This is a genomic window from Francisella philomiragia (assembly GCF_018135955.1).
Taxonomy (GTDB): Bacteria; Pseudomonadota; Gammaproteobacteria; order Francisellales; family Francisellaceae; genus Francisella; species Francisella philomiragia.
Genome location: NZ_CP063138.1, coordinates 450,172 through 507,842 on the forward strand (window position 1 = coordinate 450,172; position 57,671 = coordinate 507,842).

Below are 57,671 nucleotides of genomic sequence, written 5' to 3' on the forward strand. Positions count from 1 at the left end.
TTTAATACACCTACACAACAAGCTTTAGCTAGTCTGATAGATATTGCTGGAGATTTAACCAATATCAAATCTCTGACAGGAATGACTGAACCAACTGTAGTAACTTAATTTAAAAATGCATTAACACTAAGGAGTTAATTATCATGGATAATCATAATTCATCATCACATCAATTATATAAAAAAGCGATGGCACTTGTATTAGCTGGTGGGCGTGGCTCTCGTTTATATAATCTAACAGATACTAGAGCTAAGCCAGCTGTTTATTTTGGTGGTAAGTTTAGAATTGTAGACTTTGCTCTATCCAACTGCTTAAACTCTGGTATTAGAAGAATTGGTGTGGTTACACAGTACAAATCGCACTCGTTACTTCGTCATATCCAACGTGGTTGGGGCTTCTTACGCGGTGAGTTAAATGAGTTTATAGACTTATTACCAGCTCAGCAAAGGGTTGATGAAGAGCATTGGTATCGTGGTACTGCCGATGCGGTATATCAAAATATTGATATTTTACGCTCTTATGGTCCTGAGTATGTCATAGTTCTAGCTGGTGATCATATATACAAAATGGACTACTCAGTTATGCTAAGGGATCATGCTCAAAGTGGTTATAAGTGTACTGTAGGATGTGTTGAGATTGCTGAAGAAGAAGCGTATGCATTTGGTATTATGGGTATTGATGAAGATCGTAAAATTACTAGTTTCATCGAAAAGCCTAAGAAAAATGCACCAACAATTCCTGGTACTACTGATAGATGTTATGCAAGTATGGGTATATATATATTCAATTCTGACTATTTGTATGATTTACTTGAAGAAGATATTGCAAACAAAGAGTCAAGCCATGACTTTGGTAAAGATATAATTCCAAGAGTTGTTAGTGAAAATCAAGCTTTAGCACATCCATTTAGTATGTCATGTGTACCTAGAGGTGAGGGTGTTGAACCATATTGGAGAGATGTCGGTACTATAGATGCATTCTGGGAAGCTAACCTTGATCTAGCAGCTAATATGCCTGAGTTGAATATCTATGATAAAGATTGGCCTGTGTGGACAGCTCAAGAGCAGCTTCCACCGGCTAAGTTTGTGCCAGATAGAAAGGGTAATCATGGTGTGATTACAAATACTTTGACATCTGGAGGATGTATAGTATTAGGGTCACAGATTTCTAAATCTCTGATGTTCTCAAAAGTTATAGTTTCAGCAGGTTGTGAGATTGATCAGTGCGTGATAATGCCTGAGGTGGTAGTAGGTGAAAATTGCCGTCTGAAAAAAGTTGTGATTGATAAAGGTTGTGATATTCCAGCTGGTATGGTTATTGGTGAAGATCCTATAGAAGATGCTAAGAATTTCTACAGAACTGATAAGGGTGTTGTACTAGTAACTAAAAAAATGATAGATGAACTAAAAGAAAAATAAGAGAAGCTTATGCGCGTTTTACATGTATGTAGTGAATTATATCCAATTCTAAAAACAGGAGGTCTTGCAGATGTTACAGCTGCTTTGCCTCCTGCATTAGCTAGTTTTGGAGTTGATAGTAGGGTTTTGGTTCCAGGATTTCCGGCATTTATGAATGCTATTAAGGATAAGCAGCTTTTGATTAATATCCCTTCTCGTTTTGGTGCAGAAGAGATAAACATATTTTTAGCTAAGATTCCTAATACTAAAATCGACATATATGTAATAGATGCTCCTAGTTTATTTGCTCGTCCAGGTAATCCGTATGCAGATAGTAGTAATCAAGCTTATGCAGATAATTATCTCAGATTTGCTTTATTGGGTTGGGTAGCGGCAAGAATTTCTGAAGGCTTGGATGCTAAGTGGAAGCCAGAAGTTGTTCATAGTCATGACTGGCATGCTGGATTAGTACCTGCTTATATTAAAGCAAGTGAGCTGGCATCTGGCAAAAAAGCTGTAAAAACAGTGTTCACTGTGCATAACCTTGCTTATCAAGGTCTTTTCCCAATGAGTGTTTTTGCGGAGTTAGATTTACCAGGTATATTCTTGAGTATGAATGGTTTAGAGTTTTACGGTCAAGTATCTTTTATGAAGGCGGGTCTATATTTTGCTGATAAGATCACCACAGTAAGTCCTACATATGCTAAAGAGATTCAGTCTTATGAGCAGGGATGTGGATTAGAAGGACTACTTGCAGATCGTCATAATGATCTATATGGAGTACTTAATGGTGTAGATCCTCAAGTATGGAATCCTAAAAAAGATACTCTTATAGAAGCTAACTATTCAGTTACTACAGCGAATGTTGGTAAAGCAAAATGTAAAACAGCTCTACAAGCAATGACTGGACTTGCGAAAAAAGAGGATGCAGTGGTTTTTGGAATTGTAACACGCTTAACTGAGCAAAAAGGCCTAAACCTTTTAATTGAAGCAATAGGTGAAATCACTAGTAGAGGCGGTCAAATTGTTTTGTTAGGAAGTGGTGATAAAGCTTTGGAAGAAGCGTTTTTAGCTGCTGCTAAGAAATCTCCTAAATCAATCGCTGTACAAATCGGCTATGATGAAAACCAAGCACATCGTATAATTGCTGGTTCTGATGTGATATTGGTACCATCACGTTTCGAGCCTTGTGGATTGACACAATTATATGGTTTGACTTATGGAACTTTACCTCTAGTACACAAAGTTGGTGGCCTAGCAGATACTGTTACAGATTCTTCATTAGAGAATTTAGCTGATGGTACGGCTACAGGGTTTGTTTTTGATGAGTTTAGTGTGGAATCTCTCACTTTGGCAATACGCCGAGCATTCGCATTATATAATCGTAAAGCAGACTGGAAGAGGGTTAGAAAAACTGCAATGCAGCAAAAAGTAGATTGGAATGCAGCTGCTGATAAAATACATCAAATTTATTCTCAACTGGTTTGATAGGCTTTCAAAAAAGTTCAAAAAATCAATATTTTTTTACCAAAAAAAATACTTAAATGATATTATAATTTTTAATGTAATTATTTTTTATCAATAAATTATTATCAAAGGTTTCTAAAAAAATGGATAACAAAAATCAAATCAAGCTTTTTTTACAAGATGCTTTAGGATGTGATATAGCTAAAGCAAGTGATCAAGATCTATATTATGCACTATTATCTTATGTTAAAGAGCAAACAGAAAAACTACCAACGCCTGATTTTAAAAAGAAAATATATTATATATCTAGTGAATTTTTGATTGGTAGAATGCTAGCAAATAATCTTATAAATTTTGGAATTTATAATGATGTTAAAGAGCTATTTGAGGCTAATGGTAAGGATATAGCTTTGATCGAAGAGTGTGAGCCAGAACCATCTCTAGGTAATGGTGGTTTAGGTAGATTAGCAGCGTGCTTTTTAGATTCAATAGCATCATTAGCTATTCCTGCAACGGGTGTTAGTTTGAACTATCATTATGGTTTGTTTAAGCAAAAATTCAAAAAGAATCTACAAAAAGAAACACCTAATCCTTGGATAGAGGATAAAGGCTGGCTTAATAAGAGAAAGGCTGCTTATAAGATTGATTTTAATGGTTTTAGTATACAATCTCAGATGTATGATATTGAGATGGTTGGTTATCAAAATAACTTTGTTAATAAGTTATGCTTATTTGATGCTGAGAGCGTTGACTCTAGTATCGTTAAAAAAGGTATATCTTTTGATAAAACAGCTATCGAAAAGAACGTTACGCTTTTCTTATATCCAGATGATAGCGATGAAGCAGGACATTTATTAAGAATTTTCCAACAGTATTTCATGGTAAGTAATGCTGTGCATCTTGTATTTGCTGATATGGATGACAAAGGCTACTCAATTGACAAGCTTCATGAACATGCAACTATCCAAATTAATGATACACATCCAACTTTAGTGATTCCTGAGCTTGTACGTCAGCTTATGACTAGAGGACTATCTATAGATGCAGCTATCGAAATAGTTAAGAAAACAGTAGCGTATACTAATCATACTATCTTGGCTGAAGCGCTAGAAAAATGGCCTCTAAGATATCTTAAAAAAGTACTAACTCAAGAATTAATCGATATTATTAGATATTTAGATGCTAAAGTTAAGCTAGAGCATATCGATGAGAAATTATCTATCATAGATGATCAAAGTATTGTACATATGGCTCATATGAGTATTCATTATAGCTTTAGTGTGAATGGTGTGGCAGCTCTTCATACAGAGATTCTTAAAAATGATGAATTGAAGCACTTTAACGATATTTATCCGAAGAAATTTAATAATAAAACTAATGGTATAACATTCAGAAGATGGTTATTACAATCTAACCCTGAGTTAACAAAATACTTAGAAAGTGTTATCGGTGATAGTTTTAAAACTAAAGCTACTGATTTAGAAAAACTTCTAAAATTTGATAATGATGATACTTTAAAAGCTCTTGAAGATATCAAAAAGGTTAAAAAAGCACAATTTATTAAATTTGCTAAAGAGCATTATGGTGTGGAGCTTATCAAAGATGGAATATTTGATGTACAAATCAAGCGTATCCATGAATATAAGCGTCAGCAAATGAATGCTTTGTATATAATCCATAGATATTTGCAGATCAAATCAGGTAAGCTTAAGCCTGCAAGAGCTGTTAACTTTATATTTGGCGGTAAGGCAGCTCCAGCTTATATTATAGCTAAGGATATTATTCATCTAATACTATGCTTACAAGAGCTTATCAATAATGATTCTGATGTGAATAAGTACATGAGAGTATTGTTTGTTGAGAACTATAATGTAAGTGTTGCTGAGAAGTTAATCCCAGCTGCTGATATCTCTGAGCAAATATCTCTAGCATCAAAAGAGGCTAGTGGTACAGGTAACATGAAGTTTATGCTAAATGGTGCTATCACATTAGGAACAATGGATGGAGCTAACGTTGAGATTGCCGAGCTAGTTGGACAGGATAATATCTACACTTTTGGTAAGGATAGTGACACTATTATCAATTTATACAAGACTAGTGGTTATATTTCTAAAGATTATTACAAGCAGCCTGCGATCAAGCCGATTGTAGATTTTATAGTCTCTAAAAAACTTGTTAAGCTTGGTAAGAAATCTAACTTAAAAGAGTTGTATAACGAGTTACTTAATAAGGACTGGTTTATGACTTTGATAGATCTTGTAGAGTATGCAAAAGTTAAAGATCAAATGATCAAAGATTATGAAAACCGTAAAGAATGGATGTCTATGGCTTTAGTAAATATTGCAAAAGCTGGGTTCTTCAGTTCAGATAGAACTATTGCTGACTATAACAGAGATATCTGGAAGATTTAGACTTGTATTACACTTGTGATATAAGGATGATTAGTGTTATAAATATATGTCATTCTACGACTTGATCGTAGAATCCAATAACTTACTTAGCTTATACCCAATGGATCCTATGGTGAAGTCATAGGATGACTGCGGTTGAGATTGTCACTCTTAGAATATTTTAGTACTATTTGGTTACCGCAATGTGCATTTTTTTATGATGTAGAGAGAGTATATGAAAAAATCTGGATTATTATTAGCTATCTCAAGTTTACCAAGTCAGTATGGTATTGGTGATTTGGGTAAAAGTGCTTATGAATTTGTTGATATTATAAAACAAGCAAATACTAAGATTTGGCAGGTGTTACCACTTACGCCACTAGGCTTTGGCAACTCTCCATATCAGTCAAGCTCTTCTTTTGCAGGTGATGAAATCTATATTAGCTTAGAAAAACTAGCAGATTATGGTTTGCTTGAAGAATCATCTCTTAAAAGTCTAAATGTAAACTCTGATAAAGTTGAATATGAACTTGTTCGTAATTTCAAAGATAAGTATCTCGAAGAAGCATTTAGCAATTTTCAAAGTTCAAAAGATAAGTTTGAACAAGAATATAATAATTTTATAGCTCAAAACTCATGGGTTAGAAATTATGCTATTTTTAAAGCTTTTAGAAAGGCTAATAATTACCAAGCCTGGAATTTTTGGTCGCAAGAATATAAAAACTGGATCAAAGATAAAGCTATAGAACTTAATCAATTTCAAAACGAGATAGATTATCAAATATTTTTGCAGTTTATCTTTTATAAGCAGTGGTTTGAGCTAAGGGAATACGCTAATCAAAATAATATTGAAATAATGGGTGATTTACCTATCTATCTTGGTTTTGACTCTGCCGATGTTTGGGAGCATCAAGATATATTTCTATTAGACGAGAATCTAAATCCTAGTTTTGTTGCAGGTGTTCCACCTGACTTTTTCTCAGAAACTGGTCAGCTATGGGGTAATCCTCTATATGATTGGGAAAAGCTCAAAGAAACAAATTTTGATTTTTGGATAGATCGATTAAATGGTAACTTCAAGCTATTTGATATTGTTAGGATTGATCATTTTAGAGCTTTTGATACATATTGGAAGATACCAGCAGGTGAAAAGACTGCTATAAATGGTGAGTGGATCGAGGCTCCTGGTTATGATTTCTTTGATACAGTTTATAAGCGTATTCCAGATGCTAATATTATTGCAGAAGATTTAGGTGATTTACGCCCTGAAGTACTTGAGTTGCGTGATCACTACAAGCTAAAAGGCATGAAAGTATTTCCTTTTCATTTTGATTTTAAAACAGCTAAGTTTGTTGAAGATAGTAATATCATTGCATACTCAGGAACTCATGATAACAATACTCTCAAAGGATGGTATTTTGATGAGCTAAATAGATATCAAAGAAAGTTGTTAAAGAAATATTTTAAAGCTAATAATAGAAATATTTTTAGAAAGATTATTAAGTATTTACTAAATTGTGATGCTGAATATGTAATCCTGCCAGTACAAGATATTTTAGAATTTGGTCGTGAAGCTAGACTAAATACTCCGGGGACAGTTGGTTCACCAAATTGGCAATGGAAATTGGTTGATTTTGATGGATTGGCTCAGAAAATGACTATAATTACGAACTATAAAGTTATTGATAATGCTATGTAAGTGTTTTGGATTACATATAGCTAATAGTATGCTCGTTATACCTAATTTATATAAGGAATTTTATGAGTAGTGATAAAATCAAAGAAGTTAGAGAGTTTATTAAGAAAGAAGCTAAAAAATTTGGCGCAAAAGTGGATAATGAATTTAATAAGTCATTTATTGAACGAAACAATACTGGACCAGAAGCATTAAAAGACAATGGTGCTTATTTTGGTTTTATTCATCCTGAAGAAGAAACCTCTGGACCGTTTCATGACTTTTCATTAACAATATTTCCCAATAATCAGGATAAACCTTGGCTAGTGTGTCTTGGAATTGGTTCAAGTGGATTTAAAAATGACTATGAACTAGCAACCTATCCAGGACTAAGAAGACTTTTTTCTAAGCTCGTGAACGATAGAGGCTTTTGCAAATCAGATTTCTCAGATATAGAAACAAATTTACCTAAGACAATTACGGGTGGCGAAGACCTGCAACACATAAAAAAGACCATTAAAATTTATACAAAGGTCTTACCAGTTTGTCAAATCGTTGATGATCCCGAAAGTGAAGAAGGGAAGCAGATTATTTCTGCTTTCGTCGCTAGTTATGCAAAGTTAAGAGATTGGCCATCTAATAAAGACCATAGAAAAGCAATTGATGATGCTTTGGCACCTTTTGTTAAAAAGGAAACCATTGATGGAACTAAAGAAATTGAAAACCTTTTAAGTGAGAGAAAATATTTGGTCCTTCAAGGCCCTCCAGGAACTGGCAAAACTAGAACTGCAAAGGAGGTTGCTAAAGAAATAAAGGCAAAAACATTTTTTACACAGTTCCATGCAGAAACTAGTTTTTCAGATTTTATTTATGGAATACGTCCAAACTTAAAAAGTGAAACACTTAGCTATAAAGAAAGCTTGGGAAGTTTCACAGAGGCATTGAAATATGCTAATGACAAAAGTGATGAAAAAGTGGTTTTAATCATTGACGAAATAAATCGAGCAAACCTTTCAAATGTTTTAGGTCCTATATTTTACTTATTTGAACATAAGATGGATGAATCAGAGATTGAAATTGAGATTTCTCCGGAATTTAAAATCAACAAACTTCCAGATAACTTTTTTGTGATTGCAACAATGAATACTGCAGACAGAAGTTTAGCAGTGGTAGATTTTGCACTTAGAAGGAGATTTGCTTGGTATTCAATGAAACCAAAATCTATTAATTTAGGGTCTAGATAACTTTAGCTTGTCAAAAATCATTGATGGAGCTATATTTTATCTATGTTTGGAAGGTATAAAAAACGTTCGCATATTTCAGATGCTAAAATTAGAGAGATTTTGAAGTGTTTCTGCTTGGATTTAACAGCGACAAATACGAGTAAAATAACTAATGTTAGCAGAGTAACAATTAACCGCTATTTTGATAGATTTCGTAAAATAATTCTATTATCTGATGAAAAATTCTTAGCATCTACTGGAGAGTTTGAACTAGATGAGTCTTATTTTGGAGCTAAACGAGTACGAGGTAAACGTGGTCGTGGTGCAGTTGGTAAAACACCAGTATTCGGTGTTTTAAAACGCGATGAACATAATAAAGTCTACGTTTCTATTGTACCAAACTGCTCTAAAGAGTCCTTAATGCCTATAATACAAGGCAAAATACTCGAAAGCAGCACAATCTATACTGATGGATGGAAAGCATATGATGGGCTTATTCTAAACGGTTATGATCACTATCGTATTTATCACTCTCACAATGAGTTTGCTCGTGGTAAAAACCATGTTAATGGTATAGAGTCATTTTGGTCTTTCTCTAAAAGAAGACTTGCAAAATTTAACGGATTAAGTGATGATAAGTTTGTTTTACATTTAAAAGAGTGTGAATTTAGGTGGAATAACAAAGATAATGATTTATATAAAATCATGTGTACTTTAGTAAGAAAATTTAGTGCTAAAGTTATCTAGACCCTAATTTAAAGCAATTTTATAAAGATGACTTTGTAAAAATCGAAAATATCTTTGAATGGTATGCTTCAAGTAATGAGTTATCTCTTCAACCTGGACAGGGTTATTTTATAGCAGATTCTGACGAAGAAATGGAAAATAGAATTAGATATGAAATATTTCCACTCATAAAAGAATATCTACAAGAAGGTCTATTGAGAAGTGCTAAAGAGGAGTTTAATAATTATTTTGATAATCGAATCAAACAGTCTCTTTTTGAGTAATTAATATTATGGATGTTTTTTGCGAAATACCCTGTTTAACAGAACGCTCCAATCAGTTAAATGGAATTGTTTTACAGAAAAAATGGTTTAAATCAGCAGACAAAAGAATTATTGGTCAATACCTCCAAAAATTTATTCAATATAATTCTGATCAATTTGAGTTTCTTGGGGTTCAACCAGTCATCAATGGGTCAGATCAAAATACATCATTATATTTTAGAACATCTAGCTATATTGGCTCTATTCCTCTAAGAGCATCTGATACCGGTAAGCAAATAGGTGATTTTGTAGTAATGCCTAGATTTGTCGGGAAAGATAGATTTGAAGACTACATTGAAATCATAGAATTGCTTGGTACGGAGATAAGTCCTGAGGTTGCCGACAGTTTGCCTTTGGTATCTGGCAGAAACTTTCGACCTCCACTATATTTGGAAGCTATCAAATTTATTAAAACACTTGAACAACTAGTTATGAAGCAGTGGAGAAAATTTGATAATGATGAACGAATATCTAATCAACCTACTGGTCAAATAAATTGGAACAAATACGTCCATAATGAATACAAGGTTGAAAATAAAATCAAGTTTCCTGTGAGAAAAAATATACTAAGTGAATTGCATCCTGAGTATTCTGAAATAAGATATGTATTTGACTTATGTAAACTCGAACTTCTTTCTCCAAAGACGCCTCAAAGAATAAAAAATACAGTGAGGCCGAAACTAGAGTTCATTGAGAACAAACTTTATTTACATAACCCCAAATCAACAAATCAAGTAGTAATTAAAGCTTCTGATAATCCAATAGTAAAAACTTGTAAAGAAAGTGCAAATAAAATATTGAACTATAAACTACTTGATAGCACAGCTTGGAGAGTTGATTTCGCAGAGGTATTTGAAAAGCTAGTCCAATACATTTTCAAAGAGACAGCAAAAGAAACAGGCGGAAGACTATTTTCAAACTACAAATTTCATTCGGGATCATCAATGCACTATAGCTGGGAATTGAAACATATTGAGCCTGACGCAATATATCAAAAAGATTCATTATTGATATTTATTGACGCCAAATACAAATCAAATTTATATAACAAGTTTGATTTGAGTAATACATTGAAGGAGGAGCATAGACACGACCTTCATCAAATTATGGCCTATTCATCTTTTAGTAAGACAATAAACAAATATGGGTTTTTATGTTATCCATCTAACAAAGTAGAAATAAAGTCAATTAACTATATCAACAGAATTAACGATTCAAAAAATACAATAATAGTTTTAGGAATTCCTCTAAGAAAAGATAGTATTAATGCTGTAAAATGTAATTTAGTGGATGAACTTAACAACATCGAAAAAAATGTTCATCTTATATAAGCAAGCTTTTTCAGTTAGTAATAAAGTCTGTTGACTAATTTGATATTAAGCTAGTTAGATATATTTTAATCATCTACTACATTATATTTTTTATAGATAGAGAAATACTTATATCTTACAAGCATTTTTCGCAACTTCAACTTTAAATATGTTAAAATCTATCTCAATTAATTAGGTTAAAAAATATTCAAAATGCTTACATTTCAAGAAATTATTTTAAAACTACATCATTATTGGGCATCTAAAGGTTGTGCTATTATTCAGCCACTAGATATGGAAGTCGGTGCTGGTACATTTCATCCTGCTACAACTCTAAGAGCGATAGGTCCAGAGCCATGGACAGCTGCGTATGTTCAGCCATCAAGAAGACCTACAGATGGTCGCTATGGTGAAAACCCTAACCGTACGCAACATTACTACCAATACCAAGTTGTGATGAAGCCATCGCCTGATGATATTCAAGAATTATATCTTGGTTCACTTAGAGAGCTAGGTATTGATCCATTAGAGAATGATATTCGCTTCGTTGAAGATAACTGGGAGTCGCCAACACTTGGCGCTTGGGGTCTTGGTTGGGAAGTATGGTCAAATGGTATGGAGATTACACAGTTTACATATTTTCAACAAGTAGGTGGACTTGAGTGTAAGCCTGTTATGGGCGAGATTACTTATGGTCTTGAGCGACTAGCTATGTACATTCAAAATGTTGATAGCATGTATGATATATTATGGGCTAATACGCAAAATGGTCCTTTATATTATCGGGATGTATTCTTACAAAATGAAATTGAGATGTCGACTTATAACTTTGAAGAAGCTAATGTTGAAGAGCTTTTCAAACAGTTTGATTTATTAGAGAAAGAAGGTTATAGACTAGTAGGAAAAAATCTACCAATACCAGCTTATGAGTTTGTATTGAAAGCTTCACATACTTTTAACTTATTAGATGCGCGTCATGCAATATCTGTTACAGAAAGACAAGGCTATATTCTAAGAGTTAGAAAATTAGCTCTAGAAGTAGCTAAAGAATATTATAGCGCTAGAGAAAAATTGGGTTTTCCAGCTTTTAAAAAAGATAATTGATTAAATGCTTTCGCTAACTTACGATGTAAGTTTTAGCGACATACTTTTTGCAATAGCAGAAAAAGTATGCAAAACTGCTTAGCACATGTTCGCGCTTTAATGTAAGTCATTGGCGCCTACAAAACTCGCAAGCTCAGACAGTTGTAGTCACTGGATCAATGACTTTGACATAAGCTTGCCACAAAGTGCTTTAATGTGGTGAAAATTAAAATGAAAAGTATAAATCAAATATTAAAATTTCTAGATATTCAAACCTTATCTCAAAATAATTTTGAAATTGAATCGCTATCTTTAGATAGTCGTAAATGTGATGCAAAATCAGCATTTATAGCTCTCAAGGGTTCAACAACAGACGGTAATAAATATATTGATAATGTTTTAGCTAAGGGTACAAAACTTATTTTGAGTGATAAACTACCCCGTCAATCTTCGATTGCCACCCCTTCAGTAGCTGAAGGGGAATTACCTAATATTTTTTATGTTGAAAATTTAAAAGAGAAGCTATCGAATCTTGCTAAATGGTTTTATGATTATAAAAAACCTCAAAATATAGTTGGCATAACAGGTACAAATGGCAAAACATCGATTTCTAGTTATATTGCCCAGTTGCAAAAGTTACTAGACCAAAAGTCACTATTGCTTGGTACAAATGGTAATGGTATCTATCCAGATTTAAAAGAAAGTACACATACAACGCTAGATATACTATCTCTATATCAAACTATTTCAGATTATGAAAACTATCAAAATTTAGTGATGGAAGTATCATCTCATTCATTGGATCAAAAGCGTACCGAAGGTTTAGATTTTGATATTGCAGTATTTAGTAATCTTAGTCATGATCATCTTGATTATCATAAGACTATGGATAATTATTTTGAAGCTAAAGCAAAATTGTTTCAGTTTAAAAGCCTTAAAAAAGCTGTAATAAATATAGATGATGAATATGGTCTGAAATTGTGTAAAGTTTCTAACTGTGAAATAGTAACAGTCAGCCTAAAGTCAAGAAGAGCAGATATTTATATAGAGTCTAAGAGTATAGAGAATATGCAAACAAGCTTTGATTTATATATTTCTCAAAAGTATATGGGTACTTATCAAACATCTTTAGTTGGCGAATTTAATCTAATGAATTTAGGTTTGAGCTTAGCAGCATTAGATGCTGACTCTACTAGAGAACAACTTCTAGAAAATATTTCTAAATTAAAACCTGTAAAAGGACGTATGGAAGTAATCGCATTAGCAAATGATGCTAAAATCATAATTGATTATGCGCATACTCCAGATGCTTTGGAAAAAGCTCTACAAACTCTAGCAAACTATCATCTAAATAATCTATGGTGTATTTTTGGTTGTGGTGGCAATAGAGATACTACCAAAAGACCTATCATGGCTCAAATAGCAGAGGAATATGCTAATAAAGTAGTTGTTACAGAAGATAATAATCGTTTTGAAAATATTGAAAGTATTTTTGATGATATCAAAAAAGGTTTTAGGCATCCTGAAAGGCATACTTTTATTCATAGTAGAGAAAAAGCTATCAAATATACTATTGAAAACTCGAAAGCTAACGATGTTATTCTATTAGCTGGCAAAGGACATGAGTGCTATCTTGATAAAAATGGTATTAAAGAGTATTTTGATGAGCGCGAGGTTATTGCTAAGTATAAAAACACTACTCCGTCAACCTAAAGGTTGCCACCCCTTCAATATTTTGAAGGGGAATTTATGATATATGTGGAGCAAAATGACAAATTTAGAAAAGAAAATAAGTTTTATCCAAGAGATAGACAAACTAAAAGGCGTATATCGTAGAGCATTGATAAAATGTGATAATAATCGTAGAGAGAATACAGCAGAACATAGTTGGCACGTAACTCTTATGGGCGTTATATTAGAAGAATATGCAATTGAAGAGCTTGATATGCTAAAAGTGCTTAAGATGCTGTTGATTCATGATATTGTTGAGATATATGCAGGTGATACTTATGCTTTTGATAATCATGCAGTACTTGAGGAACAGAACACCAAAGAACTAGAAGCTTTAGAGAAAATATTTTCATTGTTACCAGAAGATGAGGCTAATGAGTATAAAGCTTTATGGCTTGAGTTTGAAGATAATCAAACAGCAGAAGCAAAATATTCAAAAGCTATCGAGCGAGCAGTCCCAGTTTTGCAAAATATGCAAAATAATGGTGGTAGTTGGGTAGCTTATGGCAAAGTACCTAAAGAAAAAGTTATCAGTAGAAACTTAGGATTAAAAGACATTGCTCCGGAGTTATGGCAATATGTAAAAGGACAGATTGATTTAGCTGTAGAGAAAGGGTGGCTTGTTTAAGCAAATATTTGTAGTGACAGATCAATGATCTATCACTATGATAGTTTATTTAAAGCTATTTCCCCTTCACACTTCGACTTCGCTCAGTGACCGGAAGAGGAATTTGATATGAGTCTTATGGAGAAAAAATGATCAAATCACTAAAACAATTAGCAACACAGGCTGGCTTAGAATATATCGGCGAAGATGTATCAATTCAAACAGTTAGCATTAATTCTAATGAGGTAAATCAAGATGCTTTATTTGTCGCGATTGTAGCTAATCGTGATGGCCATGAATTTATCCCGAGTGCCATTGCTAATGGAGCAAAAGCTTTACTAGTATCAAAAAAACAAGATACAGATGTTCCACAAATAGTTTGTAACAATACTATCAAAGGATTACGAGCTTTAGCAAAAGAGTATCGTAAGTCTATAAAAATGCCAATTATTTCCTTAACTGGTAGTTGTGGTAAAACAACTGTTAAAGAGATGATAGTAACTCTACTTGGTGATAAAAAAGTTCATTTTACACAAGGTAATTTCAACAACTATCTTGGTGTGCCTATGACAGTTTTAGAAACTCCACAAGATGTTGATTTTGCTGTGATTGAAACTGGTACAAGTGTTGCAGGTGAGATAAAAGCCGCTGCTGAAATTATTCAGCCTAATGTTGCGATGATTACAAATGTTGGCGCTAGTCATTTAGAGAATCTTAAAACACTAGATGGTGTGATGATTGAAAAAGGTGAGCTTCTCAAAGCTTTGCCAAAAGATGGTTTTTGCATTGTAAATCTTGATGATGAAAGAATACCAGCTTATGCAGATAAATTAGACTGTAACAAAATTACTTGCTCAATGAGTAATCAAGATGCAGATATCATCATCTTAGATTATCAGGTTACGCCAGAGTTATACGATGTTAAGATTAGAATTTTTAACAAAGAATATAGCTATCAGTTACCCAACATAGGTAAACATAATTTGTCTAATAGCATGCTTGCGATAGCAAGTGTGGTTGCTGCAGGACTAGAACCTAATGATTTCTTACAAAATACGCAAAATATCAAAAACTATAAAGGCAGATTCTCAACCGAAAAACTAAATGATAAGTTAACTCTTGTAGACGATACATATAATGCTAGTGCTGGTGCTGTCCAAGCTGCTATAGCAGATTTAGCTGAATTTGATGGTAAAAAAGTTATAGCAATTACTTCAATGAGAGAATTGGGTGATGAGGGCGAGAATTATCATCGTAAAATGGGGCAATGGCTCAATAAGGCTGGCTTGGATAATATATTTTTATTTGGCGAAAAAAATTTAATAAAGTTTGCTTTAGAAGAGTATGAAGGTTCAAATGTTAAATATTATGATGATAAACAACAGTTAAATAATGATCTATTAAAAGTACTTGATGGGTATAAATCTCAAAATACTAAACTTACTGTCAAAGGAGCTAGAAGCTTTAAGATGGAAGAAGTTGTCAAATTTGTTAAGGAAAACTTATAAGGGACATTATGAAAAGACTTTTTGCCATATTAGTTTTTGTATTACTTGTAAGCGTATCTTTTGGTAAAGATATCATAAAGTATCCACTAATGGAGTCAAATGTACTTTGTGATTCTGTAAGACCATTTTGTGGAGATAACTGTAGTAATATGCCTTTTTATCCGACCTTATGTAAGCCTACTGAATATGGCTCAGCTTGGTCTGGTGGTGGAGCAACTAGTGCAACTAAACAACTGTATTGTGCAAAAGCTACTTATGCAAACTGTCATTATTCAGGTTCTCCAAAAGCAACAGGTATAAATTCAAACAATCAAGCTATGCCATGTAAAGTAAGCGAAGATGGAAAAACAGCTAATTGTAGATGTAAAGTTTTCACAGGTCCTAACTATGTCAATATTGATGGAATTATGAACTTAGGTGTTTATTATAAGACAGTAGCAGTTTGTGGTAAAGATGGTTCAAAATGTAAAAATCTTTCTACTTGTCTACCGGATGGTAGAGGTGATTGTAAAGGAGTAGAAGCTCCAGTGTGTAAATATATAGCCGATCAAAATACTCTAGATGATAATGTCTCTTTTATCCCAGGTGCTGATTTAATTTCAACTTATGGTTTTGATATGAATAAGGATTATGATATCGCAAAACCAGGTGAAGGGGTTAAATGTCAAAATATTGATGTAGCAGGTTGTATGACTCAACCATGTAAATATGAAAAAGGTTCAAAAGAGTATGCGACTTGTAGTTGTCCTATTACAAATATGAAAACCATGATGCTAAGTCAAAAAGGTGTATCTTGTGATTTGCCAAAAGGTTATGCTTGGGAATAGCCTAAAAGGATCGATAATTATCTTCTAAACTTTCTAATATTTTATCTTAGATTTTATTTTTAATAATATTTAAAACTCTTCTTAGTGGTTCTGCAGCTCCCCATAGTAGCTGATCTCCTACTGTGAAACAATGAAATACATCATCAGCTAATAGAGATGACTTGATACGACCTATAGCAATATCAAGAGTTCCTGAAGTTGCTTGAGGTGTTAGATGCTTGAGAGTATCTTCTTTGTTATTATCTACAACTTTAACCCACTCATTACCTTGAGATATTTTCTGCTTAATTTCTTCAATTGTTAATTTCTGTCTTAGTTTGACTGTCAAAGCTTGTGAGTGTGATCTTAGGCTAGGAACTCTAACACATACGCCATCAACAGGAATTGTTTTCTTAGTATCTAGAATCTTGTTTAGTTCTGTAGCTGCTTTGTACTCTTCTTTTGTTTGTCCACTTGGCATGCCAACATCTATCCAAGGCAATAGATTATAAGCCAAAGTTTGTACAGTTTTTTGTTGAGGAATTTTTGAAGAGTCTTTAGATAGTTCTCTTAGAGTTTTTTCTCTTGTTAGGATATCTGCATTTATATCATCAGCTTTACTCAAAAGGTCAGCTTGTTGGAGAAGTTCTTGCATTGCTGCAGCACCAGAGCCTGATATTGCTTGGTAAGTACTAGAGTTAACCCACTCGACAAGATCTTCTTTGAGTAGTCCAGCAATTGCTAGAGACATTAAACTAACAGTACAATTACTACCAATAAAGTCTTTTTTACCACTATCAATAGCGTTGATTATTTGCCCATGATTTAACGGATCTAGTACTAGAATACTGTCATTCTCTAGACGTAGTGTAGATGCAGCATCTATCCAAAAACCCTGCCAACCAGATGATCTTAACTTAGAGTGAATTTCTTTGGTATATTCACCACCTTGACAGCTTAGAAGTATATCCATTTTAGCTAATTCTTTGATACTGTATGCATCTTGTAATACGCCATATTTTTGCATAAATCCTGAAGGTTGTTGTCCCGCTTGAGATGTTGAAAAAAATGTTGGCATGATATCATCAAAATCATTCGATTCAACCATGCGAGACATCAAAACTGAGCCAACCATTCCACGCCAACCAATAAAACCAACTTTAAGCATAAAACCCTCATAATTATTAGTGATAAAATTTATGGCTCAAGTATAATACAAAAGTAATCAATTTGATATTTGTTAAGAGTAAGAGTGTAAAATATGATAGTACATAAATTTGGTGGTAGTAGTTTAGCATCAGCTGAGAAAATAAAAAATGTTTCGAATATAATTAGTTGTGTCGATGAAGCTGTAGTAGTTTCTGCGTCAGCAAAAACTACTAGTAATTTACAAAAAGCTATAGATCAAGCGATTGAATCTCAAGATTATAGCGAAACACTTAATTTTATTTTTGAGCATCATAGTTCGATACTTGAGGAATTAGTTCCTTCAGATGATTTATTGCAACAGTCAATCTTAGAAGATTTAAAAAACATCAAACATATTTTAAGTACTATTGCTATTACAGGGTTTTGCGCAGATAGCTTAAGATTTTTCATACTAGGGTTTGGAGAAATCTGGTCAGCTAAAATTCTTACACTATATTTGCAATCAAAAGGTAAGAAATCTTACTTCATAGACGCATCACTATGTTTGATTGTAAATGATCGTAGCTATCCTGTTACAGTTGACTGGCAAAAAAGTTTGGAGCTACTTGAGTCTATCAAAAATGATAATCCAGCAGATGTATACATCATAACTGGCTTTATTGCTCAAAATAGGCTAGGCAAAAGAACTATATTAGGTTTGAATTGTAGTGATTACTCAGCAGCTATTTTTGCCAAGTTATTACAAGCAGATAAATTATATATTTGGACAGATGTGGCTGGTGTATATAGTGCTAATCCACAAGTAGTTCCAGAAGCAAAACCTCTAACTCAATTAACATATAAAGAAGCTCTTGAGCTTGCATATTTTGGTGCATCTGTAGTACATCCTTTAACTATCGCTCCTATGGCTCTAGAAAGAACACCAATCTATATTAAGAGTAGTTATTTCCCAAATGAGGTTGGTACTAAAATTAGTGCAGATAAAGATGAAAACCAAGGAATTATCAAAGGTCTAACAAGCGTTTCAGATGTTGCGATAGTGCGAGTGCAAGGTGCTGGTATGATTGGTGTGTCAGGAATATCATTTAAAGTATTCGGAGCGTTAGAGAAGGCAGAAGTGTCGGTAATGATGATATCTCAGGCTAGTTCGGAGTACTCGATCTGTTTTGCTATAGATAGTGTCAACGCTGATAAAGCAACTGAAGCTCTTAGACAAGAGTTTGCAAATGAGATAAAGAGTAATCTTATCGAAGAAATAGTTGTTCATAAACATCATGCTTTGATTACAGCTGTTGGTGAGGGTATGAAGTCTAAGACTGGCTCGCTAGCAAAATTAGTAAATTCACTTAAATTAGCAAATATCAATATACATGCTATTGCTCAAGGATCATCAGAAAGAAGTGTTACATTTGCCGTAAAAGCGGAAGATGAGATACGTGGTGTACAAGCTATGCATCGTCACTATAATTCTGAGAGTGATGATATCGCAATTGCTGTTATTGGAGCTGGAAATATTGGTAAGGCATTTATTAAACAAGTCAAAAAAACTTATGAAAAATGGTATGCAAAAGGTATTAATTTAGTATTAGTCGGAGCTACTAATTCAAAGCAAATGCGTGTTTCTTATGAGAATTTATTATTTGAAAATATAGATAATCTACTTAATGAGAATACAGAGCAAGTTAATCTAGAGAGGTTGGCTGAATTTATGTCACATGCTTCGGCTACCAAAAAAATTGTGATTGATGCTACAGCAAGTGAAAATGTTTCGAAAAATTATAGTAATTTCTTAAAGAATGGAATAAGCGTAATTACTCCTAATAAATATGCAAATTCAGGAAATTATGAATTCTATCAAGAGCTTAGAAAAGTCGCTAAGCAAAATGGCACTAGTTTTCTATATGAAACAAACGTTTGTGCTGGTCTTCCTCTTATAGTTACATTACAAAACATGGTTCAAAGCGGTGATCATGTTAGCACTATAAAAGGAATTTTCTCAGGAACTTTAAGCTATTTGTTCACTCAGTTAAATAATGGTGTGATTTTCTCAGATGCAGTTAAAATGGCTTATGATGCTGGGTATACAGAGCCAGATCCAAGACAAGATTTATCAGGTATGGATGTGGCGAGAAAGACGGTGATCTTAGCTAGAGAGATAGGTCTAAATATAGGCTTGAATGACTTGGTTATCGAAAATTTAGTACCCGAAGAGTTGCGTGAATGTAGTGTAGAAGAGTTTTTTGCAAAACTTCCAGTATTCAATGAGCAAATAATGCAACAGATTGCAGACAAAAAGAAAGATCTTGCAGGGGTACATTATGTTGGATCTATCGTTAATGGTGTTGCAAATGTAGGTATCCAAGCTTATGATGAATCTAGTCCTTTTGCAAATGTGAAAGGTACTGATAATATCGTGATGATAAATACAGATAGATATACTCAACCTATGGTTATCCAAGGTGCTGGTGCTGGTGTTGAGGTAACAGCAGCGGGTGTATATGCTGATGTTATAACTGTGATAAGAGAAAAGTAGTCATGAAATTAGCTAATATTAAATCAGCTAAAGCATTTGCTCCAGCAACTAGTGCAAATTTTGCAGTTGGTTATGATTTGCTAGGTTTTGCTATCGATGGGGTAGGAGATACTGTAGAACTTATCAAAAGAGATGATGCCGAGCTGGTTATCAAGCAAATTAGTGGAGCTACCGGCGCAGATAAACTACCTTTTGACAGTGATAAGAATGTTGCCACAGCGGTAATTAAAAAGTTTTTGACAGATAAAAATATCAGGATAGGTTTTGATGTTTATATACAAAAAGGTATAACACTAGGCTCTGGTATGGGTGGTTCAGCAGCTTCTTCTGTTGCTGCTCTAGTCGCGATGAATGCTTTTTTTGAAACACCGTATAGCTATGATGATTTGATTGACTATGCTATCTATGGTGAGAGTTTGATATCCGGATCATTTCACGGCGATAATGCAGTTCCGTGTATGTTTGGTGGACTGGTATTATTACAAAGTTCAAAACCATGTAAAAAAATAGATTTACCAATAGTTGATTGTAATGTAGTTATAGTTTGTCCAGATCTTTCAATCGAGACAAAAAAAGCACGTGAGCTTCTTAAAGAGCCTTATGATTTATCTACAATAGTAGAACATAGTGCATGCTTAGCAGCTACAATAAGTGCTTTATACACACAAGATATTGGATTGTTGAGTGAAAGTCTAAAAGATATATTGATTGAACCAAGAAGATCTAAATTAATCACAGGATTTTATGATGTACAGAAAGCTGCTTATGATGCAGGTGCGATAGCTTGTGGTATATCAGGATCAGGACCAACAATGTTTGCGCTTGTAAAAAAACAAGATGATGCGAATGTTGTTGCTAAAGCAATGCAGGATAAATTTAAAGAATTTGACCTAAAGTCGGATAGCTGGATAAGTGCTATGAGTGGCAAAGGTGCATATATATTAGAGAAAAAATAATAAAGGTAAGACATGAATTTTATTAGTACAAGAGATAAAAATATCAAAGTTTCATTAAGCGAGGCAATGCAGTCTGGGTTAGCTCCTGATGGAGGACTATTTGTGCCTGAGAGATTTCCAACGGTTGATTGGCAGAGTTTTGCCAAAGATATCAGCTATGCTGAATTTGCTGCAAATACTTTGAGAGAGTTCTTTAAAGGAGATCAGCTTGAAGCTTCTTTAGACAAGATTTGTAATAATGCTTTTACATTTGATGTGCCAGTTAAGCGCTTGGATAAAACAACATCTGTTTTAGAGCTTTTTCATGGACCAACTTTATCTTTTAAGGATTTTGGTGCGAGATTTTTAGCAAATTGTCTAAGCTCTATTGATAGTGAGAAGCCATTTACAATTTTAGTAGCAACTTCTGGCGATACAGGTTCTGCAGTAGCGGCAGCTTTTCATGGTAAAGGTAATATTCGTGTTATAGTAATGTTTCCTAAGGGTAAGATCTCTAAAAGACAAGAAAAACAAATAACTTGCTGGGGCGATAATATCCAAGCTGTTGAAGTTGAAGGAGTTTTTGATGATTGTCAAAGTTTAGTTAAAGAAGCTTTTAAGACACCTTGGTGGATAGAGAGAACCAAACTAAATACATCTAATAGTATTAATATTGGTAGATTACTACCACAATCTACTTACTATGCTTATACATCATGGCAGCATTATTTACAGACTGGAGAGAAAGCAAACTACATAGTTCCATCTGGTAATATTGGTAATATCACAGCAGCATTTTGGGCTAAACAAATGGGCTTCCCAATAGATGAGATATCTATGAGTCTAAATGCAAATGATACAGTGATAGATTATTTAAATACTGGAGAATTTAACCCAAGAGCAAGTGTTGAGACATTGGCAAATGCAATGGATGTGGGTAACCCTAGTAATTTTGAAAGATTATTATACTTGCTAGGGAATTATGAAAATTTCAAAGCTAATGTTAAAGCTGTATGTGTTTCTGATTTTGAAATCATAGAAGAAATTAAGCAAGTTTATCGTCAGTATAATGAAGTTGTTTGCCCACACACTGCAACAGGCTTTGTAGCAAAAAATCAACTAGATGCAGATAAAGATTATATAATTGTATCGACTGCTCATCCTGCTAAGTTTGAAAGTGTAATTGAGCCAATATTAGATATACAGGTTCCAGCTACGCCAGCGTTACAGAAGCTACTAGATAAAGAACAACATAAGGTAGCGATAAATAAGTCTATGGATGAGCTTTGTGAAGTCTATACAAGAGCTTTTGAAAGAGAATAATTTTCTTAATTCAGCTCTGAAGTTAAATTAGTATCCGTTTAATGTCGTAACTTGAATAATCTCACCATTTTTTGAGATTTTTATATAATTACCATCTTTGAACCAGTCACCAAGTACATATCTAGTATAATTATCAGTTAGGTGTATAGCCATTTTGTGCGTATGGCCATGAATTACAATATTACAGTTATTACGATATTTTTCAATACCTCTGGTTGTTACATCAACATTTGGATTTTTACGGTTTTTTACATAGCTTGCTTTGCGCACATTTCTTGCAGTATATTCTCTTATGAATAAAGGTAATCTTCTAAAAATAAATCTCAGAATAGGGTTGTATGCTATCCATTTTCTATAAGTTTGGTAACTCTTATCATCTGTACAAAATAGATCTCCATGCGAGAAGAGTATTTTTTGATTAGATATATCGATATAATACGGATCTTTAATAAGAGTCACGCCACTTTGTTTAGCAAATTTTCTACCAATCAAAAAATCACGATTTCCATACATGAAAAATATTTCTAAACCTTTATCTGAAGCTCCTTTTAGCCAATTTGTGATTTTATGATAAAAGTTGTCTCTGTGGTTATCACCAATCCAATAATCAAAAAAGTCACCAAGAATAAAAAGCTGGTTTTGCGTAGATGTAATACTATCTAAAAACTTTTTAAAAAGATCAGCCATCTCAGCATGGTTAGCATTTAGATGAAGATCTGAAATTAGATAAATATCTTTGTTATGAGCCATATTTTTGACGGTACTGTTTAAATTTGTTGATCATTGTTTCATCAAGGTTCTCTTTGACGTACTCAAAAATACTTTCAAAGTTTGTCACCGCTAGAACTGGGATGTTGAAATCTTGAGATATTTTCTTAGTTGCTGAAATATGGCTATCTTTAGCTTTTTCTTGTCGATCTATAGATAGTACAACACCAGCTATTTCAGCATTAATAGTTTTTAGCTTGTTGTATGATTCATAAAACGCTGTACCTGCAGTCATCACATCATCTATGAGTAATACTTTTTTATTAGTCATATCGGCACCAACAAATACACCACCTTCGCCATGATCTTTCGCTTCTTTACGGTCAAAAGCGTAAGGCATATCTATATTGTACTTCAGCGCTAGTACAGTAGAAATAGCGGCAACTAGAGGAATCCCTTTATATGCTGGACCAAAAAGGATATCGTACTTGACATCGCTTTTGATAATCAATTGAGCGTAATAATCGGCAAGTGTGGCAAGTTGATCACCTGTATTAAATAACCCTGCATTAAAGAAATATGGACTAATACGTCCTGATTTAAGCGTAAATTCGCCAAATTTAAGTACCTGATTCTTAAGGGCAAACTCTATAAACATATATTATTCCTAATATATCCAAACTTGCTATAAATTATAGATAATAACTTTAGTAATACCAAGTAAATATAGTTTAAGATAGAAAAGATCTATTAATATATTTAAATTCAATAAACTGATATAATTTAACTACTTTATTAATTAGTTTCAAAAAAATTTTAATGTCAAAACATATTCATATTTTAGGTATCTGTGGCACTTTTATGGGCTCTTTAGCGGTATTAGCTAAACAAAAGGGATATAAAGTAACAGGTTCGGATCTTAATGTCTATCCACCAATGAGTACTTATCTTGAGTCTCAAGGCATAGAGATTTTACAAGGATTTGATTGTGATCAACTGGATACAAATCCTGATGAAATTATTATTGGTAATATCATGAAAAGAGGTATGCCAATAGTAGAAAAAATTCTCGCAGAAAAGCTAAATTATTTCTCAGGACCACAATGGTTATATCAGAATATTCTTAAGTACAAAAAAGTAATTGCAATAGCTGGTACACATGGTAAAACTACAACCACAACAATGACTATAAAAATACTTGAGCAGGCTGGCTTAAATCCTAGCTTTTTGGTTGGTGGGGTTAGCAGTGATTTTGGTGTTTCATCACGTTACACAGATTCAGAGTATTTTGTCATTGAAGCTGATGAATATGATACGGCTTTTTTTGATAAGCGTTCAAAATTGATACATTATGATCCAAGTATTTTTGTGATTAATAATATTGAGTTTGATCATGCTGATATTTTCAAAGATATTGACGCAATATTTTGGCAATTCCATCAGTTACTTAGAAAAATGCCATCAACAGCGAAGATTATTTATAATGACAAAGATGAGAATGTTCAAAAAATAATATCAATGGGATGCTGGTCAGAGCTAGTCAGAGTGAATTCTAGTAATGGTATCAGTATAACCAAGCATACAGCAGATTATTCAAAGTTTGAATTATGTGATATTAGTGGAAATAATATTGAAATATCATGGAGCTTAATAGGTGAGCATAATGCGCTTAACGCAATGAGTGCCTATGCGGTAGCAAAACAACTAAATATATCTGATGAAGTGATAAATGCTGCTTTAGAAAGCTTTAAAGGAGTTAAAAGACGTTTGGAAGTATTATCTCATCAGGATAATGTTACTTTGTATGATGATTTTGCTCATCATCCAACTTCTATTAAGTTAACTTTAGAAGCTGTGCGTAACAAAGCTAAAGATGCTTATGTAATAGCTCTTATAGATCCACGTTCAAATACGATGCGTCAAGGCGATAATAAAGATAATTTGCCGATGTCAATTATCGAAGCTGATAGAGTATTGTTGTATAATCATAGTTTACTAAAATGGGATGCTAAAGAAGTTCTCAAAAATAGTAATAATGTTGATTTTATAGTTAGTGTTGATGATTTTGTTGATTGTGTAGATGAGTTATTAACTAAGTACCGAGATAGGAATATCCAGCTTGTGATGATGAGTAATGGCTCATTTGATGGGTTAAGAGAAAAGCTAGTTAAGCTTTTGGAGACTAAATGAGTAGTTTAATATATGGTATTCATGCTATTGATAGTTTGGTAGAAGCTAATCAAGCAAAAGAAATATTGGTATTTAAGAAGTCAAATGCTAATCATAAGATTGAAAGTATTATCGCTAAAGCTGAGTCAAAAGGATTAAAAATTACTTTTATTGATAGTTTTAAGCAACTTCCAGGACGAGTCAGAAAAGATGCAAATCATCAAAATATCTTTGCCATAGAGATAAATGATTTTAAAACATACTCCGAGAATGATATTGAAAATTTAATTCCTCAGGATAAAAATGCTTTTATTTTGATATTAGATAATGTCCAAGATCCTCATAATTTTGGTGCGTGTATACGTAGTGCACATTCGGCAGGTATTGATTTTATAATTATCCCTAAAGATAATAGCGCACCAGTCAATGCAACGGTTAAAAAAGTTGCTTGTGGTGCTGCAGAGCATACAAAGATTGTAGTTGTTACTAACCTTGCTAGAGCAATCGAAAAACTCAAACAATTAGGAGTATGGGTTATTGGTTTAGCAGGTGAGGCGAATGACAGCTTATATTCGATGAATTTGGCAGATTCTGTAGCAATAGTTGCTGGTGCAGAAGGTAGTGGTATGCGTCAGCGCACAAAAGCTAGTTGTGATTTTCTTGCTAAATTACCAATGTTAGGTGAGGTTTCTAGCTTAAATGTTTCTGTTGCTACAGGCATAGCATTGTATGAAACAGTAAGACAAAGGACTCAACAGTAATAGTAAGAAGCATCTATCTTAGGTAGATTTGGTATATTTTAGAGCTAGTGCTGAGTAGTTAATTTATAAATTAAAGGTATATTTGTAATGCAATTTGCTTTTTTGAATAGTAATAAGTATGCAGCGATAAACGCTCTTAAAGCTACAATAGCCGTTGCGACTGCTTATACACTAGGTCTTCTGTTAGGAAATTTTTTTAACATAGAGCAAATGTATCTTTGGATGACAATTACAGTAGTTGTTGTAATGTCTACTCAGCCTAACTTAGGAGGGGCTCTAGATAAGGCACTAATGAGGTTTTTGGGGACGGTCACTGGAGCCTTAGTGGCTTTAGTTATTATAGCTTCAGTCCAAAATCATATTTTACAAGTAGTGTTAATTCTACCATTTATTTTTTTAGCTGTTTATTTTGCAGGAGCTTCTAAATATAGTTATGCTGGTACTTTGGCTGGAATAACTATCATAATTATTATTCTAAATAAACAGCCGGGTGTGCAGGTCGCTATTTATAGAGCTATTGAAATATCTCTAGGTATAGCAATCTCATTATTTGTAAATAGATTTATATTTCCGATTAGAGCAGAAACACGGCTTAAAGAAAGTTATGTTAAAACGATTTCAGAGATTCATGATTTTTTTGATATTCTGTTTATTGAGCGTAATCATTCACATAAAAAACTTAGAACTAGTATATTTCATGAGTTTGCAAAACACCTTACTCTTATTAAAGAATTGAAATATGAAAAGTCTGCAAAAAAAGTGCAAGAGTTTGAGAAAATGAGCTTATATATTCGTAGACTGTATAGATATATGATTGTAATGTATGAGTATATAGAATTTTCTTTTGACCCTCAAACGATAGCGGATCTTGATAAAGAACCTGCTTTTATAGAGTTTAAGAAATATATCATGAAATCGCTAACAAATGTTTCAGACGATATCAAAAAACGCAAACGTATAAGTTATAAAGAATTGTTACGTTTTGAAAGACATATTTTACCTTTATTAAAAGATGTTAGAGTTTTGAATGATAAAGATGAGAGTTTCATTTTTTATATAAAGATGTTTCTTAATGCATTAAAAAGACTTTCGTTAGAGCATAACTATATTTTGCAGATTTCCAAACATTGATAAATTAAGCCTGTTACGGTAGTATATACGCTTGAATTTTCTTATTAAAAAGCTTTTATTTTCATTTGTTACGAGGTTATATAAGTTATGAACTTGCACTCTAAAAATATTTTGATTCCAATACTTATTACAACGATTATTATAGATATTATGGGGGCAGGGCTTGTTTTTCCAATAATGCCGTCATTATTCTTTGGTCAATCTTGTGTTACTTTTGGTGATCCTGGCGGTAATTTTCAAAATTGGTATTATTCCATAGCTTTGGCTTGTTGGCCATTAGGGTTATTGATAGGCTGTCCAATAATAGGGGAGTTATCTGATAAGTATGGGCGTAAAATAATATTGATTGTAGCTTTATCAACTACTTGTGTTGCTTATCTTTTATCAGCATATGCAATATATTCTCATGATTATTTATTATTTGTAGCAAGCAGGTTTATTTGCGGTTTAGCTGGTGGAGCTTTTGAGATTGCTCAAGCTGCTGTTATTGATATATCTACAGAAGAAGATAAGTCACGAAATTTAGGTTACATAACTATGGCCGCATCTTTAGGTTTTGTAGTAGGACCAATAGTCACTAGTTTTGTATCTGTAATGGAAGTAAGCCATACCATACCATTTGTATTTGCAGCTATTTTAGCATTAGTAAATATTGCATTTATAGTTATCATTATGAAGAGAGATTTACCAAAAAATCCAGGTTTAGTTATCCAATTAGGTACGATTTATAGGACTATATCTTTTTTATTGTCAGATAAACGTGTTAGGTTAATCGGTGTAGTTTATCTTCTTGTACAGTGCGCATGGGGGTTTTATGCTCAAGGGGTGGCGTTGTTTTTAAATTTAACATATAGTTATAACATATCTATGACAGGTGCTTTTTATGCTGTTATGGGCTTAGCCACAGCATTAGCAAGCATTTTTATACAACCAAAGATTTTTGCAAAAGTATCAAATCAAGTAGCTTTTGTGAGAGCTGCTGTTATTTGTGGTGTTGGATTTATTTTAGTATCAATTATATTTAATGAAGCGACACAGTGGGTTTTAACAATAGTTTTATCGGCATCTCAGCTTATATGCTATACAGCGCTTCTTTCAATGATCTCAGCAGCTGTGTCTGACAAAGAGCAAGGTAAAGCAATGGGAGCAGCTGGTGCTGGTTTTGGTTTGGCATGGTTTTTAAATGATATTATGATGGGACACTTATCCTCAATATCGCCAAGTTCACCTATTACATTTGCTGGCTTTATGTATTTTATTGCTGCTATTATCTTTGTCTTTTCTATCAAAATCTTGCGTGAAAGGGTACAATAATCAGCATTAATTAAATTTGATTATTTTTCTTAAATGCAGCTAATCTCTCTTAAAAATGTAAGTTTAAACTTCGGTACTCAAATAGTTCTTGATAAGGTTAATTTAGAAGTTACAAAAGGACAAAGAATTTGTCTAATTGGACGTAATGGTACGGGTAAATCATCATTATTGAAAATTATTGAAGGTAATGTTATTCCAGATGGCGGTGAGGTAATAGTACATAATAATGCTATTGTCGCTAGTATGATCCAAGAAGTTCCTAGTGATATCAAAGGAAGTATCGCAGAAGTTATATTACAAGGTTTAGGGGAACTTGGTGAGCATCTGATAGCATATCAGCAGACTTTAATGTCAGATCCCGAATCTAATGAGCTTGAAAAATTACATAGCTACATTGATGAAAATCATGGTTGGTCATATTTAAACGATGTTGAAGTTTTGGCTTCTAAACTTAATCTGGACTCTCAAGCTTCTTTTAAAGATCTATCTGGAGGGATGAAAAGAAGAGTTATTCTAGCAAGAGCTTTAATAAAAAAACCTGATTTACTTCTTTTAGATGAACCAACAAACCATTTGGATATTGACTCTATTAGTTGGCTTGAAGAATTTTTGTCGGGCTTTGCTGGAGCGATACTTTTTATCACTCATGATAGAAAGTTTCTAAACAATGTTGCTAAAAGTATTATAGAACTTGATAGGGGACATTTATATTCATTTGATGGTAACTATACAAAGTTTCTTGAAAAGAAAGAGCAAATCCTAGATGCTCAAGACAAAGCAAATAGTGAGTTTGATAAAAAGTTAGCTCAAGAAGAAGCTTGGATTCGTCAAGGTATCAAAGCTAGACGCACTAGAAATGAAGGGCGTGTTAGAGCACTAGAGCAAATGCGTCGTGACAGACAGCAACGTAGAGAAAATGTTGGCAAAGCTGATATCAAGGTTGCTGAAGCAGGTAAATCATCTAGAAAAGTTATTCAAGCTAATAATATTGGCTTTGAGTATGATGGTAAATTTCTATTTAAAGATTTCTCTACTGAAATTCAAAAGGGTGATAAGATTGCAATTATTGGTCAAAATGGGTGTGGTAAAACAACGCTACTAAACTCACTACTTGGGTTGGATAAACCTACACAAGGTAATGTAACGTTAGCAGATAATATTAAAATCGCTTATTTTGATCAGTTAAGAGATCAATTAGATGAGTCACTTAGCATTATAGATAATGTCAAAGAGGGTTCAGATTTTATCAATATAGACGGTAAGGAAACCCACGTAATTACCTATTTACAAAAATTTTTGTTTACTCCAGAGAGGTTGCATTCTCCTATTACTCATTTGTCTGGGGGAGAAAAAAATAGATTATTGTTAGCCAAAATTTTATCTAAACCAAGTAATGTGATTATACTTGATGAACCAACTAATGATTTAGATATCGAAACTCTAGAAATTCTTGAAGAAATGCTGATAAATTATCAAGGTACTGTAATTATTGTCAGTCATGATAGAGAGTTTATAAATAATATTGCGACAAGTACTATAGTTTTTGAGAATGGCAACTTACAAGAGTATATTGGTGGCTATGATAGTTGGATAGCACAACGAAAACAGCTGGTGCAACCAGCCAAAGAAACAAATAAAGCTCCACAGACAAAAAACAAATTAACTTATGAGCAGAAAAAACAGCTACGTAATTTACCAAGTCAAATAGAAAAACTAGAAGCAAATATTACTTTGATTCAACAGCAAATGGGCGAATTGGATTTTTACCAAAAATCACAATCACAGCAAAATGAAATTCAACAAAAACTCAACTCTTTAAATGAAGATCTCGAGAAAAAATATGTATTTTGGGAAGAGCTTTTAGAATTAGAATAATCAAAATTTAATTATATATTTATGTTATTATAACGGCTATGTAAGTTTAAAGATTATTTATATTATTAAATATGAGTAGCCAAGATATCAACTCTAGAGATCTCAGAGAAGAAAAAAAAGTTTTAGCAATTACATCATTAGCAGAGTTTGCTGAGCGTTATGGATATTATATAATCCAATCACTATTAATATTTTATCTGATAGATAAATTTCAAATTTCACAAGACTTATCAGCATCTTTGGTTGGTACAACTCTTTCGATGGTATATATTTCAGCTATTTTAGGAGGCTTTATTGCTGAGAGATATTTGGGATATTACCGAGCTGGTCTGCTAGGTTCACTTTTCATGCTTAGCGGCTTCTTTATATTGGCATATTCAACTAGTCAAAGCATGTTATATTTGGGTTTGAGTTTTATTTCTGTAAGTACAGGTCTCATAAAGTCAAATATGTCTGCCTTTATTGGGAGATTTTATGACAAGTCTAGTTTGAATGATTCAAAAAGAGATTTTGGCTTTAATATTTTCTATATGGGTATTAATTTGGGAAGCTTCGGAGCACTATTCATAGCTAGTTGGCTAAAAGATAATTATGGCTATGGAGCACCATTTTATAGTAGTATGGCAGTTAGTGCATTCATGCTTTGTCTTTTATTAGTAGGCTTTAAGTTTTTAAATAAACATATTATAGAGTTTAAACTTACTTTATCAGTAACTCTGAAAGTAACTTTATTATTAATAGTATATATAATAGTTTTATTTTATATCTTTGAACAACCAATAATTGCTAATTTATCTATATTTGTTGCTGTGATAGCATCTAAAGTGATACTTGGTATATCAATGAAGAAATCTAGTTTCAAAAAAGTGTTTGTTGCAGGAATATTTTTCTTGTTGTCTATAATATATTGGGGTCTGTACTTCCAAATATTTATAAGCGTATTGCTGTTTACTCAGTATTCAGTGGATAATTCACTATTAAATCCGAGTCAGTTTTTAAGTGTAGAATCATTAAGTGTATTATTTTTTGCAGGAATTCTAGGCAAATTTTGGATTTATTTAGATAAGAAGCGAATGAAAGTGGAAGATATTGATAAATTTAATATTGCTTTTGTTTTATTAACGATCACATTTTTAGTAATACTAGTTTCAATACTTATATCTCCTGAGCATACTAAAGTCTCAGCATATGGTATCATTTTTGCTTATATAATATTGGGTGTTTCTGAGCTATCTTTATCGGCTATTGGCTTATCAATGATTACAAAAATAGCGCCTAAAGGTTTTGTTGCTTTGTATATGGGTATATGGTTGCTTACATTGGGTGTAGGAGGTAAATTAGGAGGTTTTCTTGCTAGTTTCTTCTATATTTCAGATAGTGATTTAGGTTTATCTAAAGCTAATATGAGCGATGGTTTAGATACATTTATTGTTATAGCGATATTAACAAGTATAATAATTTTACTGCTGAGAAGGTTTGTGAATAAAAATGTATAGAATATACAAAGAATACCAGCTATTTAGCTTCCCAAGTATTTCTAAGAGTGACAGTTCTGTTAAATACTAAATTTTCATTAGTGCAGTCTTTTAAATCAGATATAAAGTAACCAATTCTATTAAATTGAAAGTGTTGTTCAGGGGTTATATTTTCTAGAGATTTCTCTACTTTAGCATTTTTAATAATCTGTAAAGAGTCTGGGTTTAGTACATCTTCAACATCATCAAAGCTTGCAGGGTTCTCGTGATTAAATAGCCTGTCATATACTCTTACTTCAGCGTCAATACAGTTATTAGCATCAACCCAGTGTATGATACCATTAGGTTTTATACCATCATTAGGTTTCTTACCGCCTAATGTTTCAGGTAAATAAGAACATATTAGTTCTATAATTTCACCATCATTATTAGTAATAACTTCTTTACACTCAATTACATAAGCATTTAAAAGCCTTACTCTCCCACTAGGACTGAGTTTTTTCATATCTTTTTCTAAGTCAAAGACGAAGTCATCTCTTTCAATGTAAATATCAGAAGATATTGTTATATCTCGGCGACCAAACTCAGAGTCTTGGGGATGGTTTGGTACATTTAATTCATGTACGGGCATATTATCTATAGTAACTTTGATAGGATCTAAAACAGCATTTTTTCTTAGGGCATTTTTGTTTAGATCATTTCTAATAGTCTCTTCTAAAACAGAGATATCAATGATTGAATCTTGTTTGGATATTCCTATCATGTCACAGAAGTTGCGAATAGACTCAGGAGTGTAGCCTCTACGTCTGAAACCTTTGATTGTTGGCATACGTGGATCATCCCAGCCACTTACGAGGTTATTATCGACTAGGTATTTCAATTTCCTCTTACTAGTTATAGTGTAATTCAAATTTAGCCTTGAAAATTCAATTTGTTGAGGCTTTTGTTGAAATTCAGTTTCTTCGATAACCCAGTCATAGAAAGGTCTTTGATCTTGAAACTCTAATGTACATAGTGAGTGAGTAATAGTTTCTATAGCATCCTCTAATGGATGTGCAAATGCATACATTGGATATATGCACCATTTATTTCCAGTTTTTGGATGGTGTGAAAACTTTATTCTATATAAAGCCGGATCTCTGAGGTTAATATTGCCAGAAGCCATATCTATCTTAGCACGTAATGTTTTACTTCCTTCAGCAAACTCACCATTTTTCATTGCTTCAAAAAGCTTAAGATTTTCGTCTACACTACGTTCTCTATATGGACTATCTTTACCGGGTTCTTTTAGTGTGCCGCGATATCCACGTACTTCTTCTGCTGATAAATCACAAACATATGCCTTACCTTTTTTTATGAGCAGTATTGCTAATTCATACATCTTATCAAAGTATTCTGAAGCAAAGTGAGGCTCATTTTCCCATCTAAAACCCAACCATTCGACATCTTCTCTTATTGCATTGATGTATTCGATATCTTCCTTGTCAGGGTTTGTATCATCAAAACGTAAGTTGCATTTACCACCAAACTCTTCAGCTATACCAAAATTTAGACATATTGATTTAGCATGTCCAATATGTAGATAACCATTTGGTTCTGGAGGGAAACGTGTTAGAACACTAGAAACTTTTTTTGTTCCAATATCTTTTTTGATTATATTTTTAATAAAATTAGTTTTATTTGCTTTAGTTTCACTACTCATTTTGTTGAAGAAATCATTTACTTAATATATTTAGATAATAGTTTACTTTATTACAAAAACAATAACATATTTTTTTGAAAAAAAAGTATATACTGGATATAATTTGCAGTTAAAATCTAAATGCTTCGCAACATAGGAACTTTCATTATGGATCCTTCAACCATAGACGATAACAAATATTTATATACAATCAAAGAAGTGCATCGAAATTTATCTCTAGAAGAGCTGGCTCAACATGCCAAGAGCAATACTGGTTTTGTTGGTTGCGAAGGAAAAACCTTAGTTGTTGATAGTGGTGATATCAAAGGAAGACTTCCTGATGATAAATATATCGTCGAGACTAAATATGCTAAGAAAAATATTTGGTGGCATGAAGATGGGTCAGATAATAAAAGATTAAAAAGAAAGCATTGGAAAGTAATTAAGCAAAAATTTCATCAGGATGCATCAACGAAAGATATTTTCGTAATCGATGGTTTTTATAATCATGATGAAAAGAATTCAATTGCAGTTCGCTTGATAACAACCCAGGCATCGGCAGCATATTTTTTTAAGTTGATATCAATTGCGCCTAATCAAAAACAGTCAGAAGAGTTTGAACCGCAGTGGGTGATTATGCACTCTCCAGAAACTGAGATTGATGACTATGTTGAAATAGGTCTAAACTCATCAAAAATAATAGCTACAAATCTAAAACAGCGTGAAAGCCTATTAGTAGGGACATTATATTTGGCTGAGATTAATAAAGTATTGTTATCTGTTATGAGTTATTACCTATCATTGAATAACATAGGTGTTTTTTATTGTGCTGTTAGTGTTGATGATGAAGCTAATAGTTCTATGTTTTTTGGATTATCAGGCAGTGGTAAAACGACTTTGGCATTAGACAATAACAAAAGCCTGGTTGCTAATGAAGCTGTGGCCTGGACAGAGACACGAGGTGTGTATAGCTTAGAGTCGGGCTTAACTATCAAATCAGCAAGTTTTAAGAAAAATGATAGACGTATAAAAAAAGCGCTTCAAGGCAATCTGTTAATTGAGAATCCTAACTTTGATGAAAATAAAAATATTATTTTTGGAGAAAAATCAAAATCACAAAGTAATACATATGTAACCTTCCCAAGAGAAAATTTTGATAATATTGTAAATACAAATGATCCAAGTAAAATAATCTTTCTTGTAAAAGATGCTAAAGGAGTTTTACCTCGAGTAGCTAAACTGAGTAAAGGTCAAGCAATTTATTATTTCTTATCAGGTTATACATGTACATCCACAGGAATTGAAGCAGGGGTTACTGAGCCTAAACCAGAGTTTTCATGCTGTTATGCTCAACCATTTTTATTACTTAAACCAACTCGTTATGCTAGTATTCTGCGTCAACGTTTGAAGCATAGTGATGCTAAAATATATATGGTTAATGTTGGCTGGATTGATGGTGACTATAAAACTGGTAGACGGGTGCCTGTTGAAGAAACAAAGATGATTGTTAACTACTTGTTGACAGAGCCAGAAAATGTCAATTTCAAATTTGAACGTCAAAAATATTTTAACTTTAAAGCTTTGACTTCTATTTATGATAATGATGAGGTTATACATCTGAAAAATTTATGGGAAGATGAATCTGCATACAAAAAACAGTATAAGTCTTTAATTAAAAGTTTTATTAAAAATTACGAACAGTTTGAAGAAGATGATTTCGCTGTTAAATATAAGAAATTTGAACCAAGTATATAGATACTAATTTTCTCTCTATAAAAAATATAATATATCCATTATAATAGCGCCAATACACTGAAATTTTTTATTATATGTTAATTTATCTTTTTAATTGGTTAAGTCATTACTATAAAGGTCTAGAGGTTTTTAGTAGTTATGTATCTGTAAGAATTATAATGATTTCTATAACTTCATTATTGATAACTCTTTTTCTTGGTAGACCAATGATTAGATGGTTGCAGAAAATGCAGATTGGTCAAGTTGTAAGAGATGATGGACCACAAAGCCATTTTTCTAAGAGAAATACTCCAACTATGGGAGGGGTATTGATCCTTTCTTCAGTTATTATTTCTGCTTTGCTTTGGGGAAATTTATCTAGTATATATCTATGGATTTTAATTTTGGTAGTTATCTTCTTTGGAGCAATTGGCTTTTTTGATGACTATTTGAAGCTAGTTCTTAAGCATCCTAAGGGTTTAAGAGCTAAGCACAAATTTGCTTTACAGTCTATTTTTTCAATTATATTAGCTATAGTTCTGTTCTACCTTTTGTCTAAAAATGGTCAGATGAACCTTTCGATACCATTTACTAAAAATTTACATATTCCTATGGGAATTTTCCTGTTTGTAGTTTTGACATTTTTCATTATTAATGGAAGTAGTAATGCTGTTAATTTAACTGATGGGTTGGATGGTTTGGCTATAGTTCCTGTTGTCCTTGTTGCTGCGGGATTAGGTATTTATGCTTATATTGAAACAAATAGTATGTTAGCTAATTATCTATTATTTCCATATATAAATAATCAAGGTCTTGCTGAGGTGGCAGTTTTTTGTGCAGCTTTATGTGGATCAGGTTTGGCATTTTTATGGTTTAACTCTCATCCTGCAGAAGTTTTCATGGGAGATGTAGGCTCATTGACGTTAGGTGCTGTGCTAGGTGTGATTGCAGTAATGATCCGCCAAGAGCTAATCTTTTTTATTATGGGTTTATTATTTGTTGTAGAAGCTTTATCTGTGATGCTACAAGTAGGATCATACAAGCTTAGAAATGGCAAGAGAATTTTTAAAATGGCTCCTATTCACCATCATTTTGAATTAATGGGGTGGCCTGAGACAAAAGTTGTGATACGTTTTTGGATAGTCTCTTTAATACTTTTCTTAATCGGTTTAGTAGCTATTAAGGTTAGATAATGTTTAGTTTTTATTTTGATAATAAAAAAATTTCTAAGCTACTTATGGTTGGTTATGGCTCTACAGGCAAGTCTGTTTGTGATTTTTTAGCTAATTTTATTGATCTTTCAGTAGATATTTCGCAGAGTGATGATGATTTTATAAATTGTGATTTAGAGCAATATGATCTAATAACTGTAAGCCCAGGCATTCCTCTTAATAAGTCGCCGTATCGAGTTTTATCTAAATTTAAACAAAAAATAGTTAGTGATATTGATTTGTTTTATCAATCAATTAGAAACACTAAGGCAAAAATGATAGCCGTTACAGGATCAAATGGAAAAAGTACTATAGTAACGATGCTTGATTTTGTTTTAAGAGATCTGGGTTATAAGAGTATTCTTGTAGGTAATATTGGTACACCACCGTTAAATAAAATTGGCGAGAAATTTGATTATTGTGTTGTTGAAGTATCAAGCTTTCAAATAGATTTATTTAACAGTGTTGAGTTTGATTTAGGATGTGTAGTTAATGTATCTCCTGATCATTTAGATAGATATAAAAATTATGAAGAATATAAGCAGTCGAAGCTAAATTTAGCAAAATTTAGTAAAGATTTTTTCGTTTATGATGTACATAATACAGGCATTAAATATGCTGGGGAATATCAGATAGTAAGAGGTTCAATCTATAAAGATACAACTAAATTATTAGATATTACTGAAACAAATCTTTTTGGCGAACACAATCTGGAAAACATTATTGTTGTTTTGAATATCTTTGATAGATTCGGTATTGATATTTCTAAAGCTGTAGCTGCAATTAAAAAATTTAAAGGCTTGAAGCATCGTTGTGAAATTGTAAAAAACATAGCTGGTGTTACTTATATCAATGACTCAAAAGGTACGAATGTTGGGGCTACTATAGCTGCACTAAATAGTATAACTAGTTCAAAGAATATTATATTATTACTCGGTGGAGTTGCTAAAGGTGGTGATTTTAGTTTAATGAGTAAATCATTGGCTAAGTATGTTAAGTACGTTTATTTATATGGTCAAGATAAAGAATATATAGAGAATTACATCAAAGATCTGTGCCAGTATCAGATTTGTAATGATATGAAAGACGCATTTAGATTAGCTAGTCAAAAGGCTCAAGATAGTGAGATTGTATTATTATCACCAGCATGTGCAAGCTTTGATGAGTTCAGTGGTTATGCTGAGCGAGGTGAGGTATTTGAGAAACTTGTTGCTGAGTTAAAATAAAAATTGGGAAAGTAGAGTGCTATATAGATTAAAGCTTTTATTAAGTGGTCAAAATACAAAAAAAGAACGTGTAAGAGCGAAGTTGGAAATAGATATCTCTATAGTTTTTGTAATGCTAGGGCTACTTACTTTTGGCTGGGTTATGGTTACATCTGCGTCGATGATTGTTGCATTAGATGATTATAATAACCCATATTTTTATTCTATTAGACAGGGTTTTTTTGCAGTTATTGCAGTGTTCCTTTTTTTATTGGCGTTGTTAGTACCGACTAAAAATTATGAGAAAAATTATAATGTTTTTTTCTTTGTAATGCTTATAGTGCTTGTGGCAGTATTAGTTCCAGGTGTTGGAAAAAGCGTAAATGGAGCTAGACGTTGGATACCTTTAATTATTATCAATATTCAAGTTGCAGAGTTAGCTAAACTTTTAGCAATTATCTTTTTTTCTGGATATATTGCTGAAAATCTACCCAAAATGGCTAATTTTAAAGAGGGTATTCTTACGCCTATTACACTATTAGGTTGTGTTGCAGTTTTATTGCTTATGCAACCTGATTTTGGTTCAACAGTTGTTATCTCAATATGTGTAATGGGGATGTTATTTGTATCTGGTAATAAGGTGCGTTGGTACGGTCTACTTATTGGTGCTATGCTCATTATGGCGACTATGCTTGTGATTATTTCACCATATCGTATGCACAGAATTACGGGATTCCTTCATCCATGGGAAAATGCTAATGGTTCTGGCTATCAGCTTGTTCAGGCTCTTATAGGTTTTGGTCGAGGAGGTTGGTTTGGTGATGGTTTAGGCAATGGAGTTCAGAAACAGTTCTTTTTGCCTGAGGCTCATACTGATTTTATCACTTCTGTAATTGCCGAAGAGATAGGTGTTGTTGGTCTGATGGTATTACTGGTTGTATATTTGTTTATAGTATTTAGAGCTATGAATATTGCAAAAGCAGCTTTTGAACTAAAAAGATATTATCAAGCATTTCTATCTTATGGGATAAGTTTTTGGATTGGCTTTCAGGTTTTTGTTAATATTGGCGTTAATACTGGTTTGTTGCCAACAAAGGGTCTTACTTTACCACTTATAAGCTATGGTGGTAGTAGTTTGCTTATTATGTGTTTTACTCTTGGTATTCTAGTGAGGATTGACTTTGAAAATAAGCTTTTAGCAGATACCATTAATCCTAAATATATCTATAAAAAAGTAAAAAAATAGCTCTAACTATAAGACAATATTGTTATTTTTTTGATCATCGAGTGCTTGGTCGGATTTGAAGTATTCATATTCTCTGAGACGTGATTTACCAATAGGATCATTTTTATCAATAGCTTTGGCTGGGTGGCACATTATTATTCCACCATCTTGTATATTTTTGTAGGCGTAATTTATAACTTTTTGGAAATCTTCTGCGCTACTTTCTAATGAATATACTCCAGCAAAACTTGTGTTATGCTTGAGATTGTTAGCTACTAGCATTTTATTGAGCTTTTTTGCACCGCTATAGTATATAACTTTAGATTTAAAGTCAGGTTTGGACATATTATAAGTTGAGCGAATATAAGTTTGTTTATTATACATATTGAATTCTTTATAGAGGCTTACTAGAGCTTTTCTAATAATTGGGAAATGATGCACGTGTTGATGACCATCAATAAAATCAGGCAAGTTTCCCCAGTTATCTATGAAGTATTTTATCTGATATTTTAATTCATTATAGACATCTTTATATTTTATAAATCTTAGTTGTGATTTTATAAGAAGTTTTGATAAGGGTATAAAAGAGTCATTACTTACTAATGATTTAGCTTCTGTAAAAGGAGTTCCTTCCGTTAAATTTAAGTGAATACCTACATTGATAGAATTATTGTATATTCTCTTTAGCTCTGAGATACCTTGTTTAAATTCGGGCATATTAGTCATGCAACTAGTGGCATTTATAATATTTTTTTTCAAAAGTTCAACAATAGCATTATTTATGTTTTGACTCATACCGAAATCATCGGCACAAATTATAATTTTTTTAGACATATATACAACTTACTTTGTTTTAGAAAAATATTTTTTGCTGCTACTCATTTTATACTGACATGGCTATAATAGCATTAGTTGAGGCTAATATTTTTATTTGATGACTAACGTTAGAAATATAAAAGATCCAAATATTTATGCAGTTATACCTGTATATAATGAAGAGGTTTTGATTGAGTCTTTTCTTAGATCACTAGCTGATAAGCTTTTACAGATTACTCCTAATTATAAGATAGTGGTTATAAATGATGGAAGTTCAGATGGTTCTGTTGAAATAATTCAATCTTTAGTTGGGCAGATAAATATCAAATTTATAAGTTTTTCAAGGAATTTTGGACAAGAGGCAGCTATCACCGCAGGTTTAGAGGCATCTAAAAATGCAGATGCTGCGATTATTATGGACTGTGACTTCCAGCATCCTATAGAAGTTATTGACCAGTTTTATGAGAAATGGTGTGAGGGATTTTCTAATGTATATGGAGTTAGAAATCGTACAGATCAAAGTGCAACTAGAAGCTTTCTATCAGAAACTTTTTTTAAAGTTAGTAATGAGCTAATGGGGGTCAAGATTCCTGCAAACGCTGGATATTTTAGGTTATTAGATAAGCAGTGCATAAAAGCGTTTAATTCTTTACCAGAAAATGGAAGATTTATTAGAGGGCTATTTGCATGGATAGGCTTTAAAGAATATCCTGTTCCTTTTGATGTTGCGGATAGGCAAGATGGTACAGCTAGCCGTTGGGGCTATCGTAAGCTTTTTAAGCTAGCATTTACAGGTATATTTTCATTTTCATCAGTGCCATTAAGACTTATATCTATATTTGGTGTATTGGTTTCTATAGTTGCTTTAGCTTATGGATTTTATATTTTTATGGGAAGCTTATTCTTCGGTGGTGATGTAAGTGGTTGGCCAACTATAGTAGTTAGTATAATGTTCTTTAGTGGCGTACAACTTATATCATTAGGAGTTTTAGGTGAATATATTAGTCGGATATTTGAAGAAGCAAAAAAGCGTCCACGTTATATTATTGATGAAGATGAGAGTAGAAATCTTTAGTTATATTGTAGGATTTTCTTATACTTATTTTTTAATTACACTGACAACTATATTTTTTCTATAAGTTGCTTCTATCTTAAAATCAATTTTAGGATATTTTTGTTGCAATTCGCTTAATTGATTCTCACGCATGAAAATTATCATATTATCATTTGTCTTTAGTAGTTTATCAAACTGTGTATAAGTTATTAGATATTCTGGCCATTTACCGTTATGAGAATCCTGGTATTGTTTTATGCCATAATGGAACTCTCTTGCCCAATTGTCAATTTCAGGTTTATAAGTTTTCCAGTTATAAACTATATAAATATTTTTATTTAACAATATTGGTAGATCTTCCTCGTAGCCTTTTTGTTTAAGTTCATCCTCGAGTATAAAGTGTTTTGGTTGAGCCCTATTGTAATAGACAAAGGTGGTATCAGGACTAGAGTTATTGAGTATTTTTTCTACAAGTGGTTGAGATGTTCTTATATCATAAAAAGGTATTATGATTTGTCCGAGCACATTTAAGAGCATCATCACAGAAACTATAAAAATAATTGCTTGTTTGATATTATTTTTTAATGAGAGTCTAAAACTGTATGCTAAAGCCAAAGCTAGTATTACTACTAAAGCTATATAAACTAAAGGTGCTTGAGTATCTAAGATGCTTTGCTGAATTTGAGAGAATATTACAACAGCAATTGCTACAATAAAAAACAGAATGCTCGTAATTAAATGCATTTTTTTAAATGTAGATAAATTATCTTTAATCTTTATGATTTTCTCAAACGATAAAGCCATCAAAAGTGATAACGGAGCGAATATCGGCATAATATAACTTACAATTTTTGAGCTTGGTATACTGAAAAAAATAAGAATAAGTATGCACCAAAGAGTTATCAAAAATCCTATATAATCAGATTTTCGATTTTGCCAAATGTTTTTAAATCCTTTAGGTAATCTATTGATGAGTAACATACTGAATGGTAAAAATACCGCCAAAAGAATTACAAAATAGAACCATGGGCCTATGGCATTATTGAAACCTTGTCCTACAAAACGATAAAACTGTTGAAAATAAAAAAAGAAATATAAAAAATCAGGGTTTTGTTTTTGTGCTAGTATTAACCATGGAGAAACGACTAGAACAAATAATATTATGCCTGTTGGTATATATAGCTCTTTTAGTCTATGCCAATTATTAGTAATAAGCATCCATACGAAAACAGTCATACATGGAAAAACAATCGCGATTAGTCCTTTGGTAAGAAAAGCTAAAGCAGATACAAAGTATGCGACATACATAAGTATTCTTTTACTCTTTGTGCTTGAACGTTTTAAACTAACCAAACATAGGAAAAAAGCAATCCATAGAAGGTTAGCAACAATCAGATCCATATTTGCATAGTGAGCTTCGAAAAAATAAAGTACATTCGTTGCTAGTATGAAACTTGCAAGAACTCCTGCAAATCGTGAATAGAAGTATCGTCCAAAAATATATATTGATACACAGCCGAGTATACCAAATATTGCTTGAGGTAATCTAATTGCCCAAGCATTGACTCCAAAAAAGTGCATTGAAGTTGCTTCAAGCCAATAATACAGGGGAGGTTTATCTAAGAAGGGTACACCGTTGATTGTAGGGGTAACCCAGTTTCCAGATGTTAGCATCTCTCTTGCAATTTCTGGATAACGTCCTTCATCAGGGATGCTTAGATGACGTGATCCTAAAAATAAGAAAAAATAAATGATATATATAGTTAGTAATATTAAAATATCAAAAAAATATTTATTTCTTAAATTTCTCACTTTCAATGGATGGTATGAAGCTTAGATTGTGTGCAAATTTAACCTTAAAAAAGATAAATCGCAAGTAGATATTAATGAACTTTAGCTGGATATTTTAAATTTCGTTAAACTGTTCTGGTTTATCTTCTTTGTTTTCAAATAAAAACTTCTGCATTTCTTCTTTAAGAAATTCTTTAGCTTTTGGTTCTATCAGATTTAAACGATATTCGTTGATCAAAATTGTTTGATGAGCTAACCAAGCTTGCCATGCTTTATTAGAAATTTCTGAATGAATTTTTTTACCAAGTTCACCAGGTAGTGGTTGAAATGGTATAGCATCTAATTCTTCATTGTATTTTTTACATAAAACTTTTGTCATTATTCGCTCCTATTGAATATTTTAAATACACCTTTTTGGTTTTGGAAGTCCAGCTAATTTTGCAGCTTGTACTGCAGGTGAAACTGGGAAGAGTATTTGTAGATATAAACTATTACCTATTTTCTCGCCATACTTTTCTCTTAAAGCTTTTACAAGTTCTCGAATCGCTGGAGATTTTTTGTTTTGTTGATAAAAATCGCGTAAAAAATTGATGACTAACATATGCTCATCTGTTAACGAGATTTTCTCATCATTAGCAACTTTATTACAAAAGCCAATATCCCAACTGTTAAAGTCTAATAAAAAGCCTTGCTTGTCTATGTTGTAGTTATCCACAAATATGGTAAAATTTGATACTAGTTTTTTATTATCTGACAATTATAGCAAACAAGACTAATTGTTTTAATCCATAAAAAGGCATATTTGATGAAAGTTACATTATATACTACAAAATATTGTCCATATTCTTTGAGAGCAAGAATTGCTCTGTTAGAAAAGAAAATGGCAATGGATGTTGTTGAAGCAGGAGATTTAGAGCCAAATGTTGTTAAAAAAATCTCTCCTAACGGTATTTTTCCTGTTCTTATGGAAAAGGACTATAGTATAAATAATAGAAAAGCATTATTGATATATATTGATGAGCGCTTTCCAGCGCCAAGTTTACTACCAAGTGTTGTTAATGATCGTATTAAGATACGTCTTTCTTTGGATAAGATTGATAATGAGTGGTATCCAGTACTTGATGAGATCAGAAAAAATAGAGAGAATAAAACCAAGCTAAAAGCAATTTTTAAAGATCTTAGAGAAAGCTTATTAGCTATGGAAAAAGCTTTTTCAGATTCTGATTATTTTATATCTTCAGGCTTTACTTTAGCTGATTGTTATATAGCTGCTTTAATCATTTGTTTAGAAGCAGAAGGCTTTGTAATTGATGAAGAGTATGGATCAATTTTCAATTATAAGAAACGCGTGTTTGCAAGAGATTCTGTTAAAAAAGCTAATTTAAAAGGTGGTGCTGGAGAGTCTTTGTTAAAGACTTTAAGAGCTCATCGATAGGATAAAATAACTATGTGGTATCAAGGTTTTATAGATTTTGTATTTTTTGCTTTGAGTACAGCCTTGGTTGTAATAGCTATTGTTTTTGTTGTAGGGAGCTTTTTCTCCTTACTTGCTAAAGCTAAACAAGAAGTTACAAAATTAGCAGCAGGAAAACTTGAAATAAATAAAATAGGCGATGAGTATAAATCTACTAAAGAGCAAATTTTAGAAACTTTGTTAGATAAAAAGGAATATAAAAAGTTTGTCAAAGAACAGAAAAAAATTGATAAACAAGAAAAACCTAAGCAAAGAAAGTTTATTATTAATTTTAAAGGAGATATTCACGCATCTCAAGTTGAAGATTTACGCAACGAAGTAACAGCAATTCTAGCTGTAGCTGTGGCAGACGATGAAGTGGTGGTTAGAATAGATAGTCCAGGTGGTGTTGTTAATGGTTATGGCTTTGCGGCAGCTCAGTTAGAGCGTATTAGACAAGCAGGAATAACCTTGACAGTTTGTATTGACCAAGTTGCTGCTAGTGGTGGCTATATGATGTCAGCGGTTGCTAATAAGATTATTGCTGCACCTTTTGCTATAGTAGGTTCAATTGGAGTTGTTGGTACAGTTCCGAATATCAGAGAGCTTCTTGAAAAAAATGGTATCAATGTTGAAATGCACACTTCAGGTGAGTTTAAGCGTACATTGACAACTGTTGGTGAGAATACAGAGGAAGGGCGTAAAAAGTTCAAGCAAGATTTAGAAAATATTCACGAGTTATTCAAAAAGCATATTTTGGCATATCGTCCAAATTTAGATATGCATAAAGTAGCTACTGGAGAATATTGGTTTGGTAAAGATGCTTTAGAGTTAGGTCTAGTTGATGAAATTAGAACTTATGATGATTATTTAATTGAGTTTCTTGATAATCATTATTCTGTTTATGAAGTTAGCTACGTTAGAAAAAAGGATAAAGGATTTATTAAATCTAAGCTTGCTATGATTAAAAAAACTATAACAAGTTTTTTGTATGCGCGTAAAATAATGTAGGTCAACAGTGTTATCTTTAGATATTCATCAGCAACTTCTTGATAGTTTTTTTGAGCAAAAAACAAAAAATATGTTACATCATGCTCTTATTTTTAGGGTAAAAGATGCAGTATTATTAGATAGCTTTATGAATTCTTTGTGCCAGCTATTGTTGGGACAGAATGTTACTGACTATAAAGACTCTCCGTATGTAAGTGTTGCCGCTATAGAAAATGACGAAATCAAAGTTTCTGAAATCAAAAAGATAATTAAAAACTGTGAACTGACTGCGCATAATAATTTAGCTAAAATAATCATAATTGAAGAACTTGACTTGTTAAATGAATCTGCCGCTAATGCTTTACTAAAAACCTTAGAAGAACCCACAGCAGATACTTTCTTTTTGATCTTTACCAAAAACTATACAGATATTCTGCCGACGGTTAAAAGTAGATCTATAGTCTATGATATTAAATTTAGCCAAAAAGATAAATACAACTATTTAAAGTATACATTTGATATGTCTCAAGACGCTGTTGAGAAATCATTGCAAATGGCTCGTGATGATATAAATATTATAGCTAAGATTAAGCTTGAACAACATTTTTGGGTGCTTAGGAATAACCTGATGAAGGTTTTGGTTAATCAAACGAATCCTAATGTATTTTTGAAGGAGATTAATCCATATTTTAAAGATGCATTATATTGGTTAACTAGTATAATAATAGATGTTTATAATTATAAACTTAATGAGCAGGTAGAAGTTGCTAACTACGATAAATTAGCAGTTATAAAGTATCTTGCGACTAAATTTACAGATGATTACATATATAACCTTTATCATAAATCATTAGATGCAAAGAGTTATTTTTCAAACTTTAAGAATGTTGATAAAGAGTTAGTATTAGAAAATTTAATATTAGAAATTATAAAATAGGTAAAATAAAATGGATGTAAAACAACAACAAAATTTAAAAGCCCAAGCACATGCTTTAAAGCCAGTTGTGTTAATGGGTGAAAAAGGACTTACTGAGAATGTAATGTTAGAAATTGATCTAGCCTTAGCATCACACGAGTTGATCAAAGTAAAAGCAGGTCGTCTACCGAAAGAAGAAAAGCAAGAAATTGCTGCAGAGATTGTTAAAGCTACAAAGTCTGAGCTTGTTCAGATAATCGGTAATATCTTAGTACTATACAGAAGAAATCCTAATATAAAGAAAAAGTAGGTTTAAATAAATATGAGTTTTCCAATATCACGTCCACGTAGACTTAGAGTTACTCAAGCCTTTCGAGATATGGTTGCTGAGATAAATTTGAACATAGATGATTTGATGTATCCAATATTTGTTGTGCATGGTAATGGTATCAAAAAAGAAATCTCAAGTATGCCAAATCAATATCATTGGTCAGTGGATATGCTTGATGAGCTTGTTGAGCAGGTTATAAAATTAGGTATAAAAAGTTTGATGATATTTGGTGTACCAAAAACCAAAGATCTTATATCATCAGAGAACTATGATCCAAATGGTATAACGCAACAAGCAATCAGAAAAATTAAACAACTTGCTCCAGAGCTTGTAGTAGCTACAGATGTGTGTATGTGTAGTTTTACACCTCATGGACACTGTGGTATTTTGGATGAGCATGATTATGTTGATAATGATCAAACATTAGAAATATTACAAAAAACAGCTATTTCTCATGCACAAGCTGGTGCAGATATTGTCGCACCAAGTGGAATGATGGATGGCATGATAATTGCGATGCGTCAAGCACTGGATGAGTCAGGATTTGAAACTGTGAGTATTATGTCATACTCAGTTAAGTATGCTTCAGCATATTATGGTCCATTTAGAAGTGCTTGTAGTTCATCTCTTAAGGGAGATCGTAAAACTTATCAAATGGATTATCGTAATAAAAAAGAGGCTATCCGTGAAGCTCTAGCAGATGTTGAACAAGGTGCAGACTTTATTATGGTTAAACCAGCATTGAGTTATTTAGATATTATTAATGAACTGAGTCATATAATAGAGTTGCCAATAGCAGCATATCATGTCAGTGGAGAATATGCGATGATTAAAGCTGCTGCAAATGCAGGTCTAGTTGATGAAAAAGCAATCACTATAGAAACGTTGACATCGATGAAAAGAGCAGGCGCTAAAATAATTCTTACTTATACAGCTTTAGATGTTGCAAACTGGATTAGATGACATGATAAATATTGCTTTATACGAGCCTGAGATTCCACCAAATACCGGTAATATAATCAGGTTGTGTGCAAATGTTGGCGCTAAGTTACATTTGATAGAACCATTAGGATTTAAATTGGAAGACAAGCAACTTAGAAGAGCAGGTCTTGATTATCATGAGTTTGCGGATCTTAAGATTTATAAAAATTTTGATGAGTTTTATCAGAAAAATAAACAAAATAAGATTTGGGCGTGTACAACTAAAGCAAAACAATATTATCATCAAGTAAATTTTAATTATGATGATATTTTACTTTTTGGACCTGAGACAAGAGGATTGCCGATCGACGTTTTAAAATTGCTTGAAAAAGCACAGCTGAAAATTCCGATGCACAAAAATAGTCGTAGTCTTAATTTATCAAATTCAGTAGCAGTGATTTTGTATGGAGCGTTAAACAATATAGGCTTTGATAAATTAGGTCTCTTATAAAATTTATCCTTATCTAATAAGCATATTACTTACTTGCCTAATATAATTCTTGTTGAGTTATTTCAAAATTATGATTTAATTTCTATAGATTAACTTCAGTCTACTGGCATTATGGCAAATATTAAAAAAATTATATTTAGTTTCTCAATTTGTTTTGTAACAGTTGCTATGGGAGTAGCTCTGCCTAATGTATATATTGTTGCTACAGGGGGTACGATCGCAGGGGTTGCTAAATCATCAACGGATTCTGTATATAAAGCTGGAAGTTTGTCTATTGATGATATTGTTGAGCAAGTACCAGCGATTAGTAGAATAGCAAATATAAAGTCTGAACAGTTTTATAATATTGATAGTGTAGATATGACTATGGCAATGCGGATTAGGCTAGCAGAGCATATACAAAAATTATTAGATAATCCTAATGTTGATGCAGTGATAATTACTCATGGTACCGATAGCATGGTGCAAACAGCCTTCTTTTTAAATCAAGTTTTAGATGTTAAAAAACCAGTTGTCCTAGTAGGCGCAATGCGGGCATTTACAGCTTTAAGCAGTGATGCTCTTATGAATCTTTATGATGCGTTATTGGTTGCGGTTGATAAACAATCTTTAGATAAAGGTGTATTAGTAGTTATGAATGAAGAGATCTTAACTGCTAACGATGTTTCTAAAACTAATACAACGAATGTTGATGCTTTTAAAGCATTAAATTATGGGAAATTAGGTACTGTAACTCCTAGTAGTGTTAGCTATTATCAAACTCCTAAATATGTGGGAAATGTTGTATCTGTAGACGATCTGGAGGAAATAAAAGCATTGCCTCATGTTGAGGTTGTTTTTGAATCACCTGATGTATCTTTAGAATTTTTAGATAGTCTTTTAGAAATTAAAGATTTAAAGGGTATTGTTCTTGCAGGACTTGGTGATGGTAATATTCCATCTAATCAGGCTGATTTTCTCAAGAAAGCAAGAGCTAAAGGTATAGTTGTTGTACGCTCAAGTTATGTAGGTTCTGGTCAGATTACACATAATTATAATAATCTGGATGATAAGTTTGATCTTGTATCGTCAGGAACTCTTTCACCAGAGAAAGCGAGAATATTTCTCCAGTTATGTTTGCTAAAAACAGACAACGTAAATCAGATCCAAAAATTATTTGATCGTTTTTAATAATTTAGATTATTACTGTTGATTAATAAGTTTCTTTTTAAATGGCGAAAGACCAAAAGATATAAATGAAACAATTACTATAGCAATTCCAATCATTAAGAAAAGGCTGGTATAGGTATTTAGAGATAGGGTGAGGGTTTCTGAAGATACTTGTTGTTTACTGATAGCAGTTAATTGAGCAACTAATCCACCTAAAATTGAAGCAAATGCCAAGAATACCCACCAAACTCCTATCATAAATCCATTAACCTTAGCTGGAGCAAGTCTGCTAAACATAGATAACCCAATAGCGGATATTAGTAGTTCTCCTAGTGCTTGAAGAGCATAACTACCAAATAGCCAGTATGATGAGATTACACCACTATGAGCTGTAAATTTAGAAATATACAGTAGTATGAAAGATAGGCCTATTACAAGTAACCCAGTAGAGAATTTGCTATATACATTTAAGCTAAACTTTGTGTTATTAGAGTGTACATAGTACATCGCTAAGATTGGACTTAAAACAAATATCCAGAAAGGATTAAGTGCTTGGAATGTCTCCGGTGCTATTATAAATCCTAAAATTGAATGATCTGTATTTTTGATAGTAAACAAGTTTATAGATGATGCCATCTGTATGTATGATATCTTATATACTATAGCCTCACACATTAGTATCAGCGCAAGCATCATCTTATAGAAGTATCCATCCTTTTTGTATAAAAATGCTAGATATATATAGATAAGTAGACAAGCAATAAAGCTCAAAATAACTATTAATTTTGCTAAGAATAAATATGCAAGTAGAGCCTTGACTATATATATCATAGCAATCACCCCTATTATTACCCAGAATAAATAACTTAATCTAAGCTTTTTGGCACCTGCGTGAGTAGAGATGTGTTTCATCGTAAAACCAAAGCCTACAAAAGTTGCTATAGCAAAGATCAAAGCTATAGAGATAACTACAAAACTTGCAGAGTAACCATAATGCTTTGCAATAGTTGGAATCGCTAAGCTACCAAATAATGAGCCTAAATTTATAGCCATATAAAAAAGAGTGAAAGCATTACTGATTTGTCCGGAGTCACTTTTTTCATAACATTTAGATAGTAGGCTTGTAGGGTTTGATTTAAATAAACCTGTACCGACACATATAAAAGAAAGTCCCCATAATGTTGACTCTTTATCTCCTATTGTCAATAGTGCATATCCACTTAGTAAGACAATAAGTCCTAGAACGATTGTTCTTTTTGCTCCTAGGATTGCATCACCAATATAGCCACCTAACACTATAAACGCATATACCAGTGCTGCGAATGCAGCATAAGTTGCAATTGCCGAACTTTCGCTTAATTGAATGCTACCACGTTGTAGATAAACAACTAAAATAGCAACGAGAGCTTGATAGCCAAATCGCTCCCATATTTCTAACATAAAGATGGTATAAAAGGCCTTGGGCTGTTCAAAGATTTTTAACATAAGCTAGTTTCCAATTAATTTCTAACTGAGTCTTAAAGTAGAAATTAAAGTTAAATTTGGTAGGATTAAAGTAGTTATTTATCTCTACATTCTCTCAGGAATAGAAATTCCTAATAAATCTGTTGCTATAGTCATGGCTTTTACTGTTGCCATACATAGTGCGATTCTTGATTTTTTTAGTTGCTCATCGTCAAGATTCATAATGGGACAATTTACATAAAATCTGTTAAAGCTATTAGCAAGAGAGTATGCATATTCACAAATGTGATGAGGCTGAGAATTCTCATAAGCACGAGATACTGCAATTGGGAATTGTATCAATTGTAATTGTAGTTTTTCTTCGTGCTCATTATCTGCTTTTGTTATTCTGTATTCTTTAGCTAGAGAGTTGATGTCATAATTATCTCCGAAGACTTTTCTCAAAATAGCTTTTGCTCTAACTGTTGTATATAGTAGATATGGACCAGTTTTACCTTCGTACTGTGCAAACTTCTCTAAGTCAAAAATATAGTCATTAGCGTAGTTGTTAACCAAATCACCAAACTTAATAGTTGCCATAGCGATTTGATTAATAATATTCTCATCGTTCTCATCAGGCATTCTTTTATGAGCATAATTTTTTGCTTGAGATATTAGATCTGAAAGATGCATTACGCCACCTTCACGTGTTTTAAATGGACGACCATCTTTTCCATTGACGGTGCCAAATGCAACATGCTTAAGTTTACATTCTTCACTAACTACTTTTGTTCTCTTAGCAACACTAAACACTTGCTTAAAGTGAAGAGATTGTCTTTTATCCACTACATAAATTATTTCATCAGGGTTTAAATCTTTAGCACGCTGCCATAGTGTTGCAAGGTCTGTAGTACCGTACATCACACCACCATCTTTTTTGATGACTATAAGTGGAGGGATACCTTCTTTATTGGTGTCAATGACCCATGCTCCTTCATCTTCGTATATGAAGTTATTTGTTTTAAAATAGGCGATCATTTCGTCTACAAATTTATTTGCATCACTTTCGCCGAGCCATAAGTCAAAATGGACATCTAAACTATCAAAATCTTTTTTAATAGCTTCTATAGATATTCTCACAAAATGTTGCCACAGGGCTACATAACCCTTGCGACCTTGTTGAAGTTCAAAAGTTGCTTGTCTTGCTTTATCCATTTCAATAATATCAGATTTACATCTTTTTGAAGCTCTTGGATATATTTCAGCTAACTCTTGAACTGTTACAGGAGATTCTTTAGGGTATTCACCATTATAGTTTTCATCGAAGTACACGAGATCAGGAAATTCTAGTTTTATTTCTTCTATCAACATACCCATTTGTGTACCCCAGTCACCAAGATGCACATCTGATATTACATTATCATTGTAGAATCTATGTAATCTTTGGAGAGCATCGCCTAATAATGCTGATCTGATATGACCAACATGCATTGGTTTAGCAACGTTTGGACCACCAAAATCTAAAACTACTTTTTTTGGCTTTGTATTACCTTGTACACCAAATTTAGATGAATTAAGGAACTTATCAGTTGTAGCAGCTAGAAACTTATTAGATAAAGATATGTTTATAAATCCAGGTTTTGCAACCTCGAGCTTAGAGAAAATATCTTCATCGTCAATTTGTTCAATTATTTCTTGAGCTATCATTAGAGGCGCTTTTTTGGCAAATTTGGCTAGAGGCATCGCGCCATTGCATTGAAAGTGGCCGACACCTTCACGAGTAGATGTTACAACTTTAGCAAAACTTTGAGAGTATCCTAACTTTTCAAATGCTTGTGCAAATATGTCTGATAAATGGTTTTCTATATTCATTGAGATAATCCAGTTCTTTGTTTTAGAAGTTACCGTCTTTAAATTAAAAATGGAAAAAATTAGTAAATGTAGATATAATATCACGGTTATTTTTAAAAACTCAATAAAATTAAGGCTTTCAAAGGTCAAATATGTTAAAGGGGATTCACAGGTATTTACTAGTATGTTTAGGTACTGTAGCATTTACAGTACAAGCTCATGCTGCGCGGATTATTAGTAAAAACCCTATCAAAGAAGATTGGAAATGTGAAATTGTAGATGGCCAGTGGAGCTGTAAAAGAGCAGAAAAGCCTAAGGATGTTTTTGATAAAGAGATTAGTGCTGCAGAAAGAGAGAAAGCTCTTGCTGATGATCTTGCATGGGTTAAAAAACCAGAAACTTTTGTGGGAGGTTATTACAGTAATGATCCACAGTTTACCCAAGCGCTATGTGCTTCAAAGAAGACTGATCTTAGTTATGAAAATTCAGAATTTGATAATGATGGTACATTAATTGCTTCCGGTAATGTTCAAGTTCTACAATGTGATCAAGAATTGTACGGTAATAATGCCATAGTAAATCTGACGAGTGATAATAGTGCAATTAGATCAATGGTTATGACAGGCGATGTTATCGCTAAGCAACCATCTACAGGTATTGTGATTAGGACTAAAGAGTTAGACTCTGATATGACTAATGGTACTTACAGTACAGGAGAAGCTTACTTTAGAATGGCTCGTGAGATGCCTGATACAAGAATATATAATAAGGATAATTTTACTGGTTACTTGCGTGGCTATGCAAAAACTCTTAAGAAAGAAGAAGATGGTAATCTAATGCTTTCTGATGGTTATATCACATCAGGCGGTCCTTATGATAATGCTTGGAAGATAACTGGTAGTGATATTGATATCGATACCAATACTGAGATGGCGTACGTTAAAAACGGTTTCTTCAAGATAGATGATGTGCCTGTGATGTACATACCATATTTCTCCCATCCGATAAACGATAAGCGTAAATCAGGTTTCTTATTCCCAGGATTTGTTCAAAATAGTAATTCTGGTATAGGGATTTCAGTACCGTATTATTTCAACTTAGCACCAAATTATGATTTCTTACTTAATAATGTTATTTGGTCAGAAAGAGGTATTATGGAGAATGGTACATTCCGTTATATGACTAAGTATTTTGAAGGCGAGTTTGATGGCTCTTTGGTTCCTTGGGACTTCAAAGAAGGTAGGATGAGGGGTGCTTTTGATATAACCACGACAGGTAAGTACTCTTTAGGTGATGCAGGAGCATTATCTACAAATTTAATATATGAGTATGTTAGTGATGAGAATTATTATAACGACTTCTCATCTGGTAATGTTAATCTAGTTACAAAAACATTATTAACTAGAGAGTTTGATATTAATTATGGTTATAAACAATATGTTACAGCCGGTATAACAGTTCTAGATTATGGAGTTGTTAACCCTGCTATTGATTTGGCAAACATTCCTTATGCCAAATTACCAGAGGTGAAATTTAATGTAACTTCTGATGGTTATACTCCTGACTATGTGACTCTTAGTGCAGATACTCTTAATACTTACTACTATAAATCACCTTGGGCAATAAACCCAGCGCTAGGTCCTCAAAAAGGAACTAACGTAAGTGGTTTTAGATCTTATGAAGCACCAAAAATTAAAGGTAATTTCAATAATGAGTGGGGCTACCTCAATCCGTCGTTAGAGCTGCCAATCCGTTATTATCAGCTTGATAGAAAAGCAACAGATACGATTAAATTTGATAATAGCACTGTTACGAGTGTTTTACCTATATTCAATATAGATGCTGCTGCGTACTTTGATAGAGATTATACAACAGAAGGTGGTTCATATACGCAAACAATTAAGCCAAGATTATTCTATACTTATATCCCGTATCAGAATCAAACAGATATTCCAATATTTGATACAAGTATGCAGAATGAGCAGTATATGCAGATGTTCCAAGTAAATAGATTCACTGGTTATGATAGAATTAATAATGCTAATCAGTTAACTTATGCTTTAGAAACGTACACTACAAGCCAAGACGATGGAAGTACTTTAGCATCTGCCAAAATTGGACAGATGGCATACTTTGCAGATAGAAAAGTTAACTTATGTCAAGGTGATGCGAAATGTCCATATCCTGGAATGGAAGATCAATTTGCAAATGATATGTTCTCTCCTGTTATGTCATCTTTTGAATTTCAGGTAATAAAGAATATTTACTTATCAGCACAGATTAACTATAGGCTACAAACATCAAAGTTTGACTATCAGGTTTACCAATTGTCATACAAAGATGAAAATGAGAATATCTTTAATATTTCATATAACAGTATTGAAAATAACTGGAATTCCATCACACAAGAGCAAATTAATACTGGACAAACACCTAAGCCTCAAGAGACTATAACTTTATCAACGCTACTAAATATCACAGATCACTGGGGTGTTACTGCTTTATGGAACTATAACTTTAAAGAGCAAAAAATATCAAACGTATTTGCAGGTCTTCAGTATAATGCTAAATCTTGGGCTCTTAGAGCTATGTGGCAGGCTACTGCTTATACAAATGAGAACCCTAATGATCCTAATGCTTTGGCAAATCTTACAAGTACCTATATGTTAGAATTTGAACTAAAAGGTCTTGGCGGTGTTGGAGATACTAGTAACCTATCATCGCGTTTGCAGCAGATAAATGGCTACAAAGTGGGTCAATGGGGAGAAGGTATCTAATGAAGAGGCTGCTGACTTCAGTTGTTATTACATTACTGACTGTCTCTAACGGTCTATCAGATATATCCTCTAGCTTGTTTCAAAACTCGTTTGATTCGAGTATTAGTGCTCCATCAGACTCGTCAGAAATGTCTGAAGATAAAAGGCATCTTGTGAACAAGACAGTGGCAATTGTTAATAGTAAACCTATTACTTCTTTTGAGTTAGATCAAGAAGTTGCAAAATTTGAAGCTATGAATCCAAATTCAAACTTTCACTCTGATTCATTACAAGTTAGAAGAGAGGCTTTGCAAGACTTAATTGCTCAGAGTGTATTGTTACAGTTGGCTGAGCGAAATAATATAATAATTTCTAATCAACAGCTTGATGCAGCAATAAAAGATATCGCAGCAAAAAACGGTGTTTCGGTTGAATCTTTAAAATTAAATGTTGAAGCTTCCGGCATGTCTTTTGAAAGTTATAAGAAAAGAATAAGAGAGCAGCTTATGGTTAGTCAGCTACAGCAACAAGCAATCTCTCAACAAGTGTATGTTTCACCAGAAGAAATTCAAAAGTATATTAAGAAGCATCAAGAGCAATTTGATAGAGAAATGGCTCCTATCAAGCTTTATACTCTAAAAAATCTTATTGTAGCCTTGCCGGATTCAAAAAAAGCTCGACAAAAGAAGATAGATTTATTTAAAAAGTTAGCAATTGCAGTTAACAAAGGATATATTGATTTTTCTGAAGTTGTTAAACAATTTTCTCAAGCTCCTAATGCTACTTATGGTGGTATTGTCAGTCAACAAGTAAAATTTGATTCAATACCTAGTATGTATAGGGACTATGTCAAAGATTTGAAAGAGCATCAAGTGTCAGAGCCTTTTATTGTAAATCATACGTTACAAATGATATATATTGATAACATTGATGAAAAAGCGCCGATGTTAAGTAAGAAAGTTACTAAATATTATGTTTATGCTATAGAAATAAAATTAGATGGTGGTATGACAGAGGAAGGTGCTAAAAGTTCTCTAGATCGTGCAAGGCTTGCTATTGAAAGTGGTCAAGATTTTACAAAGGTGGCTTTGAAATACAATCAGGACTATGATCATGCTAATGGTAAATTTAGATGGGTTTCTAGGTTGGATAGTCCACCAGCAATACCACCAGCAGCATTTGCAAAGCTAGAGACAATGAAAGAGGGAGAGGTTTCAGAGCCTTTTCAAGCAGACCCTAAGACTTGGATGATCATGAAATATACAAAAGTTAAAGAACATGACGCTGCAGAAGAGCTTAAAGAACAAAAAGCTTTAGAAGCTATTTTTTCTGAGAAAGCTCAAGAAGTCTATAAGACGTGGTTAACCTCAATGAAAGATGATGCATACATTGAGATATTAGAAGATGATTTAAAGACACCAGAACTTTATTAAAATGCAATATAAAACAAAAGCTAAAAAATCATTAGGTCAAAATTTTCTACAAGATGAAAATATAATAAGAAAGATAGTTCAATTAGCAAATATTAAAAAAGATGATACAGTGCTTGAAATAGGTCCTGGTCTGGGAGCATTGACACGCTATATACTTAAATGCTCTGATAATGTTAATGTTGTTGAATTTGATGCTAGTGTCATCGATACTTTGTTACAGAATTGTCAAAAATATGGCGAACCCAAAGTCTTTAATGAAGATTTTTTAAAGTTTGATTTGGATATTGTAAGAGCTGATTCGCAACAGAAGTTAAAGCTTATTGGTAACTTACCTTATAATATTTCTTCACCAATACTATTTAAAGTAATTGAACAAAGTGACAAAATTATTGATGCTCATTTTATGTTACAGAAAGAAGTTGTTGAGAGAATCATATCTCAACCAAATTCGAAAACTTATGGTCGGTTATCGGTAATTTTACAATATCATTTTGATTGTAGTATGATACTGAATATTCCTCCAGAAGTTTTTTATCCTCAGCCCAAAGTTGACTCAGCAATTCTACGTCTTAAGCCTAAAGTTGATAAGTTGGTTGTTAATGATTATGTTTTTTTTGAAAATATTGTTAAACAAAGCTTTGCGCAACGCAGAAAAACTCTGCATAATAATCTTAAGGGTATATTAAAAGAATTTGATATAAATCCTAGTGCTCTGCCTGTAGATACTAAGCTTAGAGCAGAAAATTTAAGCGTGGAGGATTTTGTCAGTTTAGCAAACTTTTTTAAATAAGGTGAATACAAATGGCTACATATGTTATTGGTGACGTACAGGGCTGTTATGATGAGCTACAACTGTTGCTACAAGATGTAAAGTTTGATAAGCATAAAGACAAACTTATTTTTGCCGGAGATATTTTAAATAAAGGACCTAAGTCTCTTGAGATAGTTAATTTCATAATGTCTTTGGGAGAATCGGCACAAGTTGTCTTAGGTAATCATGAGATATTATTTTTAGCAGTTAGTTACAATTATTTACCATCGAGTAGTAAGAATACATTTGACGATATTCTAAAAGCTAAAAATTTGAAAGAAGTTCAAGAGTGGTTGTGCAACCAATCTCTTCTAATAAAAGTAAATAACACTTTTATAGTTCATGCAGGAGTCCCGCATATTTGGTCGCCTAAAAAAGCACTTAAAAGGGCTAATGAAGTAGAATTTGTATTAAAAAATCCAACTACAAGAAGACTCTTGTTAGCTAATCTTTTTAATAATGAAATGGAAAAGTGGAATAAAGAGTTGGAGGGTATTGATAGATGGTTATGTATACTCAATTATTTTACTAGGATGAGAACAATAGATAAAAATGGTAGATTAAATCTTAAATTTAGTTCAACGATTGATCAAGTTCCAGAAAATTTTAAGCCATGGTTTAAACTTAAACATAAGAAATTTGAAAATAAATATAAGATAGTTTTTGGTCATTGGGCAGCTATCAAAGGGGAAACAAAAGATAGTGATGCTATAGCTTTGGATACGGGTTGTGTTTTTGGTGGTCGTCTAAGTTGTTATTGTGTAGAGACG

48 protein-coding genes (2 of these 48 only partly in view) are annotated in these 57,671 nt (G+C 32.7%); 38 read left to right on the forward strand and 10 right to left on the reverse strand.

Annotated features, from left to right (window positions below):
- The 13 genes from IMS64_RS02270 to IMS64_RS02330 form a co-directional block, all read left to right on the forward strand.
- Positions 1-108, forward strand: partial view of an alpha-D-glucose phosphate-specific phosphoglucomutase gene (locus IMS64_RS02270; protein WP_211490773.1) — the end only. The gene continues 1,527 nt to the left of window position 1, outside the view; 108 of the gene's 1,635 nt are visible here — the last part of the coding sequence; the start codon falls outside the window, past its left edge; the stop codon is at positions 106-108.
- A 35-nt stretch (positions 109-143) separates the two neighbouring features.
- A complete protein-coding gene (gene glgC, locus IMS64_RS02275; RefSeq protein ID WP_211490774.1) occupies positions 144-1,418 on the forward strand; it encodes a glucose-1-phosphate adenylyltransferase in 1,275 nt (424 codons plus the stop codon).
- Between the two features lie 9 nt (positions 1,419-1,427).
- Positions 1,428-2,885: a glycogen synthase GlgA gene (glgA, locus tag IMS64_RS02280; RefSeq protein WP_211490775.1), complete on the forward strand. Its 1,458-nt coding sequence runs from the start codon at positions 1,428-1,430 to the stop codon at positions 2,883-2,885.
- Between the two features lie 122 nt (positions 2,886-3,007).
- Positions 3,008-5,275, forward strand: coding sequence for a glycogen/starch/alpha-glucan family phosphorylase (gene glgP, locus IMS64_RS02285; protein ID WP_211490776.1), 2,268 nt, complete (start codon positions 3,008-3,010; stop codon positions 5,273-5,275).
- A 214-nt stretch (positions 5,276-5,489) separates the two neighbouring features.
- On the forward strand, positions 5,490-6,953 hold the full coding sequence (malQ, locus tag IMS64_RS02290; protein ID WP_211490777.1) for a 4-alpha-glucanotransferase: 1,464 nt from the start codon (positions 5,490-5,492) through the stop codon (positions 6,951-6,953).
- A gap of 62 nt (positions 6,954-7,015) precedes the next feature.
- Entirely contained in the window at positions 7,016-8,173 is a 1,158-nt protein-coding gene (locus IMS64_RS02295; RefSeq protein WP_211490778.1) for an McrB family protein, read from the forward strand.
- 42 nt (positions 8,174-8,215) lie between these two features.
- On the forward strand, positions 8,216-8,899 hold the full coding sequence (locus IMS64_RS02300; protein ID WP_200404587.1) for an IS1595 family transposase: 684 nt from the start codon (positions 8,216-8,218) through the stop codon (positions 8,897-8,899).
- Positions 8,900-9,170: 271 nt separating this feature from the next.
- Complete coding sequence (locus tag IMS64_RS02305; protein ID WP_211490779.1) at positions 9,171-10,532, forward strand: hypothetical protein; 1,362 nt, start codon at positions 9,171-9,173, stop codon at positions 10,530-10,532.
- Between the two features lie 192 nt (positions 10,533-10,724).
- Positions 10,725-11,615, forward strand: coding sequence for a glycine--tRNA ligase subunit alpha (glyQ, locus tag IMS64_RS02310; RefSeq protein WP_004288222.1), 891 nt, complete (start codon positions 10,725-10,727; stop codon positions 11,613-11,615).
- A 210-nt stretch (positions 11,616-11,825) separates the two neighbouring features.
- A complete protein-coding gene (locus IMS64_RS02315; RefSeq protein WP_211490780.1) occupies positions 11,826-13,307 on the forward strand; it encodes a UDP-N-acetylmuramoyl-L-alanyl-D-glutamate--2,6-diaminopimelate ligase in 1,482 nt (493 codons plus the stop codon).
- A 55-nt stretch (positions 13,308-13,362) separates the two neighbouring features.
- Positions 13,363-13,953 (forward strand): HD domain-containing protein, encoded by a 591-nt coding sequence (locus IMS64_RS02320; protein WP_200156323.1) that lies wholly within the window; start codon positions 13,363-13,365, stop codon positions 13,951-13,953.
- Between the two features lie 128 nt (positions 13,954-14,081).
- Positions 14,082-15,440, forward strand: coding sequence for a UDP-N-acetylmuramoyl-tripeptide--D-alanyl-D-alanine ligase (locus IMS64_RS02325; protein ID WP_211490781.1), 1,359 nt, complete (start codon positions 14,082-14,084; stop codon positions 15,438-15,440).
- Positions 15,441-15,448: 8 nt separating this feature from the next.
- Positions 15,449-16,267 (forward strand): hypothetical protein, encoded by an 819-nt coding sequence (locus IMS64_RS02330; RefSeq protein WP_211490782.1) that lies wholly within the window; start codon positions 15,449-15,451, stop codon positions 16,265-16,267.
- Between the two features lie 46 nt (positions 16,268-16,313).
- On the opposite strand, the gene asd is transcribed toward IMS64_RS02330, so the two are convergent.
- Positions 16,314-17,414 (reverse strand): aspartate-semialdehyde dehydrogenase, encoded by a 1,101-nt coding sequence (gene asd / locus IMS64_RS02335; protein ID WP_211490783.1) that lies wholly within the window; start codon positions 17,412-17,414, stop codon positions 16,314-16,316.
- Positions 17,415-17,507: 93 nt separating this feature from the next.
- Here asd and thrA point away from each other — a divergent pair, with 93 nt between their 5' ends.
- Genes thrA through thrC form a run of 3 tightly spaced genes read left to right on the forward strand, consistent with a single transcriptional unit; the run spans position 17,508 to position 22,186 of the window.
- On the forward strand, positions 17,508-19,928 hold the full coding sequence (gene thrA / locus IMS64_RS02340; protein ID WP_211490784.1) for a bifunctional aspartate kinase/homoserine dehydrogenase I: 2,421 nt from the start codon (positions 17,508-17,510) through the stop codon (positions 19,926-19,928).
- A 2-nt stretch (positions 19,929-19,930) separates the two neighbouring features.
- On the forward strand, positions 19,931-20,884 hold the full coding sequence (locus tag IMS64_RS02345; protein WP_044525763.1) for a homoserine kinase: 954 nt from the start codon (positions 19,931-19,933) through the stop codon (positions 20,882-20,884).
- A gap of 12 nt (positions 20,885-20,896) precedes the next feature.
- Positions 20,897-22,186 (forward strand): threonine synthase, encoded by a 1,290-nt coding sequence (gene thrC, locus IMS64_RS02350; protein WP_211490785.1) that lies wholly within the window; start codon positions 20,897-20,899, stop codon positions 22,184-22,186.
- Between the two features lie 27 nt (positions 22,187-22,213).
- Here thrC and IMS64_RS02355 read toward each other — a convergent pair whose 3' ends face one another.
- Together IMS64_RS02355 and pyrE are read right to left on the reverse strand one after the other, a co-directional pair.
- Entirely contained in the window at positions 22,214-22,936 is a 723-nt protein-coding gene (locus tag IMS64_RS02355; protein WP_211490786.1) for a UDP-2,3-diacylglucosamine diphosphatase, read from the reverse strand.
- Entirely contained in the window at positions 22,926-23,552 is a 627-nt protein-coding gene (gene pyrE, locus IMS64_RS02360; protein ID WP_211490787.1) for an orotate phosphoribosyltransferase, read from the reverse strand. Before pyrE ends, IMS64_RS02355 begins: the two co-directional genes overlap by 11 nt.
- A gap of 161 nt (positions 23,553-23,713) precedes the next feature.
- Here pyrE and mpl point away from each other — a divergent pair, with 161 nt between their 5' ends.
- The 6 genes from mpl (at position 23,714) to IMS64_RS02390 (ending at position 31,640) form a co-directional block, all read left to right on the forward strand.
- Positions 23,714-25,084: a UDP-N-acetylmuramate:L-alanyl-gamma-D-glutamyl-meso-diaminopimelate ligase gene (gene mpl, locus IMS64_RS02365; RefSeq protein WP_088820961.1), complete on the forward strand. Its 1,371-nt coding sequence runs from the start codon at positions 23,714-23,716 to the stop codon at positions 25,082-25,084.
- The gene (rlmB, locus tag IMS64_RS02370) at positions 25,081-25,824 is read left to right on the forward strand and encodes a 23S rRNA (guanosine(2251)-2'-O)-methyltransferase RlmB (RefSeq protein WP_211490788.1); all 744 of its coding nucleotides are present in this window, start codon (positions 25,081-25,083) and stop codon (positions 25,822-25,824) included. The genes mpl and rlmB overlap by 4 nt, the downstream gene beginning before the upstream one ends.
- 87 nt (positions 25,825-25,911) lie before the next feature.
- Positions 25,912-26,955: an FUSC family protein gene (locus IMS64_RS02375; protein WP_088820963.1), complete on the forward strand. Its 1,044-nt coding sequence runs from the start codon at positions 25,912-25,914 to the stop codon at positions 26,953-26,955.
- 87 nt (positions 26,956-27,042) lie between these two features.
- A complete protein-coding gene (locus tag IMS64_RS02380) occupies positions 27,043-28,269 on the forward strand; it encodes an MFS transporter (protein WP_211490789.1) in 1,227 nt (408 codons plus the stop codon).
- A gap of 33 nt (positions 28,270-28,302) precedes the next feature.
- Positions 28,303-30,144: an ATP-binding cassette domain-containing protein gene (locus tag IMS64_RS02385; RefSeq protein ID WP_211490790.1), complete on the forward strand. Its 1,842-nt coding sequence runs from the start codon at positions 28,303-28,305 to the stop codon at positions 30,142-30,144.
- A gap of 71 nt (positions 30,145-30,215) precedes the next feature.
- A complete protein-coding gene (locus IMS64_RS02390) occupies positions 30,216-31,640 on the forward strand; it encodes a peptide MFS transporter (protein WP_004288203.1) in 1,425 nt (474 codons plus the stop codon).
- Between the two features lie 19 nt (positions 31,641-31,659).
- On the opposite strand, the gene IMS64_RS02395 is transcribed toward IMS64_RS02390, so the two are convergent.
- Positions 31,660-33,321 carry a glutamine--tRNA ligase/YqeY domain fusion protein gene (locus tag IMS64_RS02395; RefSeq protein WP_211490791.1) on the reverse strand — a complete coding sequence of 554 codons (1,662 nt, stop codon included), beginning with the start codon at positions 33,319-33,321 and terminating at the stop codon, positions 31,660-31,662.
- 147 nt (positions 33,322-33,468) lie between these two features.
- Between IMS64_RS02395 and IMS64_RS02400 the strand changes: the two genes are divergently transcribed.
- The 4 genes from IMS64_RS02400 to ftsW all read left to right on the forward strand — a co-directional run bounded on the left by IMS64_RS02400 (position 33,469) and on the right by ftsW (position 38,696).
- The gene (locus tag IMS64_RS02400; RefSeq protein ID WP_004288201.1) at positions 33,469-35,055 is read left to right on the forward strand and encodes a phosphoenolpyruvate carboxykinase (ATP); all 1,587 of its coding nucleotides are present in this window, start codon (positions 33,469-33,471) and stop codon (positions 35,053-35,055) included.
- 74 nt (positions 35,056-35,129) lie between these two features.
- On the forward strand, positions 35,130-36,227 hold the full coding sequence (mraY, locus tag IMS64_RS02405; protein WP_004288200.1) for a phospho-N-acetylmuramoyl-pentapeptide-transferase: 1,098 nt from the start codon (positions 35,130-35,132) through the stop codon (positions 36,225-36,227).
- Complete coding sequence (gene murD, locus IMS64_RS02410; RefSeq protein WP_211490792.1) at positions 36,227-37,471, forward strand: UDP-N-acetylmuramoyl-L-alanine--D-glutamate ligase; 1,245 nt, start codon at positions 36,227-36,229, stop codon at positions 37,469-37,471. The genes mraY and murD overlap by 1 nt, the downstream gene beginning before the upstream one ends.
- Before the next feature lie 16 nt (positions 37,472-37,487).
- Positions 37,488-38,696 carry a putative lipid II flippase FtsW gene (gene ftsW, locus IMS64_RS02415; protein WP_004288198.1) on the forward strand — a complete coding sequence of 403 codons (1,209 nt, stop codon included), beginning with the start codon at positions 37,488-37,490 and terminating at the stop codon, positions 38,694-38,696.
- 6 nt (positions 38,697-38,702) lie between these two features.
- Here the strand turns inward: ftsW and IMS64_RS02420 are convergent, their stop codons facing one another.
- Positions 38,703-39,509 carry a ChbG/HpnK family deacetylase gene (locus IMS64_RS02420; protein WP_211490793.1) on the reverse strand — a complete coding sequence of 269 codons (807 nt, stop codon included), beginning with the start codon at positions 39,507-39,509 and terminating at the stop codon, positions 38,703-38,705.
- A 100-nt stretch (positions 39,510-39,609) separates the two neighbouring features.
- Here IMS64_RS02420 and IMS64_RS02425 point away from each other — a divergent pair, with 100 nt between their 5' ends.
- The gene (locus IMS64_RS02425) at positions 39,610-40,566 is read left to right on the forward strand and encodes a glycosyltransferase family 2 protein (RefSeq protein WP_211490794.1); all 957 of its coding nucleotides are present in this window, start codon (positions 39,610-39,612) and stop codon (positions 40,564-40,566) included.
- A 24-nt stretch (positions 40,567-40,590) separates the two neighbouring features.
- On the opposite strand, the gene IMS64_RS02430 is transcribed toward IMS64_RS02425, so the two are convergent.
- The 3 genes from IMS64_RS02430 to IMS64_RS02440 form a co-directional block, all read right to left on the reverse strand.
- On the reverse strand, positions 40,591-42,357 hold the full coding sequence (locus tag IMS64_RS02430) for an ArnT family glycosyltransferase (protein ID WP_211490795.1): 1,767 nt from the start codon (positions 42,355-42,357) through the stop codon (positions 40,591-40,593).
- Positions 42,358-42,451: 94 nt separating this feature from the next.
- Entirely contained in the window at positions 42,452-42,715 is a 264-nt protein-coding gene (locus tag IMS64_RS02435; protein ID WP_012279794.1) for an oxidative damage protection protein, read from the reverse strand.
- A 21-nt stretch (positions 42,716-42,736) separates the two neighbouring features.
- Entirely contained in the window at positions 42,737-43,051 is a 315-nt protein-coding gene (locus tag IMS64_RS02440; RefSeq protein ID WP_042519294.1) for a TusE/DsrC/DsvC family sulfur relay protein, read from the reverse strand.
- A gap of 90 nt (positions 43,052-43,141) precedes the next feature.
- Between IMS64_RS02440 and sspA the strand changes: the two genes are divergently transcribed.
- The 7 genes from sspA (at position 43,142) to IMS64_RS02475 (ending at position 48,628) form a co-directional block, all read left to right on the forward strand.
- Positions 43,142-43,771: a transcriptional regulator SspA gene (gene sspA, locus IMS64_RS02445; RefSeq protein ID WP_004288192.1), complete on the forward strand. Its 630-nt coding sequence runs from the start codon at positions 43,142-43,144 to the stop codon at positions 43,769-43,771.
- Between the two features lie 12 nt (positions 43,772-43,783).
- The gene (gene sohB / locus IMS64_RS02450; protein ID WP_200166055.1) at positions 43,784-44,800 is read left to right on the forward strand and encodes a protease SohB; all 1,017 of its coding nucleotides are present in this window, start codon (positions 43,784-43,786) and stop codon (positions 44,798-44,800) included.
- Positions 44,801-44,807: 7 nt separating this feature from the next.
- On the forward strand, positions 44,808-45,716 hold the full coding sequence (locus tag IMS64_RS02455) for a DNA polymerase III subunit delta' C-terminal domain-containing protein (RefSeq protein ID WP_211490796.1): 909 nt from the start codon (positions 44,808-44,810) through the stop codon (positions 45,714-45,716).
- A gap of 10 nt (positions 45,717-45,726) precedes the next feature.
- The gene (gene yhbY, locus IMS64_RS02460) at positions 45,727-46,005 is read left to right on the forward strand and encodes a ribosome assembly RNA-binding protein YhbY (protein ID WP_211490797.1); all 279 of its coding nucleotides are present in this window, start codon (positions 45,727-45,729) and stop codon (positions 46,003-46,005) included.
- A gap of 12 nt (positions 46,006-46,017) precedes the next feature.
- Positions 46,018-46,989: a porphobilinogen synthase gene (hemB, locus tag IMS64_RS02465; RefSeq protein ID WP_211490798.1), complete on the forward strand. Its 972-nt coding sequence runs from the start codon at positions 46,018-46,020 to the stop codon at positions 46,987-46,989.
- A gap of 1 nt (position 46,990) precedes the next feature.
- Positions 46,991-47,458 (forward strand): tRNA (uridine(34)/cytosine(34)/5-carboxymethylaminomethyluridine(34)-2'-O)-methyltransferase TrmL, encoded by a 468-nt coding sequence (trmL, locus tag IMS64_RS02470; protein WP_211491078.1) that lies wholly within the window; start codon positions 46,991-46,993, stop codon positions 47,456-47,458.
- A gap of 168 nt (positions 47,459-47,626) precedes the next feature.
- Entirely contained in the window at positions 47,627-48,628 is a 1,002-nt protein-coding gene (locus IMS64_RS02475; protein WP_244972928.1) for an asparaginase, read from the forward strand.
- A gap of 12 nt (positions 48,629-48,640) precedes the next feature.
- On the opposite strand, the gene IMS64_RS02480 is transcribed toward IMS64_RS02475, so the two are convergent.
- Positions 48,641-50,092, reverse strand: coding sequence for an oligopeptide:H+ symporter (locus IMS64_RS02480; RefSeq protein WP_211490800.1), 1,452 nt, complete (start codon positions 50,090-50,092; stop codon positions 48,641-48,643).
- A gap of 84 nt (positions 50,093-50,176) precedes the next feature.
- Positions 50,177-51,922, reverse strand: a complete 1,746-nt coding sequence (gene argS / locus IMS64_RS02485) for an arginine--tRNA ligase (protein WP_211490801.1) — start codon at positions 51,920-51,922, stop codon at positions 50,177-50,179.
- A gap of 131 nt (positions 51,923-52,053) precedes the next feature.
- On the opposite strand from argS, the gene IMS64_RS02490 reads away from it, so the two are divergent.
- The 4 genes in view from IMS64_RS02490 to IMS64_RS02505 are tightly spaced (at most 11 nt apart) and all read left to right on the forward strand, a layout consistent with a single transcriptional unit that may run on beyond the window.
- Positions 52,054-54,678, forward strand: coding sequence for an LPS-assembly protein LptD (locus tag IMS64_RS02490; protein WP_042518944.1), 2,625 nt, complete (start codon positions 52,054-52,056; stop codon positions 54,676-54,678).
- Positions 54,678-56,090: a SurA N-terminal domain-containing protein gene (locus IMS64_RS02495; RefSeq protein ID WP_035735246.1), complete on the forward strand. Its 1,413-nt coding sequence runs from the start codon at positions 54,678-54,680 to the stop codon at positions 56,088-56,090. The genes IMS64_RS02490 and IMS64_RS02495 overlap by 1 nt, the downstream gene beginning before the upstream one ends.
- 1 nt (position 56,091) lies before the next feature.
- Positions 56,092-56,880, forward strand: a complete 789-nt coding sequence (gene rsmA, locus IMS64_RS02500; protein WP_211490802.1) for a 16S rRNA (adenine(1518)-N(6)/adenine(1519)-N(6))-dimethyltransferase RsmA — start codon at positions 56,092-56,094, stop codon at positions 56,878-56,880.
- Positions 56,881-56,891: 11 nt separating this feature from the next.
- A protein-coding gene (locus tag IMS64_RS02505; RefSeq protein ID WP_211490803.1) for a symmetrical bis(5'-nucleosyl)-tetraphosphatase crosses the window boundary here: on the forward strand, positions 56,892-57,671 show its 5' portion. 48 nt of this gene lie beyond the right edge of the window; only the first 780 of its 828 coding nucleotides appear in the window; it begins with the start codon at positions 56,892-56,894; the stop codon falls past the right edge of the window.

Coding starts and splice junctions, on each gene's coding strand:
- IMS64_RS02395 (WP_211490791.1), bottom strand. CDS start 33,321: ATGAGTAGTGAAACTAAAGCAAATAAAACTAATTTTATTAAAAATATA.
- trmL (WP_211491078.1), top strand. CDS start 46,991: ATGATAAATATTGCTTTATACGAGCCTGAGATTCCACCAAATACCGGT.
- glgP (WP_211490776.1), top strand. CDS start 3,008: ATGGATAACAAAAATCAAATCAAGCTTTTTTTACAAGATGCTTTAGGA.
- malQ (WP_211490777.1), top strand. CDS start 5,490: ATGAAAAAATCTGGATTATTATTAGCTATCTCAAGTTTACCAAGTCAG.
- mraY (WP_004288200.1), top strand. CDS start 35,130: ATGTTAATTTATCTTTTTAATTGGTTAAGTCATTACTATAAAGGTCTA.
- IMS64_RS02390 (WP_004288203.1), top strand. CDS start 30,216: ATGAGTAGCCAAGATATCAACTCTAGAGATCTCAGAGAAGAAAAAAAA.
- murD (WP_211490792.1), top strand. CDS start 36,227: ATGTTTAGTTTTTATTTTGATAATAAAAAAATTTCTAAGCTACTTATG.
- glyQ (WP_004288222.1), top strand. CDS start 10,725: ATGCTTACATTTCAAGAAATTATTTTAAAACTACATCATTATTGGGCA.
- glgC (WP_211490774.1), top strand. CDS start 144: ATGGATAATCATAATTCATCATCACATCAATTATATAAAAAAGCGATG.
- mpl (WP_088820961.1), top strand. CDS start 23,714: ATGTCAAAACATATTCATATTTTAGGTATCTGTGGCACTTTTATGGGC.
- IMS64_RS02420 (WP_211490793.1), bottom strand. CDS start 39,509: ATGTCTAAAAAAATTATAATTTGTGCCGATGATTTCGGTATGAGTCAA.
- pyrE (WP_211490787.1), bottom strand. CDS start 23,552: ATGTTTATAGAGTTTGCCCTTAAGAATCAGGTACTTAAATTTGGCGAA.
- hemB (WP_211490798.1), top strand. CDS start 46,018: ATGAGTTTTCCAATATCACGTCCACGTAGACTTAGAGTTACTCAAGCC.
- IMS64_RS02320 (WP_200156323.1), top strand. CDS start 13,363: ATGACAAATTTAGAAAAGAAAATAAGTTTTATCCAAGAGATAGACAAA.
- rlmB (WP_211490788.1), top strand. CDS start 25,081: ATGAGTAGTTTAATATATGGTATTCATGCTATTGATAGTTTGGTAGAA.
- thrA (WP_211490784.1), top strand. CDS start 17,508: ATGATAGTACATAAATTTGGTGGTAGTAGTTTAGCATCAGCTGAGAAA.
- IMS64_RS02490 (WP_042518944.1), top strand. CDS start 52,054: ATGTTAAAGGGGATTCACAGGTATTTACTAGTATGTTTAGGTACTGTA.
- glgA (WP_211490775.1), top strand. CDS start 1,428: ATGCGCGTTTTACATGTATGTAGTGAATTATATCCAATTCTAAAAACA.
- IMS64_RS02380 (WP_211490789.1), top strand. CDS start 27,043: ATGAACTTGCACTCTAAAAATATTTTGATTCCAATACTTATTACAACG.
- sohB (WP_200166055.1), top strand. CDS start 43,784: ATGTGGTATCAAGGTTTTATAGATTTTGTATTTTTTGCTTTGAGTACA.
- IMS64_RS02400 (WP_004288201.1), top strand. CDS start 33,469: ATGGATCCTTCAACCATAGACGATAACAAATATTTATATACAATCAAA.
- IMS64_RS02345 (WP_044525763.1), top strand. CDS start 19,931: ATGAAATTAGCTAATATTAAATCAGCTAAAGCATTTGCTCCAGCAACT.
- IMS64_RS02435 (WP_012279794.1), bottom strand. CDS start 42,715: ATGACAAAAGTTTTATGTAAAAAATACAATGAAGAATTAGATGCTATA.
- IMS64_RS02355 (WP_211490786.1), bottom strand. CDS start 22,936: ATGGCTCATAACAAAGATATTTATCTAATTTCAGATCTTCATCTAAAT.
- IMS64_RS02305 (WP_211490779.1), top strand. CDS start 9,171: ATGGATGTTTTTTGCGAAATACCCTGTTTAACAGAACGCTCCAATCAG.
- IMS64_RS02295 (WP_211490778.1), top strand. CDS start 7,016: ATGAGTAGTGATAAAATCAAAGAAGTTAGAGAGTTTATTAAGAAAGAA.
- IMS64_RS02425 (WP_211490794.1), top strand. CDS start 39,610: ATGACTAACGTTAGAAATATAAAAGATCCAAATATTTATGCAGTTATA.
- IMS64_RS02300 (WP_200404587.1), top strand. CDS start 8,216: ATGTTTGGAAGGTATAAAAAACGTTCGCATATTTCAGATGCTAAAATT.
- IMS64_RS02330 (WP_211490782.1), top strand. CDS start 15,449: ATGAAAAGACTTTTTGCCATATTAGTTTTTGTATTACTTGTAAGCGTA.
- IMS64_RS02325 (WP_211490781.1), top strand. CDS start 14,082: ATGATCAAATCACTAAAACAATTAGCAACACAGGCTGGCTTAGAATAT.
- yhbY (WP_211490797.1), top strand. CDS start 45,727: ATGGATGTAAAACAACAACAAAATTTAAAAGCCCAAGCACATGCTTTA.
- IMS64_RS02475 (WP_244972928.1), top strand. CDS start 47,627: ATGGGAGTAGCTCTGCCTAATGTATATATTGTTGCTACAGGGGGTACG.
- IMS64_RS02375 (WP_088820963.1), top strand. CDS start 25,912: ATGCAATTTGCTTTTTTGAATAGTAATAAGTATGCAGCGATAAACGCT.
- IMS64_RS02385 (WP_211490790.1), top strand. CDS start 28,303: ATGCAGCTAATCTCTCTTAAAAATGTAAGTTTAAACTTCGGTACTCAA.
- IMS64_RS02480 (WP_211490800.1), bottom strand. CDS start 50,092: ATGTTAAAAATCTTTGAACAGCCCAAGGCCTTTTATACCATCTTTATG.
- IMS64_RS02315 (WP_211490780.1), top strand. CDS start 11,826: ATGAAAAGTATAAATCAAATATTAAAATTTCTAGATATTCAAACCTTA.
- argS (WP_211490801.1), bottom strand. CDS start 51,922: ATGAATATAGAAAACCATTTATCAGACATATTTGCACAAGCATTTGAA.
- asd (WP_211490783.1), bottom strand. CDS start 17,414: ATGCTTAAAGTTGGTTTTATTGGTTGGCGTGGAATGGTTGGCTCAGTT.
- sspA (WP_004288192.1), top strand. CDS start 43,142: ATGAAAGTTACATTATATACTACAAAATATTGTCCATATTCTTTGAGA.
- IMS64_RS02495 (WP_035735246.1), top strand. CDS start 54,678: ATGAAGAGGCTGCTGACTTCAGTTGTTATTACATTACTGACTGTCTCT.
- rsmA (WP_211490802.1), top strand. CDS start 56,092: ATGCAATATAAAACAAAAGCTAAAAAATCATTAGGTCAAAATTTTCTA.
- thrC (WP_211490785.1), top strand. CDS start 20,897: ATGAATTTTATTAGTACAAGAGATAAAAATATCAAAGTTTCATTAAGC.